56 protein-coding genes and 1 pseudogene (2 of these 57 cut by a window edge) are annotated in these 55,917 nt (G+C 67.5%); 21 read left to right on the top strand and 36 right to left on the bottom strand.

All coding sequences use genetic code 11. From position 1 onward, the window contains the following. Positions 1-795, bottom strand: partial view of a glycine-rich protein gene (locus tag QM693_RS14825; RefSeq protein WP_283352724.1) — the 5' portion only. Its footprint begins 81 nt before the window's first position; only the first 795 of its 876 coding nucleotides appear in the window; it begins with the start codon at positions 793-795; the stop codon falls past the left edge of the window. Between the two features lie 231 nt (positions 796-1,026). Between QM693_RS14825 and QM693_RS14820 the strand changes: the two genes are divergently transcribed. Continuing rightward, positions 1,027-2,025, top strand: coding sequence for an MBL fold metallo-hydrolase (locus QM693_RS14820; protein WP_283352723.1), 999 nt, complete (start codon positions 1,027-1,029; stop codon positions 2,023-2,025). A 39-nt stretch (positions 2,026-2,064) separates the two neighbouring features. Here QM693_RS14820 and QM693_RS14815 read toward each other — a convergent pair whose 3' ends face one another. From QM693_RS14815 to QM693_RS14805, 3 genes are all read right to left on the bottom strand, one after another. Then, positions 2,065-3,108: a DNA polymerase IV gene (locus QM693_RS14815; RefSeq protein ID WP_283352722.1), complete on the bottom strand. Its 1,044-nt coding sequence runs from the start codon at positions 3,106-3,108 to the stop codon at positions 2,065-2,067. Positions 3,109-3,173: 65 nt separating this feature from the next. Next, positions 3,174-3,626 carry a hypothetical protein gene (locus QM693_RS14810; RefSeq protein WP_061044442.1) on the bottom strand — a complete coding sequence of 151 codons (453 nt, stop codon included), beginning with the start codon at positions 3,624-3,626 and terminating at the stop codon, positions 3,174-3,176. Between the two features lie 224 nt (positions 3,627-3,850). Beyond that, complete coding sequence (locus QM693_RS14805) at positions 3,851-5,248, bottom strand: plasmid pRiA4b ORF-3 family protein (protein WP_283352721.1); 1,398 nt, start codon at positions 5,246-5,248, stop codon at positions 3,851-3,853. 61 nt (positions 5,249-5,309) lie between these two features. Between QM693_RS14805 and QM693_RS14800 the strand changes: the two genes are divergently transcribed. Next, positions 5,310-6,497 carry a serine/threonine-protein kinase gene (locus QM693_RS14800; protein ID WP_283352720.1) on the top strand — a complete coding sequence of 396 codons (1,188 nt, stop codon included), beginning with the start codon at positions 5,310-5,312 and terminating at the stop codon, positions 6,495-6,497. Between the two features lies 1 nt (position 6,498). Here the strand turns inward: QM693_RS14800 and QM693_RS14795 are convergent, their stop codons facing one another. Together QM693_RS14795 and QM693_RS14790 are read right to left on the bottom strand one after the other, a co-directional pair. After that, complete coding sequence (locus QM693_RS14795) at positions 6,499-6,852, bottom strand: hypothetical protein (protein WP_283352719.1); 354 nt, start codon at positions 6,850-6,852, stop codon at positions 6,499-6,501. Continuing rightward, positions 6,849-7,757: an LLM class flavin-dependent oxidoreductase gene (locus QM693_RS14790; RefSeq protein ID WP_283352718.1), complete on the bottom strand. Its 909-nt coding sequence runs from the start codon at positions 7,755-7,757 to the stop codon at positions 6,849-6,851. The genes QM693_RS14795 and QM693_RS14790 overlap by 4 nt, the downstream gene beginning before the upstream one ends. Positions 7,758-7,867: 110 nt before the next feature. Here QM693_RS14790 and QM693_RS14785 point away from each other — a divergent pair, with 110 nt between their 5' ends. Continuing rightward, the gene (locus tag QM693_RS14785; protein WP_283331243.1) at positions 7,868-8,215 is read left to right on the top strand and encodes a GNAT family N-acetyltransferase; all 348 of its coding nucleotides are present in this window, start codon (positions 7,868-7,870) and stop codon (positions 8,213-8,215) included. Here QM693_RS14785 and nhaA read toward each other — a convergent pair whose 3' ends face one another. After that, on the bottom strand, positions 8,216-10,084 hold the full coding sequence (gene nhaA / locus QM693_RS14780) for a Na+/H+ antiporter NhaA (RefSeq protein WP_283352717.1): 1,869 nt from the start codon (positions 10,082-10,084) through the stop codon (positions 8,216-8,218). Between the two features lie 129 nt (positions 10,085-10,213). Between nhaA and QM693_RS14775 the strand changes: the two genes are divergently transcribed. Then, positions 10,214-11,974 carry a plasmid pRiA4b ORF-3 family protein gene (locus tag QM693_RS14775; protein WP_283352716.1) on the top strand — a complete coding sequence of 587 codons (1,761 nt, stop codon included), beginning with the start codon at positions 10,214-10,216 and terminating at the stop codon, positions 11,972-11,974. Between the two features lie 41 nt (positions 11,975-12,015). On the opposite strand, the gene QM693_RS14770 is transcribed toward QM693_RS14775, so the two are convergent. The 3 genes from QM693_RS14770 to QM693_RS14760 form a co-directional block, all read right to left on the bottom strand. Beyond that, complete coding sequence (locus QM693_RS14770) at positions 12,016-12,456, bottom strand: SRPBCC family protein (RefSeq protein ID WP_005252560.1); 441 nt, start codon at positions 12,454-12,456, stop codon at positions 12,016-12,018. Between the two features lie 33 nt (positions 12,457-12,489). Continuing rightward, on the bottom strand, positions 12,490-13,191 hold the full coding sequence (locus QM693_RS14765) for an alpha/beta fold hydrolase (RefSeq protein WP_283352715.1): 702 nt from the start codon (positions 13,189-13,191) through the stop codon (positions 12,490-12,492). A 534-nt stretch (positions 13,192-13,725) separates the two neighbouring features. Beyond that, complete coding sequence (locus tag QM693_RS14760; protein ID WP_283352749.1) at positions 13,726-14,694, bottom strand: glycoside hydrolase family protein; 969 nt, start codon at positions 14,692-14,694, stop codon at positions 13,726-13,728. A gap of 222 nt (positions 14,695-14,916) precedes the next feature. Between QM693_RS14760 and QM693_RS14755 the strand changes: the two genes are divergently transcribed. After that, a complete protein-coding gene (locus tag QM693_RS14755) occupies positions 14,917-15,279 on the top strand; it encodes a VOC family protein (RefSeq protein WP_283352714.1) in 363 nt (120 codons plus the stop codon). 55 nt (positions 15,280-15,334) lie between these two features. Here the strand turns inward: QM693_RS14755 and QM693_RS14750 are convergent, their stop codons facing one another. The 6 genes from QM693_RS14750 to QM693_RS14725 form a co-directional block, all read right to left on the bottom strand. Further along, the gene (locus QM693_RS14750; RefSeq protein ID WP_105413529.1) at positions 15,335-15,667 is read right to left on the bottom strand and encodes a hypothetical protein; all 333 of its coding nucleotides are present in this window, start codon (positions 15,665-15,667) and stop codon (positions 15,335-15,337) included. 167 nt (positions 15,668-15,834) lie between these two features. Beyond that, positions 15,835-16,158, bottom strand: coding sequence for a hypothetical protein (locus QM693_RS14745; protein ID WP_283352713.1), 324 nt, complete (start codon positions 16,156-16,158; stop codon positions 15,835-15,837). A gap of 95 nt (positions 16,159-16,253) precedes the next feature. After that, positions 16,254-16,733 (bottom strand): MaoC/PaaZ C-terminal domain-containing protein, encoded by a 480-nt coding sequence (locus tag QM693_RS14740; protein ID WP_283352712.1) that lies wholly within the window; start codon positions 16,731-16,733, stop codon positions 16,254-16,256. Between the two features lie 98 nt (positions 16,734-16,831). Beyond that, on the bottom strand, positions 16,832-17,650 hold the full coding sequence (locus QM693_RS14735; protein ID WP_283352711.1) for a hypothetical protein: 819 nt from the start codon (positions 17,648-17,650) through the stop codon (positions 16,832-16,834). A gap of 748 nt (positions 17,651-18,398) precedes the next feature. After that, positions 18,399-20,750: a WXG100 family type VII secretion target gene (locus QM693_RS14730; protein ID WP_349307499.1), complete on the bottom strand. Its 2,352-nt coding sequence runs from the start codon at positions 20,748-20,750 to the stop codon at positions 18,399-18,401. Then, a complete protein-coding gene (locus QM693_RS14725) occupies positions 20,747-21,172 on the bottom strand; it encodes a hypothetical protein (protein ID WP_349307387.1) in 426 nt (141 codons plus the stop codon). The genes QM693_RS14730 and QM693_RS14725 overlap by 4 nt, the downstream gene beginning before the upstream one ends. A 173-nt stretch (positions 21,173-21,345) precedes the next feature. Here QM693_RS14725 and QM693_RS14720 point away from each other — a divergent pair, with 173 nt between their 5' ends. Next, positions 21,346-22,566 (top strand): fatty acid desaturase family protein, encoded by a 1,221-nt coding sequence (locus tag QM693_RS14720; protein ID WP_065491920.1) that lies wholly within the window; start codon positions 21,346-21,348, stop codon positions 22,564-22,566. Here the strand turns inward: QM693_RS14720 and QM693_RS14715 are convergent, their stop codons facing one another. The 3 genes from QM693_RS14715 to QM693_RS14705 all read right to left on the bottom strand — a co-directional run bounded on the left by QM693_RS14715 (position 22,567) and on the right by QM693_RS14705 (position 27,108). Beyond that, on the bottom strand, positions 22,567-23,868 hold the full coding sequence (locus QM693_RS14715; protein ID WP_283352709.1) for a type I glutamate--ammonia ligase: 1,302 nt from the start codon (positions 23,866-23,868) through the stop codon (positions 22,567-22,569). It lies immediately after the preceding gene. Beyond that, the gene (locus QM693_RS14710; protein WP_283352708.1) at positions 23,868-25,811 is read right to left on the bottom strand and encodes an acyl-CoA thioesterase/bile acid-CoA:amino acid N-acyltransferase family protein; all 1,944 of its coding nucleotides are present in this window, start codon (positions 25,809-25,811) and stop codon (positions 23,868-23,870) included. The genes QM693_RS14715 and QM693_RS14710 overlap by 1 nt, the downstream gene beginning before the upstream one ends. A 115-nt stretch (positions 25,812-25,926) precedes the next feature. Beyond that, positions 25,927-27,108, bottom strand: a complete 1,182-nt coding sequence (locus tag QM693_RS14705; RefSeq protein ID WP_283331232.1) for a PucR family transcriptional regulator — start codon at positions 27,106-27,108, stop codon at positions 25,927-25,929. 198 nt (positions 27,109-27,306) lie between these two features. Here QM693_RS14705 and QM693_RS14700 point away from each other — a divergent pair, with 198 nt between their 5' ends. Next, entirely contained in the window at positions 27,307-29,052 is a 1,746-nt protein-coding gene (locus QM693_RS14700; protein ID WP_283352707.1) for an aldehyde dehydrogenase family protein, read from the top strand. Positions 29,053-29,100: 48 nt separating this feature from the next. After that, positions 29,101-30,690: a GMC family oxidoreductase gene (locus QM693_RS14695; RefSeq protein ID WP_283352706.1), complete on the top strand. Its 1,590-nt coding sequence runs from the start codon at positions 29,101-29,103 to the stop codon at positions 30,688-30,690. Positions 30,691-30,760: 70 nt separating this feature from the next. Here QM693_RS14695 and QM693_RS14690 read toward each other — a convergent pair whose 3' ends face one another. Continuing rightward, positions 30,761-31,351, bottom strand: a complete 591-nt coding sequence (locus tag QM693_RS14690; protein ID WP_283331229.1) for a C40 family peptidase — start codon at positions 31,349-31,351, stop codon at positions 30,761-30,763. 245 nt (positions 31,352-31,596) lie between these two features. On the opposite strand from QM693_RS14690, the gene QM693_RS14685 reads away from it, so the two are divergent. Further along, positions 31,597-32,424, top strand: a complete 828-nt coding sequence (locus QM693_RS14685; RefSeq protein ID WP_349307386.1) for an alpha/beta fold hydrolase — start codon at positions 31,597-31,599, stop codon at positions 32,422-32,424. Between the two features lie 51 nt (positions 32,425-32,475). Here the strand turns inward: QM693_RS14685 and QM693_RS14680 are convergent, their stop codons facing one another. The 5 genes from QM693_RS14680 to QM693_RS14660 all read right to left on the bottom strand — a co-directional run bounded on the left by QM693_RS14680 (position 32,476) and on the right by QM693_RS14660 (position 37,771). Further along, positions 32,476-33,432 (bottom strand): TauD/TfdA dioxygenase family protein, encoded by a 957-nt coding sequence (locus QM693_RS14680; RefSeq protein ID WP_283352705.1) that lies wholly within the window; start codon positions 33,430-33,432, stop codon positions 32,476-32,478. 113 nt (positions 33,433-33,545) lie between these two features. Then, positions 33,546-34,274, bottom strand: a complete 729-nt coding sequence (locus QM693_RS14675) for an IclR family transcriptional regulator (RefSeq protein ID WP_280782031.1) — start codon at positions 34,272-34,274, stop codon at positions 33,546-33,548. A 27-nt stretch (positions 34,275-34,301) separates the two neighbouring features. Beyond that, positions 34,302-35,597 (bottom strand): LLM class flavin-dependent oxidoreductase, encoded by a 1,296-nt coding sequence (locus QM693_RS14670; protein ID WP_283352704.1) that lies wholly within the window; start codon positions 35,595-35,597, stop codon positions 34,302-34,304. Positions 35,598-35,613: 16 nt separating this feature from the next. Then, positions 35,614-36,843, bottom strand: a complete 1,230-nt coding sequence (locus tag QM693_RS14665) for an acyl-CoA dehydrogenase family protein (RefSeq protein ID WP_283352703.1) — start codon at positions 36,841-36,843, stop codon at positions 35,614-35,616. 28 nt (positions 36,844-36,871) lie between these two features. Beyond that, a complete protein-coding gene (locus QM693_RS14660) occupies positions 36,872-37,771 on the bottom strand; it encodes an LLM class flavin-dependent oxidoreductase (protein ID WP_283352702.1) in 900 nt (299 codons plus the stop codon). A 289-nt stretch (positions 37,772-38,060) separates the two neighbouring features. Here QM693_RS14660 and QM693_RS14655 point away from each other — a divergent pair, with 289 nt between their 5' ends. From QM693_RS14655 to QM693_RS14630, 6 genes are all read left to right on the top strand, one after another. Further along, on the top strand, positions 38,061-38,453 hold the full coding sequence (locus QM693_RS14655) for a DUF3592 domain-containing protein (protein WP_283352701.1): 393 nt from the start codon (positions 38,061-38,063) through the stop codon (positions 38,451-38,453). Between the two features lie 43 nt (positions 38,454-38,496). After that, positions 38,497-39,423 (top strand): LLM class flavin-dependent oxidoreductase, encoded by a 927-nt coding sequence (locus QM693_RS14650; protein WP_283352700.1) that lies wholly within the window; start codon positions 38,497-38,499, stop codon positions 39,421-39,423. A gap of 148 nt (positions 39,424-39,571) precedes the next feature. Beyond that, positions 39,572-40,588, top strand: coding sequence for a methionine ABC transporter ATP-binding protein (locus tag QM693_RS14645; RefSeq protein ID WP_283352699.1), 1,017 nt, complete (start codon positions 39,572-39,574; stop codon positions 40,586-40,588). Next, complete coding sequence (locus QM693_RS14640) at positions 40,585-41,277, top strand: methionine ABC transporter permease (RefSeq protein WP_283352698.1); 693 nt, start codon at positions 40,585-40,587, stop codon at positions 41,275-41,277. The genes QM693_RS14645 and QM693_RS14640 overlap by 4 nt, the downstream gene beginning before the upstream one ends. Positions 41,278-41,316: 39 nt before the next feature. Next, positions 41,317-42,243 carry a MetQ/NlpA family ABC transporter substrate-binding protein gene (locus QM693_RS14635; RefSeq protein ID WP_283352697.1) on the top strand — a complete coding sequence of 309 codons (927 nt, stop codon included), beginning with the start codon at positions 41,317-41,319 and terminating at the stop codon, positions 42,241-42,243. Further along, entirely contained in the window at positions 42,243-43,517 is a 1,275-nt protein-coding gene (locus QM693_RS14630; protein ID WP_283352696.1) for an LLM class flavin-dependent oxidoreductase, read from the top strand. The genes QM693_RS14635 and QM693_RS14630 overlap by 1 nt, the downstream gene beginning before the upstream one ends. A gap of 10 nt (positions 43,518-43,527) precedes the next feature. On the opposite strand, the gene QM693_RS14625 is transcribed toward QM693_RS14630, so the two are convergent. Beyond that, the gene (locus QM693_RS14625; RefSeq protein WP_283352695.1) at positions 43,528-43,968 is read right to left on the bottom strand and encodes a winged helix-turn-helix transcriptional regulator; all 441 of its coding nucleotides are present in this window, start codon (positions 43,966-43,968) and stop codon (positions 43,528-43,530) included. A gap of 113 nt (positions 43,969-44,081) precedes the next feature. Between QM693_RS14625 and QM693_RS14620 the strand changes: the two genes are divergently transcribed. Together QM693_RS14620 and QM693_RS14615 are read left to right on the top strand one after the other, a co-directional pair. Then, entirely contained in the window at positions 44,082-44,990 is a 909-nt protein-coding gene (locus tag QM693_RS14620; RefSeq protein WP_283352694.1) for an NADP-dependent oxidoreductase, read from the top strand. Positions 44,991-45,039: 49 nt separating this feature from the next. Beyond that, positions 45,040-45,666 (top strand): class I SAM-dependent methyltransferase, encoded by a 627-nt coding sequence (locus QM693_RS14615; protein WP_283352693.1) that lies wholly within the window; start codon positions 45,040-45,042, stop codon positions 45,664-45,666. Positions 45,667-45,691: 25 nt separating this feature from the next. Here QM693_RS14615 and QM693_RS14610 read toward each other — a convergent pair whose 3' ends face one another. Further along, on the bottom strand, positions 45,692-45,958 hold the full coding sequence (locus QM693_RS14610; protein ID WP_009474442.1) for a helix-turn-helix domain-containing protein: 267 nt from the start codon (positions 45,956-45,958) through the stop codon (positions 45,692-45,694). Between the two features lie 96 nt (positions 45,959-46,054). Here QM693_RS14610 and map point away from each other — a divergent pair, with 96 nt between their 5' ends. Next, the gene (gene map, locus QM693_RS14605; RefSeq protein WP_283352692.1) at positions 46,055-46,843 is read left to right on the top strand and encodes a type I methionyl aminopeptidase; all 789 of its coding nucleotides are present in this window, start codon (positions 46,055-46,057) and stop codon (positions 46,841-46,843) included. A 9-nt stretch (positions 46,844-46,852) separates the two neighbouring features. On the opposite strand, the gene QM693_RS14600 is transcribed toward map, so the two are convergent. From QM693_RS14600 to QM693_RS14575, 6 genes are all read right to left on the bottom strand, one after another. Further along, the gene (locus tag QM693_RS14600; protein WP_283352691.1) at positions 46,853-47,590 is read right to left on the bottom strand and encodes a DUF899 family protein; all 738 of its coding nucleotides are present in this window, start codon (positions 47,588-47,590) and stop codon (positions 46,853-46,855) included. A gap of 91 nt (positions 47,591-47,681) precedes the next feature. After that, on the bottom strand, positions 47,682-48,896 hold the full coding sequence (locus QM693_RS14595; RefSeq protein WP_283352690.1) for an RNA polymerase sigma factor: 1,215 nt from the start codon (positions 48,894-48,896) through the stop codon (positions 47,682-47,684). Further along, positions 48,893-49,228 carry a YciI family protein gene (locus QM693_RS14590; RefSeq protein ID WP_283331210.1) on the bottom strand — a complete coding sequence of 112 codons (336 nt, stop codon included), beginning with the start codon at positions 49,226-49,228 and terminating at the stop codon, positions 48,893-48,895. Before QM693_RS14590 ends, QM693_RS14595 begins: the two co-directional genes overlap by 4 nt. 46 nt (positions 49,229-49,274) lie before the next feature. Continuing rightward, positions 49,275-49,985 (bottom strand): GNAT family N-acetyltransferase, encoded by a 711-nt coding sequence (locus QM693_RS14585; protein WP_283352689.1) that lies wholly within the window; start codon positions 49,983-49,985, stop codon positions 49,275-49,277. A gap of 11 nt (positions 49,986-49,996) precedes the next feature. Next, entirely contained in the window at positions 49,997-50,497 is a 501-nt protein-coding gene (locus tag QM693_RS14580) for a flavin reductase family protein (protein ID WP_007300445.1), read from the bottom strand. Then, entirely contained in the window at positions 50,494-51,003 is a 510-nt protein-coding gene (locus QM693_RS14575; protein ID WP_283352688.1) for an NADPH-dependent FMN reductase, read from the bottom strand. Before QM693_RS14575 ends, QM693_RS14580 begins: the two co-directional genes overlap by 4 nt. Before the next feature lie 199 nt (positions 51,004-51,202). On the opposite strand from QM693_RS14575, the gene QM693_RS14570 reads away from it, so the two are divergent. From QM693_RS14570 to QM693_RS14560, 3 genes and pseudogenes are all read left to right on the top strand, one after another. Continuing rightward, complete coding sequence (locus QM693_RS14570) at positions 51,203-52,075, top strand: MetQ/NlpA family ABC transporter substrate-binding protein (protein ID WP_283352687.1); 873 nt, start codon at positions 51,203-51,205, stop codon at positions 52,073-52,075. Then, a pseudogene (locus QM693_RS14565) lies at positions 52,076-53,098 on the top strand (methionine ABC transporter ATP-binding protein). It begins immediately after the preceding gene. Continuing rightward, positions 53,095-53,757, top strand: coding sequence for a methionine ABC transporter permease (locus QM693_RS14560; protein WP_283331207.1), 663 nt, complete (start codon positions 53,095-53,097; stop codon positions 53,755-53,757). The pseudogene QM693_RS14565 and the gene QM693_RS14560 overlap by 4 nt, the downstream one beginning before the upstream one ends. Positions 53,758-53,796: 39 nt before the next feature. On the opposite strand, the gene QM693_RS14555 is transcribed toward QM693_RS14560, so the two are convergent. The 3 genes in view from QM693_RS14555 to QM693_RS14545 are tightly spaced (each overlapping or abutting the next) and all read right to left on the bottom strand, a layout consistent with a single transcriptional unit that may run on beyond the window. Beyond that, on the bottom strand, positions 53,797-54,624 hold the full coding sequence (locus QM693_RS14555; RefSeq protein WP_283331206.1) for an ABC transporter ATP-binding protein: 828 nt from the start codon (positions 54,622-54,624) through the stop codon (positions 53,797-53,799). Next, entirely contained in the window at positions 54,617-55,483 is an 867-nt protein-coding gene (locus tag QM693_RS14550) for an ABC transporter ATP-binding protein (protein WP_283352686.1), read from the bottom strand. Before QM693_RS14550 ends, QM693_RS14555 begins: the two co-directional genes overlap by 8 nt. Next, positions 55,473-55,917: the 3' portion of an ABC transporter permease gene (locus QM693_RS14545; RefSeq protein ID WP_105413498.1), read on the bottom strand. The gene runs 413 nt beyond the window's last position; the window shows 445 of its 858 coding nt (coding positions 414-858); the start codon falls outside the window, past its right edge; it ends in the stop codon at positions 55,473-55,475. Before QM693_RS14545 ends, QM693_RS14550 begins: the two co-directional genes overlap by 11 nt.

Here is a 55,917-nt window from a genome sequence, read left to right as displayed (position 1 = left end):
CACCCCAGCGACGCTGAAGGTTCCGCCGGGCGCGTAGGACGATCCGCCACCGCCTCCGCCGCCGCCGTAGTTCTCGGCGCCACCTCCGCCGCCGAACCAGCCGCCACCACCGCCACCGCTCTTGCCTGCAGCGGCACCACCGACACCGGCCTCCCCTGGCGAACCGTGCGGGTCAGTGCCACCGTTGCCTCCGACACCACCAGCGACGTCCGTGCCGCCGCCACCACCGCCGCCCCCGCCGCCGGGTCCGCCAGCAGGTCCCATCAGGTTGCCTGCGCCACCGATATAGGTGTCACCCGCGCCGCCTCCGCCCGCGGAGACGATCTGACGATCCGCCAGCTCACCCGTCCCGGTGCGAACGTCGGAGGCGCCGCCTCCGCCACTCGCGCCGGTGCCGCCCGCTCCGCCGCCGTTGTATCCGGCTTCGCCGTCGCCGTCGCCACCGTTTCCGCCGACCTGGATGTATAACGCGTCACCGGCGGCGACCGTCAGCTGTCCGGTTGCGACGGCCGCGGCGCCGCCGAGGATGGTTTGACTGTTTCCGCCACGACCACCCGTTGCCGTCACCGCCAGGCTGGTAATGCCCTCGGGAACCGTGAACGACTGCGCACTGCCAGTGAATGTGAACGTGCAGGTAACCTGGCTGCCTGCGCCCTGCACACAGCCGGCAGGCAACGCCGCCGGCGCGGCAACCGCGACGCTGGGGGCGAGCAGCCCCGAGGCACCCACTACGGCGAGGCCACACATTCCGGTCGTGTACCACCGGCGGCGTGATCGAACGAGGGTTGTGGTCAAAGCAGTCTCCTGTCGCAATGCGAGCACGTGAAAGCTGGTCCGAGTGGAGCATTCCATAGCGTCCGGCATCCAGTGGGCCTTCCGGTCTCCCGGTCGGCTTTTGCGCGAAAGCACCAGGTCACGGGCTATGCCGTTCCGCTAATCGGGACCCGCGGTATCGCAATCCGCGCCGAAAGGTCAGTATGAAGGTGAGTAGAACTAATTTGTTCATCTAGGCAACGAGGTATGCATATGAACGACGCAGCACCCATCGGCGACGGGATCTTCCAGATTCCGGTCCCGATCACCGACAATCCCCTCGGTCACACCCTGGTGTACGCGATGGAATCCCCCGGCGGTCTGATCCTCGTCGACGCCGGCTGGGACGACGACAACGCCTGGAACGGCCTCACCTCCGGTCTCGAGGCCATCGGGCACTCGGTCAAGGATGTGGAAGGCGTCGTACTCACGCACTTCCACCCCGACCACACCGGTCTGTGCGGGCGAGTCCGGGAGGCGTCCGGTGCGTGGATCGCGATGCACGAATCCGATCACGGGATGTTCGAGCACATGTCGACCGGTCACGGACCCGAGTGGTTGGATTTCCAGAAGGAGAACATGACGCGGGCCGGCGCCGCCCCGGCAGACCTCGAGGCATTCGAGAAGGCAACGAGCGGGAAGCCGCCGGCGGGTCCCGAGTCGGCGCCCGATCGTGTTCTCGTCGACGACGAACTCATTGCCCTCGCCGGCCGTAACCTGCGCGCCGTCTACACCCCCGGCCACACTCCCGGCCACGTCTGCTTCTACCTGGAAGACGCCGACGCGATGTTCACCGGCGACCACGTCCTGCAGAAGACGACGCCACACGTCGGCAATTTCGTGTACCCGCTCGAGGAGCGCGACGGCCTGGCAGAGTTCATGGACTCGCTGCGCCGCGTGCAGACCATGGACATCACCCGGGGACTCGGCGCCCACGGCATCCCGATCGACGACGTCGCGGGCCGCGCCGGCGAGCTGATCGAGCACCACGAGGAGCGACTCGACCACCTGTACAAGGCTTTCGGCGACGACCAGATCACCGTGTGGCAGGTGGCCGAGCGCATGAAGTGGTATAAGCCGTGGGCCGACATCTCCCCCATGGGCAAGGGCATGGCGCTGTCCGAGGCGGCGGCTCACCTTCGACACCTCGTCGCCCGCGACCTCGTCGCCCAGGTCCCCGACAGCGAACCCGCAGTCTTCGCCCGCCGCTGACACGTGAGTGGCAAAGCGTGCCCGAGCACACTTTGCCACTCACGTGGGCGGGGTCATTTCCAGCCGCACGCCGAGGAGTCGCACTTCCCGGTCGTGGTCGAGCCTGTCGACCAATGCTGCTGCCGCATCGGCGATCACGTCCGGATCGAATGTCGGCTCCGGCAGTGGTTTGCTCGTCGTGTGGGTGTCGAACGGGGCGTAGCGCACCTTCAACGCCACTCGCACCGCCTGGCGGTTCTCCGCGAGGATGTCCTCCCGGACCCGGGCGGCGAGACGACGGATCTCTTCGGTGACGGCCTCCCTGCCTGAGAGGTTCTGCTGGAACGTCGTCTCCCGGCTGTGCGACCGGGCCACCCAGGGTTCCGCCGAGACCGGGGAGAGATCGATGCCGCGACCGATCCTGGCGTACCACGGACCCATGTTCGGACCGAGGGTCGCGGCCAATTCCTGATCCGAGGCGTCGGCGAGTTCCTGCACGGTGCTGATGCCCAGCGCGGCAAGCTTCTTCGCTGTCTTCTTGCCGATCCCCCACAGCGCGTCGGTGGGGCGCGCCCCCATGACGGCGAACCAATTCTCCTCCGTCAGCCGGTAGATGCCCTGCGGTTTGCCGAAGTCCGTCGCGATCTTGGCTCGTAACTTGTTGTCGCCGATACCGACTGAGCAGTGCAGCCCGGTCGCGTCGAGGACGGCGTCGTGCACGGTTCGCGCGAAGGCCTCCGGGTCGTCGGTCTCGACACCCAGAAATGCCTCGTCCCAGCCCATCACCTCGACGACGACGTCCAGTTTGCGCAGAGTGTCCATCACGATGCCCGACACCTCGGTGTAGGCCTCGGCGTCGACGGGCAGGAACACCGCGTCGGGGATCTTCCGTGCCGCGATCCGCATCGGCATTCCGGAACCGACACCGAACTCACGCGCCTCATACGACGCCGTCGATACCACCGCGCGCTCGGTGGGATCCCCGCGGCCGCCCACGACGACCGGACGTCCCCGCAGCTCAGGATGCCGTAGCACCTCGACCGCGGCGATGAACTGGTCGAGATCGACATGCAACACCCACCGACGACGCGGCGGACTGCTCATGGAACCAGTGTGCCGGAATCGTCGTACCGGGACCCTCGAATCCTCGAGTTCGGCCGCGCTGAAGGTCAGAACACGTCGTCGGCGTCGACAGACGGTATCAACTCGTCGGGGAATCGATACGAGCATCCGAGTTCGCTGGTGGACCGCGTTCCCCAATTGTCCCGGAACCAGGCCACGCAGGTGTTCGCGATCAGGTTCACGTCACGGCTGAAGAGATAGCCGTCCGTGCAGTCTTCGAAGTGGCCGTCGAAATGCCACCTGTCGAGGGTCAAGTGCTTGGCGGAATAGTCGGCGAGCAGCAGGTGCCCGAGTTCGACGCGTGATCGTCGGAGCATCAACACACCGTCGGCCAGTACCTGAATCTGCGCGCAGACGACTTCCTCGTCGTCGTCCTCACTGACGTAGCTGTTCGGGCCGATCTCGACGATGAGCGCGACCGGTTGATCGACCAGCGAACCCGTCAACCACTCGACCATTCCCGCCCACGAAACCTCGGGCACCTCGGTGGAATCGACCATCGTCGTCAACCTCCCTCGCTCGCGACCGACTATTGCATGGACGTATCAAAGCAGAAGATTCCGACACATGTGGCCCGAAATCGTTCTGCGTCGAAGAGTGTCGTTTGCGTGATCGTCCGGCGACTGCCTGGAGCCATCGCCACCGCGTGAGTGCCATGTGGGCCGAAAGCAACTGCGCCCAAGAAGGTTCGGGCGTAGTCCGGTGCTGTCACGACGTTGCCGACCTACATCGACAGCACCATCTGAGCGAGGAGCCGACCCCATTCGGGATCCATGGGCTGGTCGCGTTGGACGTAGCCCTCGACCATTGCGCCGATGAGTTCGAGGAACGAGATCGTGGGACGTCCCATCCAGAAGACTTCTTCCCGGCCGACGATCGTGCCGTCGCTGGTCTGCCAGCCGAGGGCGGCGAGTCCCTCGGCGATCGCGTCCCTGCGTTCATCCGACGACGTGCCTGCGGCGAGTGTGAGAAGCACGAGGTATCCGGCCTCCCGCTCGATCTGTTCGGTGCCCAGCGGCAGGCGTTCGAGCAGGTGACGCCACATCTGTGTCGCGTTGTCCGCCATCGCCGTTCCGAGATTGGTTCGAACGAGTTTTCCCTTGTACTTGCGCACCAGTCCGAGTGTCTTGGCGTACTCGCGGAGCAGGTGGACCGGCCGTTGGTCCGTCTCGCGGTTGCTGGTGGCGGGCCAGTCGTCGAAGCCCGGTAACGCCTGCCGCATCTCCGCCACCACGGCCGGGGGCAGGTAGCCCGCCTGAGTCAGCGTGATGCCGTCGGATCCGATGCGCTGCAGCAACCACCGCAGATGCAGCGTCGCCGCTTCCTGGGCCGCAGGAAAATCACCCTTCCGCGTGGTGAGCTGGGCATGCTCGAGAAGCGAAAAGACATGCGGGGCAGCCTGATGGGGTATTCGTCGCAGCAGGTCGGCGAACTTCGAATCCGTCACCGGCCAGTGGTCACGGATCACGACTTCGATCCGCAGGTTACGGTTCACGGCGTCGACGCCGAACGATTCGGGCGCGAAGCCGGGCCCGACCCACGCCCCGGCGTCGTGGTGGCCGGGGTGCGACGGCGTGGCCAGGACCGTCAGCAGGTCGGCGTATCCGCCCGGTCCGCCGCAATCCTCTGGTGGGCAGGCGCGGGCGCCGGCGAGGCAGGTCACCGTCGGCGCGGGCCCGTCGGCCTCGATCCGTTCGAGGACGATCGTATGGTCCCAGCCGTCGCCGAAGTCGTATTGATAGGACAGGAGCTCGCCGGGTTCGGCCAGAACCTGATCGAGCCGGACCGCGTCCTCGCACAGCTCGTCGTCCTCGTCGGCGAAGCCCTCGTCGATGCTCTCGCGCATCTCGTACCGCTCGGAGGCGGGCGGCTCACCGCCGACCCACGAATGCAGGTGGCTGTCCTGCCAGCCCATGACTGTCTGCACGATCGGATGCAGCTCGTTCAGGCGCAGGTTCGAGGGCACGACGAACTGCCGCCAGATGGTCGGCGACACGTCGTCGAGTTCGATCCGCAGGTGGAAACTCGCGACGTCTCGGCGACCCGGCCGCTCGGACGGCCGGACGATCACCGGCGCGTCGGGAACGACGGACAGGTGTCGGCGTTTACCTGAAGCGGTCATGGCGTCATGGTAGGTGGGAGGCAGCGGTGTCCGGCACAAGAGCTGACGATAGCGTGAGCGCATGTCGGTGTCCGCAGTTCTCGCAGGTCGGTACGAGTTGCGGGGAGTGCTGGGGCGCGGCGGAATGGCCGATGTCCACGACGGATGGGACCTGCGCCTGCAGCGACCCGTCGCGATCAAAGTGCTGCGCCCGGAGCTCACCTCCGTCCCCGACACACGCCGCCGGTTCGAGGCCGAGGCCCGGCTGGCCGCCACGTTGAATCACCCGAACGTGGTCGCGGTACACGACTGCGGCGAGGACGCCGGGGTGGCGTACATCGTGATGGAGCGCCTGCCCGGGCGGACCCTCGCCGACGAGATCGCCGCCGGTCCCGTACCGGACGCGCGGGTGCAGTCGATCCTCGCCGACGTGCTCGCCGCCCTCGGCGCCGCCCACGAAGCCGGGATCCTGCACCGCGACATCAAACCGGGAAACGTGCTGTTCACCGCCGCGGGCACGGTGAAGGTCGCCGACTTCGGCATCGCGAAGAGCGCCGCATCCGACCACACAGCGACGGGACAGGTGCTGGGCACCGTGGCCTACCTCAGCCCGGACCGCATCCTGGGCACACCCGCCACGACCGCCGACGACCTCTACGCCGTCGGCGTCGTCGGCTACGAAGCCCTCGCCGGGCACCGGCCGTTCGCCGGCGACAACATCCTGTCGCTTGCCCGCGCGATCACCGACGGTGCGGCCCGACCGCTGCGCGAAGCCCGCCCGGACGCCGATCCGAACCTCGTCGACACGATCGAACGGGCAATGACCCGCGACCCGCAGCAGCGGTACGCCGACGCCCAGGCGATGCGGGACGCCGTCCTCGGAGCGCCCGGCCCACATCCGCCGCCGACGAGAGCATTCACACCCACCACCTCCGTCCCTCAGCTACCGCCCGAGCCCCGGCGACCACGGCGGACCGGCCTGATCATCGCCGCGATCGCCGCCGTGCTGGTGGCCGTGGTCGTGGCGGCGCTGGCCATCGCGTCTCAGAATCGGGACGGCACGGTCGGTCCCGGGCCGAGCACCACCGCCGTCGTCCCCGCCCCGGCACCCGTCTCCGTCCCGAGCAGCGCGGTCGAGGTCAACCCGGTTGCGCCGCCCCCACCGACCGGCGCCCCGGCACCGAAGACTGGACCGGGAAACAACAACGGCAACAACGGCAACGGGAACGACAAGCCCAAGGACAAGGACAAGGACAAGGACGGCAACTGACCTAGTCGGACTGCGCGTCTTCGTCGCCAGCCGCTGCGTGAACCTTGAACAGCACGATCTGTTCGTTGGCGAACGGGATGACCGACGCCGGGCTCGCTCCGGCCGTGCGGGGCAGCAGGTGCACGGGGACGTCCGGTTTGACGCCGAGAACGAAGTCCCGCATGGCATCCCGGGCGGGATCGTCGAGGCCGCCGCCGATCACGACGAGGTCGACGTTTCCGTCCAGGAGTGCCTGCCGGATCAATTCGCGGTCGTTGGATGCCACGACGTCCCGCCCGAACCGGGTCAGTTCTTCCTTCAACACGTCCAGCGTGGACTGGCGCCTGCCGATGAGGAGGAGCCGCGGTTCGCTCATGCTTGCGCACCCGTGCCACGGTGCTCATCCACGGCGGCCCGAACTGCGGGCGCTACGTCGGTCGCGAATCTACGGACCTGGGCGAGATCGTCGCCGTCGGTGCCGAAGATGAACGTGTCCATGCCAGCCTCCACCGCGATTTCCGTCAGCTGGCTCACCCACTGCTCGGCGGTTCCGTGGAACAACGTGTCCGACGGTGTATCGCTCACCCGGCCGAACACGTTGTAGGCGCGGACGATCGAGCTCGGGTCCCGGCCCGCATCCGCCGCACCCGCGTCGATCCGCGCGTGCATGCCGGGCAGGACGTCGGGCGGGAAGTACGAGCTCGACGGGACCCACCCGTCCGCCGAGCGTCCCAGCGCCCGCAGCAGCCTGGGGCCGCCGACGCCCAGCCAGATCCCGATCCTGTGCGCCGGGACCGGTCCGGGATGCACGCCCGCGAGGCGATAGTGCTCACCCTGGGAATACACGGCACGCTCACCGGACCACATCAGGCGGATCACCTCGACCGCCTCCTCCAACGCCGTCGCGGCCTGACCGGGCGTGCGCACGTCACCGCCCATCGCCCCGATCGCCTCCCAGAACGCGCCGGCACCCAACGCCAGTTCGAATCGGCCTCCCGACATCAGGTCGAGGCTGGCCGCGGCTTTCGCCATCGTCGCCGGCGGGCGAAGCGGCAGGCATGCGACGTCGGGAAACACGCGCACCCGCTCGGTCCGGGCCAGCAGCGCGCCCATCAGCGACCAGCAGTCGAGGAATTTCGCCTGGTACGGGTGATCTTGCACGCCGATCAGGTCGAGCCCGGTCTCGTCGGCGAGGGCGGCGAGTTCGAACGTGTTGGCCAGCAACTCCACCGACGGGGTCACGAACGCCCCGAACTGCACGGCCCTGCCGTAGTCGGTCATGACGGTTGCGTCCCCTCTCGGATTGCTGAACTCCTTCGATCCTCCACCTCCACGACGTCCGGGAACACCCGGCGCGCAGTCGGAACCCCGCCGCGCGGCATAGTGGGTCCATGACAGACGACACGAAAGACGGCCCCGCACCCGACGTCCGGAACGCCCCCGAACACCACCGATTCGAGGTCCGCGTGGATGGTGAACTGGCCGGGTTCACCGAGTACCTCGACGACGAGAATCAACGGATCTTCTTCCACACCGAGATCGGTGAGCAGTTCGGCGGGCGTGGCCTCGCCACCACCCTGATCCGCAGCGCGCTCACCGAGACCGTCGGGGACGGCAAGCGGATCGTGCCGATCTGCCCGTTCGTCGCCGGTTACCTGAAGAAGCACGACGACTTCGCCGACGACGTCGACCCCGTCACGCCGGCCGCGATCCAGGCGGTGCAGCGTTCGAAAGGTTGATCAGGGTGCGCCGTCGGCGTCGCGCGCCTCTTCGAGCTGCCGGATGAGGGTGGCGGCGTCGTAGGGGCCGCTGTGCCGGGCGAGGTCGGTGCCCGTCGCGCCGAGGTAGAACGTGGGGGTCACCCGGAAATCGCTCGACTCGGCGTCGAGTTCGTCGTCGTCGATGCGGTGAACGTAGGTGCCCCTACGGATGTCTTCCTCGAACCGGTCCATGTCGAGCCCCAGCTCGGCGGCGTAACCGAAGATCTCGTCCTCGGCGAGGGCGTCGCTGTTGGCGAACAGGTGATCGTGCATCTCCCAGAACCGTCCCTGCGCGGCCGCCGCTTCGCTCGCCTGGGCGGCGAAACGCGCGTGCGGATGCACGGCGTCGAGGGGGAGATGCCGGAAGACGTAGCGGAGCTCGTCCCCGAAATGCGCCCGTACGTCCCGGATGCTGCCGGTGGCCTTGCTGCAGAACGGGCACTCGAAGTCGCCGTACTCGACGAGGGTGAGCGGCGCATCCACCGGCCCGCGCAGGTGATCGCGGCCGGGGTCGACGGGCCGGAGCAGGGTGAGCCCGACGGCCTCCGTCGGCGGGTGCACCCAGTCCGACAGCCGGAACAGAGCCCAACCGAGGACGGTGGCGATGACCGCCGCCGTCAGGACACCCACCCGAGCGTCGTTGGCGAGCTCGGGTGAATCGATGGCCAGGTCCACGATGAACAACGAGATCGTGAAGCCGATACCGGCCAGCGCGCTGCCACCGGCGATCTGGGACAGCGTCAGCCCGGGCGGCAGGCTGCCGGGCCGCAGCTTCGAGAACAGAGCCGTGGCAGCCGTGATGCCGACGAGCTTGCCGACCACCAGGCCGAGCACGATGCCCCACGCCAGCGGAGACCGGGCCGCGTCCGCGAGGGTCTGCCCGGTGATGACCACGCCGGCATTGGCGAGCGCGAAGATCGGGACGACGAGGAACGCCGTGTAGGGCTGGTAGAAGCGCAGAAGCCGCTCGTTGACGGACACCGCGCGCAGCACACCGAGTTGGGCGGCGCGGGCGTAGTCGGAGTTGGGTGACTGCCGGAACGCGCGCGTGAGTTCACCCGCCCGCTCCACCTCGCTGCGCCGCGGCGGATACACGGGCAGGATCAGCGCGATCAGCACGCCGACGAGGGTGGGGTGGACGCCGGACTCGTAGAACGCGACCCACGTGCCCGCCGCGACGATGAAGTAGGCGACGCCACGCCACACCTCGAGCTTGCGCAACTGGATGATCAGCAGCAACCCGACGCACCCGAGGAGCAGCGGTCCGAGCCGGAGGTTGTCGGTGTAGAAGAAGGCGATGATGGCCAGGGCACCGATGTCGTCGGCGACGGCCAGGGTCAGGAGGAACACGCGCAACCGGGCGGGGCATCGGGGTCCGACGAGTGCCAGTGCGCCCAGCACGAACGCCGTGTCGGTGGAGACGACGACGCCCCACGCACCGGCCTCGTCCCCGCTGGGGTTGAGGATCAGGAACAGGACGGCGGGCAGCGCCAGACCCGCGATCGCGGCGAGAAGTGGGACGGCGGCACGGGCGCGATCGGTGAGTTCGCCGATCGTCAGCTCACGTTTCACCTCGAGCCCCACGACGAAGAAGAACAGCGTCATCAACCCGTCGTTGACCCAGTGCTTCAGGTCGAGGCTGATGCCGTAGTCGCTGATCTGGATGGTCACCGGCGTGTGCCAGAACGACTCGTACGAATCACCGATGTTGGCCCACACCAACGCCAGGATCGTGGCGACGAGGAGGAAACCGGCCGACAGCTTGTCGTCGTCGGTGTCGTCGCGGATCAGGGCCAACCGCGCCGACAGTCGCCGAAGTGTGGTGGGGCTGCTCTGCTCGACCGTCATCTGTCCCCTCGCTCACAGTTTCTGCCGCAGGTCAGCCTAATGCCCCTGCACATGAGCCGCCCCGCTGTCCGATCAACTCCGATCCGGCGGCGCCCAGGCACCTGATCTCGGTCGCGTTATCATCTCGCCATGGGATCGAAGCGGAGTAGAAATCCGGGCCAGAAGCGTGCGGCAAAACAGCAGGCACGCCAACGAAGGAACCGCTCAACAGTCGCACCGCTGTTTCCCACCTCCGCCGTCGACCCCGCGCTTATCGACAGCTTCGTTCAGTGGCTGCGCAGGGGCGATCTGACCGAGGACGCGGAACTCTTCGCACACCTTGTGGAGTCGACACTCACGAACCTCGCGCACGCCCACCCCGGTTTCCGTGCCACCGGCTGGATCCCCGCGGACGCGCATACCCTCCTCGATGCCGCTGACGAACTATCCGCAGATTATTCCGAGGAGATGGATGACATCGCATTGACGATTGTCGCCTCGGCACTGACGTTCCTCAACTTTCTCGACGAAAATCGGCTGTGGACCGGCACCGAAGAGAACCTCATACATTGCATCGAGGACCTCATCCATTTCGTCGAGCCGCAACCACCCGTCGTCCTTCCCGAAGACATCGCACTACCCGCCGTGGACGAGAAGGACGAACTACGCGCACTCACCTCCCTTCCGCTGATCGCCTCCCTCATCGCACTCGTGGACTGGGTCGGGAAGGGTGCGGCCGTCACCTCGACCAAAGTGCCCAAACCCGCCTCTGTCCCCGGGCTCGCTCACGCGTTGGGTGTCGATCTCGACCTCGACTCGGAGGGGTTTCCGCGTGCGCGGCGAATCCGCTCGATGCGCGACGTGCCCGAAATGATGACGTACTGGGAAACCGCGGAAGAGATCGGCCTCATCACGGTCAACTCCACACGCGCGGTCCGCGGACCGAACGCGGAGCTGATCGCCGACCGGACGACCCGGGCGCTGCCGTTGATTCGTGCAGCTGTCACCGAATTCGTCCGCAGCCAACTCGTATCGACGCAAGATCACCCATTCGACCTCACGCAATTGACCGATGTGGTCGTGACGCAGGTGATCTTGGCGGGGATGACATCGGAGCCGCCTGTCGCCGACTCGGAAGCCGCGCCATCCGGCGACGAGCAATCGCTCCTGGATGCCTTCGTCTATGACCGACTGGACAGGCTGGTGGAACAGAAGTGGCTGACCAAGGATGACGTATACCGGGTTCCGGCCGCGCTGCAGCCTGCCGTTCTTCGTGCCGTCCAACTCGCTGGCGCAGAGACCGAGTACGCACTATCCGACATGGTGGATTCGCACATTACATTGCGGATTTCATTGGAAGGCAACCACATTCCTGTTTGGCGCCGCGTTCGACTCGACGCCTCACTACCACTCTCCGCTCTCCACGACATCATCCAGTCCGCGTTTGACTGGGAAGATTGCCATCTACACGAGTTCTCTGCCGGGCCCGCGTACTCAGGCGGCAGAGTATTCATTCCGAATGAAGACTTCGCGCACCGCGACCTCGTAAGCCCCGCCGTCGCGGAGGAAGAGGTCCCCGTCGGTTCGCTGCTCAGCTCGGTCGGCGACCGTCTCACCTACCTGTACGACTTCGGTGACGACTGGATCCATCACATCGTCGTAGAATCGGTCGACAACCCCGCTCCCGACTCCCCTGCCGCGCTATGCCTCGACGGGCGCAATATGGCGCCGTACGAAGACTCCGGCGGCCCGTGGGGCTGGGCGAACATGATCGAAGCCAGCGCGGATCCACACCACCAGGAACACTCGGAGATTCGGGACTGGCTGGGTCTGCGCCCCGATCAGCAACTCGACCCGACATCGTTCGATCGAGACGGCATCAATGAGGCCTTCGCGACATTGTTCGGGTAGAGCGTCTGGCGGGTGTCCGCGCAGCACGCGCGGACCCCGACTCAGACGTAGTTCTCGAGAACGAACTTGGTGAATCCCTTACGGATCAGTCGCACGGCCTGCTTCTGCCCCTGACGCAGCACGGACTTCGGCACCCACACCTTCGGCTCGACCGACATCGTGAGGTGCACCGACGTCCCGCGCGGGGTGGGCGTCAGCCGATACTCCCCCTCCTGGCACTTCTGCTTCTCGCTCTCGAGGAGCGTCCACGACATCTGCTCGTCCCCGAGCCACTTGTGCTCGGCCAGCTGCGTGTCCGCGACACCGAGGACGGCGAGCGTCATCCGCACGGTGCGGGGGCGTCCGTCGTCGAATCGGGACTCGACGACCACCTTCTTGTGCACCACCGACCACTCGGGGATGCGTTCGACGTCCGCCAGCGCAGCCATCACCTGCTCCTGGGGCGCCTCGATCTCGAACTCGCCCGATACCGACAACGCCATCGATTGCTCTCCTTCTCGTCGGATGTACATGCCCTACAGTTCGGACGCGTAGCGCTCCAGCATGGCAGCAAGTTCGCCGGGGCGCGCGAGTGCCGCCAGATGGCCGGTGTCGATGACCTCCGGTGCGATGCCCAGTCGCTCCCGGACGATCCGCTGCATGAAGTCGAGCGGGAAGAGCCGATCGCGTCTCCCGGCGACGACCCGCGTCTTCACGTGCGGCCACGCGTCCGCCTGCCACACCGTCTCGAACGGGGTGTTCGACATGACGGGCTCCTCCTGGCTGAACGCCTCCTCGGTGACGTCGTCGGGCACGTCATGGAAGAACAGCACCCGCAGGTCGTCGGGCGCATCCGGATCGCGACCCTCCAGCACGTCGAACGCCCGTTTGGCCTCGGCCTGTCCGGTGGTCTCCCACCACTGCCCGGGTGCCTCCCCCGGCGCGGGCAGCATCGGTGCCAGGAGAACCAGCAGGTCCACGTCGACCTCGCCGCGCTGACAGACGATCGCCGCGGTGAACGCGGACATGGACTGCGCGACCAGCACGATCGAACCCTCGACGTCCTCGACCGCATCCACGACGACGTCGGCGAACTCGTACTGGCCCGCGTCGTCGTCGCCGTACGGAAGGTCGACGGCGATCACCGAGTGCCCTCTCCCCTCCAGGATCGGTGCGACGCGGTGCCAGTACCACGAGTCCGAGCCGGCGCCGGGCAGCAGAACGAAGGTTGCGGGCATCTCGACTCATCTCCTGTTTCCGGGACACGAACGGTCGAGTCGAGCCTAAGCGTTACGTGCGCGGTAATGCGCGCCCGAACACACTTTGCCACTCACCTGCGGGGACCTGAAACGGAAGCGTCGCCGAGGGCGATACACCCAGTAGGTCGGACGAGAAGCTCCGACCGTGCCGGGATCCACCACACGTTACGAGAACTGAGCTGACATGTTCACCAACCATCTCTTCGGCGGAATGACCGAACAGGAAATCGACATCGAAATCGCCGACGAGCTGGCGGCCTGACGCACGGTCCCCGCACGTGAGTGGCGATGTGCACCCCGGCACGCTGCGCCACTCACCTACGAGTTACGTTCACGCTCAACACCGGTTAGCCGGTTCACCCTTCCGACATCCGGAGGCTTCGAATCGATGCACCGAACGAACTGTGCAGCAACGGCATCCAATCCGGCACCACACAGCCGAGATCCACTCCGATCGCAGCCACCTCCGCGACGGCGACCGTCATCGACGACGGCGGCGTCGTGGAGTCGTCGTTATGCCGGCTCTCTCATCACGCCGAAGTGGCGCACCGTCCCGGAAAGGCCTGGAAGCTCTTGCACGGGCGACCAGGTGCGCAGCTCATCCGTGCTGTCGGAATAGAAATACTTTCCTTCGGTGTAGGCGTCGAGATATATCCTCCAGGCGCCGCTCGGCAACTGAACCAGGGCTGGGCCCTCCACCAGCGATCCCCAATTTCCAGGCGGGACGAATGAATAGGGTCCCGTCACGGACGACGCGACCGCATGCTCGACGACCTTCTTCGTCTCGTTCTTGGTAAACGCATGATAGGTCGATCCCACCTTGACCACGGTGGTGTCGATGTGGTCCGCGCCGATCCCGGCGAGCGGAACAGGGGGGCTCCACAACCTGAGCGATGGTTCCAGCGCCGTCATCAGATACGGCACGAATCCTCCACCGGTCGACAGCGACAGGATGACGTTGACCCGGTCGCCGTCCACGAACCATTCGGGTGCCCAGGCCTTGGTGGTGAACGGCGACAGCGACGGTCCGTCGCTGAACCCGGCCGACCCCGAGGAACCCGGCGGGCTCGCTGAGCCCGTTCCGTCTCCCGTGCCCGGCAGGAAGGCGCAGCAGAACGGGACCGGCCAGGCCCCAAGGAACTTCCAGTCCATGCGGTCACTGCTGCGTGCGAAGCCGATGTTCGCCCCGTCGACCGTCGTGTAGGTGAGGTAGTAGAACCCGTCCGTGTGCCGGAAGATGCTCGGGTCACGCACCACCCCTGACGGAGGCCGATACGCAGACAGTCGGAGGGGCTGGAACCCCGTGCCGTCCTCCGACTCGTATACATCCAGGTCGCGGTCGCTGACGTTGCTGAACGCCACCATCGTGGTTCGCCAGGCGAGCGGTGCGGCGCCGCTGCTCCCCGGGGCGGCGACCAGCAAGCCTGCGACAGCGAGCATCACCATCGATATGGCGGAAAAACAGGTTCGTTTGGGCAGCATCACCGGTGCAGTATCTATCACGGCAGGCGCACCATGCGTAACTTTGGCCGCAGGCAGCGGATCGTTACCGACGGCCGTGCAGTGACGCCGTATAAGAACCCGAGGCGCCACCCGCAGCACGGCGATCAATACTCCTGCGGCGCGGTCGGTCTACGCGCGAGCCTTATGCGTGACGGCATCTCGGCGTAGCCTCACGGGGACACTGTCGACGGAGGAGTGCTCATGTCGGGCGAACTGTCATTCTTCGAATTGGGTGTGGCCAACACCGAGCAGGGCCGAAAGTTCTACTCGGCGTTGTTCAGCTGGGAATTCGAATCCGGGCCCGGCGGGTCGGGATACTCGATCAACACACCGAACGTCCCAGGCGGGATTCACGGCGGCGACGAGGGCGCCGGCCCGTACGTCTTCTTCCGGGTGCCCGACCTCGATTCCGCGGTCGAGCAGGTGCTGGCGCTGGGCGGCACCGTCGATGCCGTGGACCTGGGCGAAGACCCCGAGTCGGTGGCGAAATTCGGGCGGTTCAAGCTGTGCCACGACGATCAGGGTTCCGCGTTCGGACTGCACGAACCGCCCTCCGGCAACTGAATCAGCGCGCCCCGGAACGGAGACTCCCGGGGCGCGCTGATTCGGATCGGTCGGTTTACGGCTCGTTCGGCGAGTCGCCTCCGCCCTCGTCACCGCTGTAGGTGGCCGGTTGCGGCAGACCGTCCTCGGGTCCGTCGCACCAATTGTCGTACTGGTTGTACGGATCGGTGCCCCACTGCGGCACATTGTTCTCGTAGGGTTCCGCCCAGTCGTCACAGCCGGCCGGGCCGGTCGGCGGAACACCAGGAGGCAGTGGTGCAACCGTGTCCGGTGCGCGCACCGGTACGACCGCCGAGTCGAGCGCGTCACCCCAGGCGACACCGGATGTTCCCAAACCGATCGAGGCCGCGAACACAGCGACCGCAGCCAATCTCGAGCCGACCTTCATCGTTGCCTCCCATAGGTGAATTACGCTGCCTAAGGGCTGTACCCAAAGACAACGTAAACAATCCTCGGAGGGCGAATTTCGTGGATGAAATTTGACGGACGGTCGGTTTCAGTTCACGACCGAGCTACACGACGGCACAATGCCTCGTGCGAACATTCACCGTCGAATCAGGGATTGACCGTCCGGCCCTGCTCGTCATTGACCGGCGGCTGCTGCGCGGAAAGGCCGTCCTCGGGACCGTCGCACCAGTTGTCGAACTGGTTGTACGGATCGGTGCCCCACTGCGGCACATTGTTCTCGTAGGGTTCCGCCCAGTCGTCGCATCCGATCGGACCGTTCTGCGGGAAGCCGGGTGGCATCGGTTGAATGACGTCCGGCCGACGCACCGGCACCGCCGAGTCGAGACTGCCGCCCCAGGCGACACCGGATGCTCCCAATCCGATCGAAGCCGCGAACACTGCCACCGCGGCCACTCTCCTGCCCATTCTCATGACTGCCTCCGTTGGTTACCTGGCCTTTCGGGGCGGTACCCAGAAACCCGGAAAACAATCCTCGAAGGTAGCGTTTCGTCCAAGAATTTCGACGATCAGTCGGTTTCCGGTCGGCAGCGCATGTACATCTCGGTCACCGAGGTCAAGACCTGCTTGCCGGATCCGTTGAGAATCTCCGCCGCGACGGTCACCAAGGCCCGTCCGCGATCGTCGGGCACCACATCCTCCACGACCAGCTTTCCGGTGAGCACATCACCCGGCTTCACCGGACGGAGAAAGTTGACGTCGCGCATCCGCACCCCCGCAATAACGCTCCAGCCTGCATAAACAGTGGTCGCGGACAGTCGCTGGCACACCGCGATCGTGTGCACACCACTCGCGATGAGCCCACCGAAATACCCACCATCTGCAGACTCACGGTCGATGTGGAACGACTGCGGATCCCACTGCCCCGCGAACTCGACCAGTTCCTCCTCCGTCACCGTGTACGAGCCCAGCTCGAACCTCTCGCCCACCCGGAGGTCGTCTGCGTACACGACGTCACATTTGCTGTCCACTACCAACCGTCCGATCATTCGCCCACGCCTCCACCGAACACGGAGGCTGACGTCGAGGATATGACCGGACGACGGCGGCGGTGACAGTGCCCTTCCATCGACGGCGGACGTGGCCGTCAGTTCTCGTCGTAACGCGGCCAGCCCGGATACGGAGCAAGCGTCGGGTACGGGGTGTCGTGTGGGAGGTTCGCCTTCTGCGGTCGCACATCCCTGGCATCGGGCATGCGCGAGTCACACTCCGCGTATGCGTTCTGATCGCGCGCGCCTTTTACGTGCTCAGCCAGCGTCCAACCATCGAAGACATTGATGGTGGGCGCACGTTCCGGTCCGGAGGAATTTGCCGACGTCGCGGACACCTCATTCGGTGCGATCACCTCCACGGTCTCCGCATTCACATACTTCGACCCGACGTTGTAGAACTTCCCGTCCTCACCCAGTTCCATCACCGAGTAGTCGCCCGTGCAGATTGTGGCAAACCAACCGCGCTCGGTCTTCGTCATCCACATCAAGTGTTGGAACTGGGTGCCGACGTATCGCCGGTCGGTCGGGTCGACGGGGTGGTCGAAGTCGGCTCGCTTGTGCTGGGGAACCGCCTCGGCGAATCCCGGATACGCGGCCGAGAGAGCGCTGGCGTCGATCGCTAGGTAGTAGGACTCCACATACGCACGAATGACCGTCGCCTGCCGGCTGTACAGATCGATGCCAGGGTCAGCGGACCACCGATAGTTGAAACCCATGTTGCCGGGAACCGAGTAGGCCGAGGACGACTCGAACGCTGAGGGCTTGGTCCCACTCGATCCGCAACCTGCAACAGTCAAGACGATGGCCGCAAGGATCGGAAGCCGACTCCTCTCAAAGTTCAAGCGAACACCTTTTGCCCCCATGCCGTTCGAGCCGTACCCGGGAGCCACCACCCCCACCGACACCGATGTCATTCCTGGTCGCTCCTCGGCCAGCCTGGAATCGGCGCAAGCGACGGGTACGGGACGTCATGGGGCTGATTCACTTGCTGCGGCCGGGCCTCACGGGCGTCAGGCATGCGAGTGTCACACTGACGATCAGCTTCGATGTTGGCCGTAGCAGGTTGATGGTGTCGGATCGTCCATCCAGCGAACATGTCCCGCGAAGGTGCCCGCTCAGGTCCGGACGAATCTAGAGCACCACTCACCGCGAGGGGTGTGGGCGGTGCAACGATCTCGATCTCCTCGGTACCGACAGCCGTGGATCCGACGTTGTAATACTTCCCGTCCTCGCCATGTCTCATCACCGCATAGTCACCAGTACACACAGTCGCAAACCATCCACTCGCGGTTGGCGACAGCCACAAGAGGTGTTCGAACTGGGTTCCCGTGTACTGATTGAGTGGCTGATTGCTCCTGCCGCCATAGTTCCAGCGTCCCAACTGCATAGCGGTCGCATCGGTGAAACCCGGGTAGCCCTTCTCCGAACTGTGGGCACCAAGCGCTATGTAGTACGACTCCAAATATGCCCTTACGACCGTCGATTCACGGCTGGCGAGATCGATACCCGACTCCGCTGTCCATCGAAAATTGAAGCCGACGTTATCCGGCACCGCGTACCCGGCCGATAGCGCTGGTTCTACTGGCCGATCGTCGGTATCACCACCGGGCCCGCAGCCAGTCAAGGCCATTACGACCATCGTCATCGCTACAAAGCGCGCCCTCATCGACCTGGCTCCGGCGCCAGAACTTCATCACGTCCGCCATACACGGCGAGGGTGAACGAGTCGATGTCCGCCAAGCCGGCATTCACTATGTATCCGTTGAGTACGGCTTGTAGAACCGGCAGCGAACGTTCCGGCTCAACCGACGCGATCTCGTCGAAACTCTTCAGCGGACCGCCCGGGCTTTCAGTGAAGGAATCGAGTCGCGGGAACGGATCGAGAACGCCCCCGTTCTGCTGCTGAAGACCGAGTGCGATTTGGTAGTAGTGCTGAGCAAGACTCGTTTCGTATGTGACCTCGCCGTTTGCCTTGACAACAGCTTCGGGGACCGCGCCCATCACAGCACTCTTGAAGGTTGGATCGGCCAGATCCATACCGGTGGAGATCAAGGGGCCGGCCCCCGGGATGAACTCGACACCCTTTCCAATCGCAGTGCGGATGGTGTCGTACGCGACGCCTTTGTTCTCGAATCCTGCCGAGTTTTCGGAAGTGGCATCGCCCAGTCTGTCGTTGAACTCGAGATCGAGGCCCTTGTCGACGACCCCCTGAATGCGTCCGGCCCACGTGCCGTATTCCTGGGCCCAGTTCTCCGGATCATGCCCCCCGACCGCCCACGCCTGCTCGAGTTGTGCGGACATCCCGAAGGCCTGCGCATTGAGGTACGCCGCGGCATCAGCATTCGAATCGATCACCGAGAACAAGCGAGAGGCATTGTCGATGCCGAATCCTTCGTTGCCGGGCGGCCCCGCGAACCCATTGTTTCCGGTGAAGGCCTGTGGAGCACCCACCATTTCAGCCACGTAGGGAGCAACTGCCCTCCCCAACGCCTGCGTGACTTCGGGGTTCACCTCACCGATTGCCTGCCCCTTCATCCCCGGGATGTCGAGCAGTTCGGCGTCTTTCGCGGCGAGGATCTGCGCGAGCCCGAATGCCGATTCGCCGGCTTGTGTCGACCGGAACATTTCTCCGGGATCGGACGGATCGGCGGGCCGGGCGTCGTCGGCGATCCAGTCGAACATCCCGGCGACCTTCTGTTCGCCGCCGTCGGCCCAATCACGTTGGAGCAGGGGCATGATGACGTCGTCGCGGGTGTAGTCGGCCGGCATGCCTTCACCGGACAGGATGTTGTGGACGGCGACATGGTCGCGGCCACCGACGCCGACCATGTCCTGCAGGAGGGTGTCGACGCTGTCGCGGCCCAGAGCGTTGTGGTCGAACGAGTCCCCGATCAGGAGACTCTTGTCGTTGGTGGCCGAGGCGATCTCGCCGGCACGGGAGAAGAGGCTCTCGCTCAGCTCACTGCCCTGCTGCACGGCCGGGTCCGCGAGGCCGAAGGCTTTGGTGAAGCGTGCCAGGTCGTCGCCGTTGTTGACGACCACCGACGGTTGCGGCGCGTCGTGCGCGCCCTTCATCAGGTTGCCGGTCGACGTCACCGGGCCCTCGAACAGCCCACGAAGGCTTTCCGGAATGTGGCTCTGACCGCCGACGTCGCCGCTGGCACTGCCGACGTTGTAGTTCGACACCACGGCCAGGCCGTTGGACAGAGCGCTCGCGGCCTCGGTGCGTCCGTTCTCGCTGTACTGCTCGGACAGGGCGAGGAACCCGTCCTTGCCGGCCGCCGTATAGAACTGTTGCAGGAAGTCGATCGTTCCCTGTGGAAGATCGGTGACCTTGCCGCCGTCGGCCAGCGTCTGCACTTGTTCGGGAGTGAGCCCTGCGGCCGCGATCTCCCGGGCAACACGGTCACGGACATCCTGTGGAATGTCGGACCCACCCCGCGCGACCTGCTCGCCCAGCGTGGTGCCCTCGTGCCCCGACAGGCCTGCGGACGCCGGGGCGCTCGCCGCCACGGCCCCGAGCGCGTCCCGGATCGCCGTCGCCATGTGCCGGTCGGCATTGTCGAGTTCCGTGAGCGCTCCACCGAGTTGGCTGCGCCAGTACTCGAACAGCTCGGCATGCTCGGCGGCTTCGGCCTCGCTCATCGTCGTCGGCGGGCTGACGATCTGCCAGTCGTCGGAGACGGTGAATCCGTCGGTTGCCGCCTTGTCGATCACGGTGGCGACGTAGTCCCGCGCATGGCCGAGGCGATCAGCCCCGCCCACAAGCGCGTTCGACAGATCCTCCAGATCATCTGCAAGCCTGCGGATTTCCGTGCGCTCACTGTTCGCCCGCTGCTCGGCGGCCCCCTGCGTCGGACCGCGCCAGTCGTCGTGCCGGCCCAGATCCGCGACAACACGCTGGACGTCGTCCGCCCGGCCCCGCGTGTCCTCGGCGGTCCGCCCGATCTCCTCGCCCGCCAGTGTCAGGTCTCGCGGGTTCCACACATGCAGTTGCGACCTACGCGGAATCACAGCTCCCCCATCGCCGACAGCTGCGACGCGAACGACGCGTCGATGACCTCGTAGTTCTCGGCCCCGTCACCCGCGATGAACGCCATCTCGTCGATGCGACCGGCCGCGACTCCGAGCGCGGACGCGAGGATGTCGCCGGCGTCCTGGCATGCCGCCGCGGTGTCGGATCCCTCGACGGCCCGGACCGCGTGCTCGAAGCTCCGCCGGCCGCCCAGCGCCTCGATCTCACGCGCGATGACGGCCAGCGCGGTCGACATCGCACGCAGCATGTCGGGGTCGACCTTGACGACCTCGACATCCGGTCCACCGAGCACCGGCGCCAGCCCGGGGACGGCGGCCAGCGGAGGCTGCGTCGCCCCGGTCCCGTCCAGCGACGCAATGACACTTTCCGGCCACGTCATATCGCCCTCTGACATCGACATCTCCCCCTGATATCCGTATCGAGATCCACCCCCGGATCCGGGTCACCGACACGCTCGGCGACCGTGGAGAGAATAGCGGACGCCGTCACACGGACGTGCGACCACAACACGGTTGTGCAACGGTTGGGCGGATTCGCAGATTGAGAATCGGCTGAACCGGGTATCGAGACCAGATGGCCATCACCGATATCAAGGAGTACAGCCACCTCACCGATGCGGATGTGGAGGCGCTGGGCGCGGAACTCGATGCGATCCGGGCAGACATCGAGGAGTCCCGCGGCGCCCGCGACGCGCGGTACATCGACCGGACGATCAAACTGCAGCGGTCGCTGGCGATCGCGGGCAGGATCGTCCTGTTCGGCAGCCGGAAGAGACCGGCGTGGATCCTGGGTACCGCCTTGATGGGTGCGGCGAAGATCATCGAGAACATGGAACTCGGCCACAATGTCATTCACGGCCAGTGGGATTGGATGAACGATCCCGAGATCCACTCGTCGAACTGGGAGTGGGACAACACCTGCCCGTCGTCGGGGTGGAAGCACTCTCACAACTACGTCCATCACAAGTTCACCAACATCGTGGGTCTCGACAGCGACGTCGGTTACGGGATCCTGCGCATGACCCGCGACCAGAAGTGGTCGCCGGTGTACCTGGCGCAGCCGTTCTACAACGTGCTGCTGGCGTTGCTGTTCGAGTGGGGTGTCGCGTTGCACCACCTGGACGTGGAGAGCATCCGGCGCGGCGACTACGACCGCGCGGAAACCCTCCGCAACGCGAAGGAGGTGGGACGCAAGATTGCGCGGCAGGTCGGCAAGGACTATGTGGTGTTCCCGGCGCTCACCGGCCCGGCATGGAAGAGCACGCTGACGGCGAACATCACGGCCAACGTGATCCGCAACCTGTGGGCCTACGGCGTGATCTTCTGTGGTCATTTCCCGGACGGCGCGGAGAAGTTCACCAAGGAGGAGTTCGAGAAGGAGACCAAGGCCGAGTGGTACCTGCGGCAGATGCTGGGCTCCGCCAACTTCAACGCCGGCCCGGTCCTGGCGTTCATGAGCGGCAACCTCTGCTACCAGATCGAGCACCACGCGTTCCCAGACCTGCCCAGTAACCGCTACGCCGAGATCGGCGTGAAGATGCGGGAACTGTGCGACAAGTACGACCTCCCCTACACGACGGGTTCGCTCCCCCACCAGTACGGACTCACCCTCCGCACCATCTTCAAGCTCGCCCTGCCCAACCGCTTCCTGTCGGCGTCCGCGGACGACGCACCGGAGACGGCGTCGGAACTCCGATTCCGCATCCGGGGCGGGATGAAGGAAGTGTTCGGGGTCGATCCTGCGACCGGGAAGCGGCGCGGACTGCGTACCGCGCTGGCGATGATCCGCAACTGACTACGACGTCCACGCGTACCGGAAGCGTTGCGCGACCTCGTCGACCGGTTTGTCCCGGTATTCGGCGAGCTCGTACCCCTTGACCGCCGCGAGCGCTTCCATGATCAGCGGCCCGAGCAGATCCCGCGCGAGCGCCGACGACTCGAGCGTTCCGAGCACGTCGGACGGCAGGGTCGGGAGGAGATCGACGGCATGGGCGCCGGTCAGTTCCGCCGGGTCGACCGCCACCTCGTCCGGGAGGGGAAGCTCACCGGCGATGCCGTCGTGGGCGGCGCCGAGAATGGCGGCGCTGCTCAGATACGGGTTCGCGGACGGGTCGACGGGTTTGATCTCGAGGTTCGCGCCGTGCGGGTTCCCGGCGGTGTCCGCGCAGAGCCGGACGGCGGCCTCGCGGTTCTCCAGGCCCCAGCAGCGGAATACCCCCGACCACATGCCCGGGCGCAACCGCAGATGCGACAGCGCCGACCCGGCGAGAACGGCCGTGAACTCGGGTAGCGCCCGCAGAATCCCGGCGATGGCCGCGCCACCGGCGGGAGTCAGCCCGTGCCGGCCGGGGCCTCCCGACAGGATCGGCAGGTCATCCTCGAAGATCGACACGTGCTGGTGGGCGCCGTTTCCCGCCCCTCCCGCGACGGGCATGGGTGAGAACGACGCCCGCAGCCCCTGGGCGCGCGCGACCCGGCTGATCAGGGTGCGGGCCAGCACCGCGTTGTCGGCCGCCTCGACGGGATCCGCGGGGGCGAGCGACACCTCGAACTGGTCGAGCCCCGCCTCGGCGTGGACCTGCTCGATCGGCAGCGCGGCCGTCGACGCCGCCGCGAGCAGGTGCTTGAAGAATTCTTCTTGCGCGAGAACGGCATTGAGGCCGTAGGCGGACCATTCTTCGGCGGTCGCCGCGTCGAAGAGGGTGAACTCGATCTCGTGACCGGTCCGCGCGGTCAGGCCGGATTCCGCCAACCGCGCCGTCACCCGCCGCAGCGCACCCCGGGTGCAGGCGGGCGACGGCGTCCCGTCCTGCTCGGTCAGGCACGCCGGCGCCCAGTACGTACCGTTGCCCAGATCCCGCATGTCATCGCCGTCGATACGCAGACGGAGGTCGCCCACGACGGAGAAGGACGGGGTGAATGCGAGGTGGTCGTCGACGCAGAACACAGTCCAACTCGGCGACGCGCCTGCTCCGGAGTCGACGAAGGAATCCAGTCTCGAGATCGGAAAAACTTTCGCCCGGGACACCCCGGCCATGTCGACGATCGAGCCGACGATGCGGTCCGTGTGGCCGAAGCCGCCCTCTGCTCCGCGCATCACGCCCTCGCCACCGCGGTGGTCCGCGCGAGGAAGCCGAGCACGCTGTGCACCGCTTCGCGCTGCGCCCGGCCCTGACCTGCGCCCTCGCCACCGAACGCGATGCCGCCGGTCCACTGCGCGTCGGCGGGGAACATTCCGAGGCGGAGGAGGTGGCCGGCGCCGTCGAACGTCCGGTGTTCGTCGCGGGCGTCGGATCGACGCCCGAGAAGTGCCGTGGCCATCTCGTCCGACGGCCACAGCTGGTCGTCGGCACCGGTCAGGCACAGCACCGACGCGGTCGCCTGTTCGGACCGCAGCGTCGCCTCCGCCGGTGCGACCGCGAGTCCGGCCCGGTAGGCGGCCCCCAGGCGCAGCAGGCTCGGCCGGTGCGCGGTGAGGTCGTGGTGAGCCCGCCATGCGTTGCGGATCAGCTGGGGCATCAGCACCCCGCCCGGCAGCGGCGCCCACGGCACGGGCCGGCCGTTCCACGTCCACGACGGGGTGCCGGCGATCTCGCCGTCGGGGCCGATCGCCTGCCACGACACCGAACTCGGGCTGATCAGGATCAGCCCGGCGACGGGGAGTTCGCCGACGCAGGCGGAGGCCAACAGGCCCTCCGCGCCGCGCGAAATGGCCATCGCGGTCAGGCGGCTTGCGTCCACTGACGGCTGCGCTCCCAGCGCGTCGACCGCGGTCGCGAACCGCTCGAGCGGAATGTTCACCAGCGTCGCGTCGGTGTTCGATTCACCCACCCACGAATAGGCCAGTGCGGCATACCCGTTGGCGGCCAGCATCCCGATGGTGGAACGTTGGGAGTCGACGCCGCCCTCCGAGCCGCCGAAGCAGGCGACGCCCGGCCACCCGCCGCTCGGAGCATCGCCGGCGGGCAGTGCGAGCAGGGCGGGCCGGCCGCCGACATCGAGGGAACGGACGGACACTCCGGGGGCGCTCACATGACGCGTCACCGCCCGCCGCGACGTTCCGTCCGGAGTGCTCGCCTCGACGGTGATCAGCCAGGTGTCGGGCGGCGGCACGAAGAGGTCGGGAACCCGGTCTTCGGACACGAAACGCATGGCCCACAGCGGTGCGTCGGCGTCCGCCACGTCCCAATCACCGTGGTCCGGAACCTGTCCGGCTACGTCGACTGTTCCGTCTGCCGGGACGGTGAACGTGGCCTCGGACCGCCACCGCCCACCGAATACGTCGGTCCCGGTGGTGCGGACGGTCACCGACGATCCGGGCCGGGCGCCGCGGACGATCAGCGAGAACGCCTCGTCATGACGCGACCACGCCGGAATGTCGAGTTCGAGTAACCCTGCCGACACGTCCGCGGCCGGCGCGGGCTGCTCGGCGACCGCCGGCTCCGCCGAAGATTGCGTCTCCAGCAGCTGCGACCGCTTCTCGAACCATCCGGGAAATACCGCGGACACCAGCCCCGCAACGCCCATGAGGGTGAACGGCAGCACCCAGTAGCAGACGACGGACAGGGTGTCGCCGGCGTCGCGCATGGTGGCGTCGCCGTCGACGATCGGCGGAATCAGCGAGAACACGGTCATCAGTCCGAACGCGGCCACCCACATCCACGTCATGGCCGTGGTGATGTACCGAAAGCCGCCGCTCGCCGCCGTCCGGGCGTCCACGGTTGCCACCGCGTACTCGCGCACGAACGGCCGCCCGATCAGAGCGCCCACCGCCGCGATCGCGAACAACCCGAAGTTGCTGACCGGCTGAAGCCAGCGTTCGAGGACGGCGTCGTCCACAGTGAGCGCCGCGATCAGCAGCAACCCGAAAACGGCGACGGTGCCGACCTCGAGGGTCCGCCACGGCTGGCCCCGCAACCGTTGCACCACCTGGCCAATCGCCGCGATACCGAACGCGATCGCGACGGCAGCGACGAATCCCGTGTTGCCCACCAGGATCCAGTAGACGATCCACGGTGCGAATCCGATGATGAATCCCATTGCACTGCCCCACTGCTCGGCACACCCGAGCGGACGACGGCCGACCCACACACATTGTCGGCCCTCGGGCGGGCGCGGGGGCAGGATTCACCGAGCCGAGCGGGTGCCGCTCAGGTCACGCACCGAGCAGCTGGTGCGCCCGCAGACCGACGTACAGTTCGGCGGCGTCGATGGGGTCGGAGAAGTCGCGTCCCGTGAGGGTGTGGATTCTGCGCAGCCGGTACAGGACGGTGTTGCGGTGGTAGTGCAGCTGGGTGGCCGCCGCGGTGGTGGATCCGCGACAGGAGAACCAGGCGTCGAGGGTGGCGAGCAGGCTCTCCTGTTCCTCGGTGGGCAGGGCCAGCACCGGTCCGAGGATCTGGTTCGACGCCAGCTTGCCGGCGTCGGGAACGCTGACCAGCAGCAGCGACACCGGCACCGACTCGTAACGGGTGAGGGTGCATCCGCCGTGTCCGGCGCAGCGACGCGCGATCCGCGCCTGCTCCACGGCCCGGCTCGTCCCGCCGGGACGTCCGAACACCGAGCTGACCCCGATCCGTCCGTGACCACTGCGGCCGAGGAGGTCCAACGCGGAATCGAGTACGTCGGCGGTGGCGGCCCACAGCAGTCCGATCCGGCCGTCGACCTCCGTGTCCCACACCGAGTCGACACCCACACCGCGAAGGTCCGACTGCACGACGTCCGCGGCGGACGGGGACGCCGCCGCTTCCACGGACACGACGAGGAACGTGCTGTTCTCCGGGATCCGGAACGTGCGGAGCGCGTCGGCGGCACCGGCCGGGTTGGCGGCGTGGTCACCGAACAGGGTTCTGATCAGCCGGCCCCGCGACTCGGCGTCCTCGCGGGCGCGCAGGTCGGCGGTCTCCCGATATGCCTCCGCGGCGCTGTCCGAATAGACGTCGACGAGCGCCCACACCTGGGCGGCCATGTCGAGCAGCGCGTTGGTGGCGCGGCCCTCCGAGCGGTCCATCAGTTCGTCCCAGATCAGGCGGCCGCCGAGCCGGAACGCGTGGAGTAGCGCCGCGAGGGGCACACCCTGTTCGGCCTTCAACTGTCCCGCCGCGCGCGCCGCCTCGAGCCGGATCGGCGCACTGCCCGCGAGGTTGCCCAGCATCGCCGTCAGATTGTCGACGCACGCCGCGTACAATTGCTCGGGAGTGAGGAGGGTCGCCTCCACGTAACCGTGCTCGGCCGACAGGATGCGCGAGACGAGTTGCTCGGACAGCTGGTCCACGGACTCCAGCATCGATCCGAGAAGATCGGTGGGCGACGGCGCGACATCCGAGCTGACAGTCATCCGGCAAGACTATCCACCGGACGTGGTCCACGCCATACCCTTTTTGTGCGACGGCATAGCCCGCATGGTCACATTGACAGCCGCTGCCTATGGCGCGACGCCCGGAACTGGGACGAGAATCAGTGTTCTACGCCACAGTAGTTTTTCGTTTCTGCGGCGCGTTCCTTCATGTACTCGACTCGAGCGGAGCTGTCCACAGTGAGCACTTCAGAACCCGAGGCCACCTCCACCACCCCTGGCGCGGCCTCCCCACATCCGGAGGTCGACGCGGCCCTCGCCGACCTCGCCGAGGGCGAGAAGACCTGGGCCGACCTCTCCCTCGCCGACCGCAGGAAACTTCTCGACAAGGTGCACGACCTCACCGTGCAGCACGCCGCCGACTGGGTGGACGCCGCGGTCGCGATCAAGGGGCTGGACCCGAAGTCGCCGCTGGTCGGCGAGGAATGGATGTCCGGCCCGTACCCGCTGGCCACCGGCACCGCGGCACTGTCCGCGAGCCTGGCGAAACTCGAGGCCGGATCGAGCCCGCTGGACGGCGCCACATTCGGCACCGCCCCCGGCGGCCGCACCACCGTCAAGGCGCTGCCCCTGAACATCTTCGACAAGCTGCTGCTCAGCGGATTCAGCGCGGACGTGTGGCTGCAACCGGGAATCGATCGTGCGACGGCACAGCGCGACGCGGGCCTCGCCCAGCGTGACCCGTCGCGGACGCAGGGCATCGGCGTGGTCCTGGGCGCCGGCAACATCACCTCGATCGCCCCGCTCGACACCCTGTACGAACTGATCGCCCACAACCGTGTCGTCGCGCTCAAGCTCAACCCCATCACCGACCGCCTGCTGCCCGTACTCACGCGGGTCCTGGAACCGCTCATCTCGATCGGCGCGGTCCGGTTGCTGACCGGCGGCGCGGAGGTCGGGACGTATCTGGTGCACCACGACCTCGTCGACCACGTGCACATGACGGGCAGCGCACTCACCCACGACGCGATCGTGTTCGGCACCGGCGAGGAGGGTGCGCGGCGCAAGGCTGCGAACGACCCCATCCTCGGCAAGGCCATCTCCAGCGAACTCGGCGGTGTGTCCCCCACCATCGTGCTGCCCGGTGAGTGGAGCCGCGCCGACATCAAGTTCCAGGCCGAACACATTGCGACGCAACGGCTCCACAACGGCGGCTACAACTGCGTCGCGGCGCAGGCCGTGGTCGTGTCGTCCGAGTGGAAGCAGCGCGACGAGTTCGTGGCCGCCCTGAAAGAGGCCCTCGACACGGCACCGGACCGCGCCGCGTACTACCCCGGCAGCGACTCCCGGGTCGCCGGCGCCACCGCGTCGTTCCCCACCGCCGCACGCCTGGGTGAGAACGGCGGACGCGTCCTGGTCACCGATCTCGAGCCCGGCGCCTACGCACCGCTCTTGCAGACCGAGTACTTCGCTCCGGTGCTCGGCGTGATCGACCTACCCCACGGGGGCGCCGAGTTCGCGGCACACGCCGCCGACCTCGTGAACGAGGATTTCATCGGCACACTGGGCGTCAACATCGTCGCTGCCCCGCAGACCATCCGCGAGCTGGGCGCGGAGTTCGACTCACTGCTCGAGAGCCTCCGCTACGGGACCATCGCCGTGAACGCGTGGACCGGCGTCGGCTACCTCACCGCCACCGCGACCTGGGGAGCCTTCCCCGGCCACACCCTCGACGACGTCCAGAGCGGCATCGGCGTGGTGCACAACGCACTCCTCATCGACCGGCCGGAGCGCACCGTCGTCCGGGGCCCGTTCCGTCCGTCGCCGCGGTCGATCCTGAACCGTGAGATGTCCATCTCGCCCAAGCCCCCGTGGTTCGTCACCAACCGAACCGCCGCCACGACGGGCCGATTGCTGACAGGATTTGCCGGTGCACCCTCATGGACCCGGCTGCCGGCGATCTTCGCGTCCGCGCTGCGTGGATGAGGGCTGCGTGTCCTCGATCCCTCACCCCCGTCGAAGTGGAGATGAACGATGAATCAGGAACTGTCTGTGGCCGACTACGTGATCGTGGGGTCGGGTTCGGCAGGTGCCGTGCTGGCCGACCGGCTCAGCGCCGACTCCGGCAGCGAGGTCGTGGTCCTCGAGGCCGGCGGTGAGGACAAGGACAAGTTCGCGCACATCCCCGCCGCATTCTCGAAACTGTTTCGCAGTGAGTTGGATTGGGACTACCTGACCGAGCCGCAACCCGGGCTCGGCGGGCGGACGATCTACTGGCCGCGCGGCAAGATGCTCGGCGGCTCGTCGTCGATGAACGCGATGATGTGGGTGCGCGGGTTCGCCGCCGACTACGACGAGTGGGCCGAACTCAGCGACGACTCCTGGTCGTTCAAGGAAGTGGTCAAGTACTTCCGCCGCATCGAGAACGTGCAGGACGCGTCGGACGCCGACAGCGGAACCGGCGGACCGATCGTCGTCTCGCACCAGCGGAGCCCCCGCGCCCTCACCGGGTCGTTCCTCGCGGCCGCCGAGGAGACCGGCTATCCCGTCGAACGGGCGAACACCACTCGGCCCGAGGGCTTCTCACAGACCATGGTCACGCAGAAGCGGGGCGCGCGGTGGAGCACAGCCGACGCCTACCTCCGGCCGGCGCTGAAACGGAAGAATCTGACCGTCCTCACCGGCGCCCAAGCCACCCGGGTTCTGTTCGAGGGCTCCGCGGCCGTCGGCGTCGAGTACGAGAAGGACGGGGTGCGACGCACCATCCGCGCCGCGAAGGAAGTGATCCTCGCCGGCGGGGCGATCAACTCCCCGCAGCTCCTCATGCTGTCGGGCATCGGCGACGAGGCACAGCTGCGCGAGCACGGAATCGCGGTGCAGCAGCACCTGCCGGAGGTCGGGAAGAATCTGCTCGACCATCTGGTGTCGTTCCTCGGCTACAGCGTCGACTCGGACTCGCTGTTCACCGCCGAGAAGATCCCCGAGCTTCTCAACTACCTGACCCGTCGCCGCGGCATGCTCACGTCGAATGTGGGCGAGGCGTACGGATTCACGCGCAGTCGGGACGATCTGGCACTGCCCGACCTCGAGATGATCTTCGGGCCGGCGCCGTTCTTCGACGAGGGCCTCATCCCGGCGACCGGTCACGCCGCGGTGATCGGCGCCATCCTCGTCAAACCCGAGAGTCGAGGCGAGATCTCGCTTCGGTCGGCCGATCCCCTCGCCAAGCCGATCATCGATCCCCGCTACCTCAGCGACAGCGACGGAGTCGACCGGCGGGCGATGCTCGAAGGACTACGCCTGTGCGACGCCCTCGCATCGGCTCCGGCGCTGAAGTCGCGGCTCGGCAACATGATTCGCCCGGCGGTCACGCCGAGCACGCCACTCGACGAGATTCTCGCCCGGGCACTGCAGGAGAACGCCCACACGCTCTACCACCCGGTCGGGACGTGCCGCATGGGCAACGACGACGCCAGCGTCGTCACGCCCGACCTGCGGGTGCGAGGGGTCGACAAACTGCGCGTCGCCGACGCGTCGATCATGCCGGCCATCATCCGCGGGCACACCCACGCACCCTCCGTCCTCATCGGTGAGCGGGCGTCGGATCTGATCCGCAACTCGTAGGGCGCTTCGCGCCCCGTGCGCCTTTTTGGTAGCGCTGGCAACCAGAAAGGCGCACGGGCGGCGGAGCCGCCTAGTACCGGCGCGCCGCGTAGAACGGCATCGAATCGAGGGGCGCCTGCTTCACCGGCTGCCCGGACGTGGGCGCGTGGACGACCGTGCCGTTCCCGGCGTAGAGCCCGACGTGGTTCGCCCCGTTGAACAGGACGAGATCACCCGGTTGCAGGCTGCCCTTGTCGACGGGCGAGCCACCGTTCACCTGGTCGTAGGTGGTGCGGGGTACCGAGATGCCTGCCTGCTTGTACGCCCACTGCACCAGACCCGAGCAATCGAAGGCGTTCGGCCCGGTGGCGCCCCAGACGTACGGCGATCCGATCTTCGATTCGGCGGCCGCGAGAGCCTGCGCGCCGTGGGTGGACGGCAACGCCGGCGGGGCCGGCAGGGGTCCCGGGAGGGGCCCTGGGTTCGGAGCCGGAGCCGGAGCCGGAGGCACTGGCGGCACGCCTGGTACCTCGAACGTCCCAATCCCTGGGATCGTGATCGGCTCCGCTGCAGCGGGAGCAACGGGAAGCAGAAACGCTCCCACTCCCACACCGGCGGCGATCAGAAGACTGCCGGTCGAAAACTGCAGACGATTGCCCCGACGCAATCTATGCTTGGCCATTGAGCTGAGTCCTTCAATTCATGAGGTTCCGGCGACATCAGTGCCGCTCGGACGAGACGTTAGATAACATCCCGGTCACGGACTCAGCGAACAACGGCCGAATGGCCCATACACATACCTGTTTTCGCAATCCAGGTATATAACGATCAGATCTCGAACCGACCGGTCCGTCATGAAACCCCAGAAACAGGTATGCCTTCAGGCAATTCGGCCCGTTACCGAAGGCATGCGCGTCGTCCACGCTGTTGGGCGTGTCACTGATCCAGAACTCAGAACCCGAGATCTTCGGGGAACCCGCAGTTGCGGACGCCGCGACCCTCACCGTCGTGGGGCGCGGCTCGCCCGTCGTCTTCCTGCACGGATGGGGGCTCACCCCGCGGGTGTACGGCCGCAGCCTGTCGATGCTCGCCCAGCACGGGCACCGCGTCCTCACTCCGACGCTCCCCGGCTTCGGCGGAACTCCCGACCATCCGCCCGAGGCGCGGACCTTCGCCGGTTACGCGGCCTGGCTGGGACGGTTCCTGGACGAGGCGGGAATCAGCGAACCGATCACACTGGTCGGCCACTCCTTCGGCGGGGGCGTCGCCATTCAGGCTGCCCACGACCTTCCGGAGCGGGTCGAACGCCTGGTGCTCGTCAACTCCGTCGGCGGTGGCGCCTGGTCGTCCGACGGCTGGGGAATACGGCCCATCGGCGACAGGCCGCTGTGGGACTGGGGCGCGTCGGCCCTGGGTGAGGCGCTGTCGATCCGGACCATCACCCACACGGCCGCGTCACTCGTCAACGGCTTCCTGCCCAACACGCTGCGAGATCCCGGTGCGGTCTGGCGCACGGCACACCTGGCCAGACGGGCGGACCTGCGCCACGAACTCGGTGTCCTCGCCGACCGGGGCCTACCGGTGTCCCTCGTCTGGGGTCGCGGGGACCGGACGATTCCGCTCGCCAGCTTCGAGTCGATGCGGAAGGCACTCCGCAATCCGCCCGTCCTCACCGTGACGGGCGGCCACGGCTGGCTGATTCACGACCCCACCACGTTCGCCGATACCCTCCGCCGGGCACTCCGCAGCCCGTGAGTGGTTGACGAGTGCAGAGACTCGTTAACCACGCACGGGCGGCGGAGCCGCCTACTTCTCGCCGCGGAACGCCGCACCGGCGAGGGACGTGGACTCCTTGCCGTCGGGGCCGACGGGAACGTCGCCCTCGAGGGTGGTGCGGTACAGGACGCGGGTGACGTCGAGGTGGTCGAGGTCGGTGGGCGCGAGGTGGGCGGTGGCACGGTTGTCCCAGAACGCGAGGCTGCCCGGCGCCCAGCGGAACCGCACCGTGTAGGCGGGATTCGTCACCTCGGCGAACAGCAGGTCCAGCAGGCGGTCGCTTTGCGACGGCGAGACCCCGACGATCCGGCTGGTGAAACCGGGGGTGACGAACAGTGCCCGCTCCCCCGTCACCGGGTGCACTCGGACCACCGGGTGTTCGGTGACGAGCGGGTTCTCCCGCGTCTTCTGGGCGTAGCTGCTGTCCTCGGCCCACTGCGGGTGCCGTCCGCCGAACCGGTGCTCGGCGCGTAGACCGTCGACGAGGCCCTTCAGCGAGTCCGGCAGACCCTCGTATGCGGCGACGAGGTTCGTCCACTGGGTGTCGCCGCCCTGCTCCGGGACGATGTGGGCGCGCAGGATCGTGCCGGCAGGCGGGTTGATCAAAGCGGTGACATCCGTGTGCCACTTGTTGTCGTAGCTGTACTTCTTGCGCCCGAAGCGCTTCTCGTACTTGCGGCTGTCGACAGCGAGGATCTGCGGGAAACCCTCGGGGGCTTCGTCGTCGTACGGGTGCGACGGCGTCACGTCACCGAACTTCCGCGAGAACGCGATCTGTTCGGCATGCCCGATCTCCTGGTCGCGGAAGAACAGGACCTTGTAGCGGTGCAGGGCGTCGCGGACCTGCGCTACCTCGTTGTCGGCCAGTTCTTTCCGGAGGTCGATTCCGGAGATCTCGGCGCCGATGTGCCCGGCGACGGGACGGACCTCGGGTGCGGCGTCGGCGGTCCGATCCGAGTCGGCGGGCGCGGCGGTGGTGAGTGTCATGAGTACTCCTGGTTTCGGGCTGAATCGATACGTCGCGATCATCATCGAATCCCGAACCACGGTGCTACAACGGTATTTTCACAATGCGAAAAAGGTTCACCCTGAGTTTTTCCCTACCGGAACGCGGGAAATGCAGTTCCGGCCCCCGCGCCGATCCGCGCCGCGACGCCGCGCATCGGCGGCACGATCTCCCGCACCAGTTCGTCGGTGAGTCGCCGGCGCAGTGCCTGGACCCCCAACGCGCCGCGGGGCCGTCCCTCGGGGTCGAGAACGGGAACCGCGACGGCGAGCACGTCCCGGTTCTCGGAGGAGAAAGCCGCGGCGTACCCCAGCCTCCGGACCCGTTCGAGGTCGGAGGACGCCGTCACCGAACTGCTTCGCCGTGCGGACGCCGTGCCGAACGCCAGGATCGCCATCCCCATCGCGCTGCTCTGCAGCGGTTGGCGTGCCCCGGGCAGCTGATGCGTGCAGAACCGTTCGGGTGGGCGTGCCGAGAAGACGGTGACCGCGACGTCATCCCTCGCGACCCCGAGGCTGGTCGTCAGCTTCACATGCGCGGCGAGCGAATACAGGTGCGGGGCGAACGATTCGGCGTCGAGACGCCCCAGCGATGGGACGGCGAGGGAGATCAGGCTCGGCCCCACCCGATAGCAGTCGGTCCGCTCGTCACGCTCGAGTAGTCCGCCGCGGACGAGGGCCTGCACGATGCGATACGCGGTGCTGACGGCCAACCCGGTGCGGGCGGCGAGCGCGCTGACGGTCAGGTCGGTGGCGCCCTCGAAGCAGGCGAGTACCGCGATTGCCCGTTCCACCGCCTGCGAGCCCGACCGCGGTGACGTCACGAGGCCCTCCTTACCGTCTGAACGAACTCAGGCCGACCGTGCGGCGCCGTACTCGGGAAGCGGCACAGCGAAACGCTCACGCAGGGTCTTCTCCGCGTATTCGTGGCGGAAGAGCCCCCGCTTGCGGAGCAGGGGCACCACTTCGTCGACGAAGGTGTCGAGTCCGGACGGCAACGCGTCGGGCATCAGGTTGAATCCGTCGGCCGCCTCGGCGCGGAACCACGCCTCGATGGTGTCGGCCACCTGTCCCGGTGTGCCGATCACGGCGCGGTGCCCGCCACCGCCGTCCAACTCGCGAAGGAGCTGGGCCACGGTCAGATTCCGCTCACGCGCCAGCCCGACCACTGATTCGCGGAACCCGAGGGAACCCGCGAACGTCGCCGGGTCGGGCGGCCCGTCCAGCAGCGATGCCGGGATCGGCTGGTCGAGGTCGAGTTCCGCGAGCGGGACTCCGAGGGTCAAACTCAGCCGGTCCCAGCCGAACTTCGCGGGGACGTGGGCGCGGAGTTGTTCGTGTCGAGCGACGGCCTCCGCTTCGGTCGAGCCGATGACCGTGATCAGCCCGGGCAGGATCTTCACGTCGTCGGGATTGCGGCCGCCCGCCCGCGCCACGTCCTTGACGTGCTTGTAGTGCCTGCGCCCGGCGTCGAGCGTCAGCTCCGCGGAGAAGACGCCGTGCGCGGTGCGTCCGGCGAGGGCACGGCCGGCGGGTGACCCGCCCGCCTGGATGAGGGGCGGCTGCCCCTGCTCCGACGACGGCACCCGCAGCACGCCGTCGACGTCGAAGAATTCGCTGTGATGCGACACCGGGACACCGCTCCGGGCGCTCTCCCACAGCGCGGTCACCACGCCGACGAACGCCTCGGCGCGGCGATAGCGGTAGTCGCGGTCCGGAATCCGGTCGAATCCGAAATTGGCCGCGGCCGTCGGCGAATACGTGGTGACCACGTTCCACGCCACCCGGCCGCCGCTCAGGTAGTCGAGGGAGAGGAAGCGTTCGGCGAGATCGCGCGGGTCGTTGAACGTGGTGGAGGCGGTCCCGATCAGGCCCAGGTTCTCGGTGGCCGTCGCCACGGCCGCCAGGATCACCGACGGTTCCAGCGCCCGGGTCGGCTTCACCCGGGGGTTCTCCCAGAAGCCGGGACCGTCGGCGAGGAAGAACGCGTCGAGGGTGCCACGCTCGGCGATCCGCGCGATCCTGGTGAAGTGATCGAGGTCGACGAACGAGTGCGCGTGCACGTCGTCGAGCGTCCACGCTCCGGGGGCGATTCCCACGTCGAGCACGTTCACGTTGAGCACCAGTTGGCGTCGGGATCTACTCACGGCAGTGCCTTCCGAATCAGAAGAATCCGGTGTCCGGAAGCGGGGTCTCGTTGACCACGAGGTCGCCGATCACCCGCGCCTTGTACACCGTCGGGTTGTGGGAGAACAGGGTTCGCAGGTTGCGCCAGTGCCTGTCCAGGTGCGCCGACTCCCGGGTGGCCGAGGCGCCGCCGACCTCGAACAGTCGGGTGGCCGCTCGGAGCGCGATGTCCTCGATGGCGACCTTCACCTTGGCGGCCAGTACCGCGGCCTCCTGCTCGAGTCGGGCGTCGACGCCGGAGGTGCGCGCGACGTCCGCGGCCACATCCTGTGCTGCGGCGGCCGCCCGGACCACGGACTCCGCCGCGAAGGCGGCCGCAGAGAGGGTTCCGACGATCTCGAGCAACTGCGGGTCATGCCGTGGTTCCTCGGCGACAGCGAACACGAAGCTGCGCTTGCGGCCGCGGATCAGCTCGGCGGACTCGGCCGTGACGGTGCGGAGGATGCCCGCCGCGATCGCGTGCAGGTACAACTGGGGAAGCGCCTGCCGCGGCCGGGTCTCCTCGTCGCCACCGCGGAACGGCAGCGTCTCGGACTCCTCGATGGCGACGTTCTCGAACACCGTCGTCCCGCTGCCGGTGTGGCGCTGGCCGATTCCGTCCCAGTCGTCCTTGTGGACGATGCCCGCCCGGTCGGCGGGAACGATGGCGCTGAGCGCCTTGCCGTCCGGGAGGTTGGCGGAGACCCGGATGAAATCGGAGTACAGCGAACCGGTGCTGTAGAACTTGACCCCGTTCAGGCGGTATCCGCCGGGATCCGGTGTCAGAGTGGTTTCGAAGCTGTAGGAGCCGACGGCGCGGGTGCTCAGCTCCGACGACGCGCCACCGAACAGTGTGCCCGACAGGATCTCCGGCAACCATGCGTCCTTGCGCTCCGTGCGCGGGGCCCGCAGCACTTCCTCGACGAACGCGTAGTGGACCCGGACGATGTGTGGCACATCGGGATCGGCCTCGGCGAGGTCGATCACCAGATCGAAGAGATCCTGCAAGGTGTAGCCACCGCCGCCGTGTTCCCGCGGCACACGCACGGCCCCGAGCCGGTGTTCGCGGATCAACTCGACGGCCCGTTGCGGGCCCTCGGTCCCGCCACGGGTGCGCCGCCGCGCGGCGTCCTCGGCGATCTCGGCGATCACAGCCGCAAGTTCGGCGGAGCCGCGGGCCGGCGGACGCACCGCCTCCGGCGCGGGGGCCTCGGATACCGCTGTCATGGTGAATCTCCTGTCTTCGGTGGAATGCTCAGCTGACCGGGAACGCGCTGCGGCCGCCGGACAGTACGGTCTCCGCCGCCTGCAAGCCCAGGCGGTCACGCAGGGTGCGCCGCGGGTCCTGGAGGATCGGTTCCCGCCGTACCGCGCCGAGCAGGGCGGGCAGGGTTGCCGTGGTGGCCCCTCGGAAGACGACACCGTCGGCCTCCGTCGCCAGAGGGGAAACGCCGCCGGGCGCCCAGTGCCGGTCGATCAGCAACACCTGGTCACGGGCGGCATCGGGGTCGAAGTGCGCCCGATAGCGGCGCACCGCATCCTCGTCCGCGAGGATCACGGCGTCGGCCGTGCGCCGCGCCGCCACCAGTTCGGCCTCGTTCGCGGGGCGCCAGAAGACGGGCGGCTTGCGTTGCGGTGGCTCGGGGACGTTGAGGGGGCCCGACACGGAGAACGTGCCCGCATGATCGATGTAGACGATCCGCTCGGATTCCGCGAAGATGCCGCGCTCGGCGTCGTCGACGATGCTGTCGGCCGGCCAGCTCTCCCACAACTTCCGGACCACCGACACGGCATCGACCGCCGCGTCCACCGGGGCTGACCCGATCAGCCAGCCGACCCTGCCGTGGGATCCGTGGTCGAGCGAGCCGAGCCGGCGCGCGAGATTGAACGGGTGATCGCGGACGGGAGTACCGGCCACCACCAGTCCGACCGACGTCGTGTGGCGAGCGAGGACGGTGGCGGCCACGGTCGCATCGATCGTCGCGTGACTCGGCTGCCCCGCGTCCAGGCGGTCACCGCCGAGAACGACGAAGTCGATTCCGGACTCGTCGATGCCGCGCCCGAACTCTTCTCGCCGCGCCGGCTGCCTCGGGTCGAGCAGTTCGGTGACGACTGCGGCGTCGACGTGCAGTCCGACGACGGAATGTCGGCTCATGACGGTTCCCCTTTCCGCGATAGTCGTTACCTTCCCAGAGCATCGCTCACGGGACGAGCGTTGCGCTCAGTCTGATTCTGGACGTGTGGCAACATGAAATGTTTTGTCCCCCATCATCAGTCACTTGCGTTCCGTCCACGTGTCGTAGAACCAGGGCACGGAGTTGGCCGCGTTGCCGAAATCGTGGATGCGTGGAGCGGGAATCGAACGAGACGCGCAGGTTCCGTGTTCCGCTCACGCTGCGGAGAAGGCTGTACGACACACCCACGCGGGCCGTACCGTCGCCCGTGTGATCACCGTCTGGATCATCGCGGGTGCGTTCCTCCTGTTCCGTGGGGTTCCGGGCGTCCTCGCGCTGTGGAGATCCCGGTCGTGGACCGGGTCCGAGTGCTCGGTCGTCGATGTACGACCGTCGATCACCTACTCGTATCGGGTCGGAAGCGACGAGTTCGTCGGTCAGCGGCGGACATTCGATCCCGGATCGACGCTCGGCGCCTCGTTGTCCGACGCAGGTAGGGGCGAATTCGTTGCCGGACAGTCTCTCTGGCTGTGGTACGACCCGCGGGATCCGCGGTCCAGCGTCCTCCGGCGCAGTGCGTCCGTATCGATGTTGCTGGTGATCCTGGGACTGACGTCCCTCACCCTCGCGACATCCACCCTCTTCTCAGGAGATGCCCCTTGACATCACGACAGCAGACCCTCGAACCGACAACGGGAGACCTCCGATGAGTGTGATCCAGCGCAGCAGGACCTTCCACGGACTCGCACTCGGTGAGCGCCTGCTCGTCGACACCATTCGCCGCGACCGGATCGACGAACTCGCCGCATTCATCACCCGCACGGGCGCGGACTTCGTCCTGCTCGGCGTCGAGCGGGTGTCGCGGACCGCTCCCCGGCCCACCGCGGCCCTGTCGCCCAGCGTGTCCGCCGCAGCACTGATCGCCGCCACCGACGACATCGGTGTGTTCGTCACCGCGGTTCCCCACCTCGACCACCCGTACAACCTGGCTCGCCGGCTCGCATCGCTCGATCACACCAGCCGCGGCCGGGTCGGCTGGCTCACCGGTGTGGAAGATCGATCGGCGCCGGGAAACCTGGCTTCGGCGGGGGTGTGGATCGATGCCGGGCCGAGTCCCGCAGCCACGACCGATGCGATCCACGCCTCCCGCACGCTGTGGGAGAGCTGGCCGGCCGACACGATCCGTGGACGCCCGCACGACGTGCGTTTCGCGGATTCCGACCGGATCGTCTACGCCGACCACCACGGGGTCTTCGACATCGCCGGCCCCCTCAACGTGCCCACCCCGCCGCAGCAGAAGATTCCCGTCGCGTGGTGGGCGCAGGACGGCGACGACATCGTCTCCGCCGCCGAGGTTTCCGACATCGTCGTGCTGGACGGCAGCCAGGTCGACCGTCACGGGCAGGCTGTGCGCGAGCGCGCCTTGCTGTTCGTCGTCGACGATCCCGGCGCCACCGAGGTGGACGGTCACATCGCGACCGTCACCGACCTCGACGCCGGGTTCGCCGCGTGGCCGAGGCCGACTCGGCCCCGCGGGTACCGGCAGCGGTCGCTCCGGGCGACGCTGCGGCTGCCCGATCCGGCGCCGGCGCCTGCCCACCGCCGTCCGGTCTACCCGGGCGCGCAGAACTAGCCGTCCTTCTGATCAAGTCGATTCTTAGGCATGACTTTCCGTTTACTCACGCCTATCGTTTCGGGAATCCACCGGCCCGTCCGCGGGCCGGGATTTTCCGTCCCGACGGCCGACCCGAGGTGCCGTCATCCGACACAGGTGGTTCAGCATGATCGAAGTCCGTTCCGTCACGAAACGATTCGGGAAGGGATCCCGTTCCGTCGAAGTGCTCCACGACATCGACTTCTCCGTCGGCACCGGCCAGATCGCGGCGGTGATCGGCCAGAGCGGCGCGGGCAAGACCACGCTGTCGCGCATCATCAGCCTGCTGGAGCGCCCGTCCGAGGGCCGCATTCTGCTCGACGGCACCGACGTCTCGGGACTGTCCGAACGCCGGCTCCGGGATCAGCGTCGCGCGATCGGCACGATCTTCCAGGCGTCGAGCCTCCTCGCCCGCCGCACGGCGGCCGAGAATGTGGCCCTGCCCCTCGAATTCGCCGGTGTGGGCCGCTCCGAGCGGCGGGCACGGGTGGCGGAGCTGCTCGAGCGGGTCGGTCTGTCCGACAAGGCCGACCTCTACCCACGGCAGCTGTCCGGCGGGCAGCGGCAGCGCGTGGGGATTGCCCGCTCGCTGGCACTCGCTCCCAAGGTCCTGGTGTCGGACGAGGCAACGTCGGGGCTCGATCCCAATACCACGCGATCCATCCTCGCGTTGCTGCGCGAACTGCGCGACGACCTCGGGCTGACGATCGTGCTGATCACCCACGAAATGGATGTCGTCCGGCAGGTCGCGGACGTCGTCACCGTCCTCGACGCGGGGCGGGTGGTGGAATCGGGCCCGGTGATCGAACTCCTCCGCGATCCGCACTCCGAACTCGGCGTCGGCCTCCTCCCCGACCGTTCCCACATCACCGCGGAGGACCGGGACGTGCTCTGGCACGTCACCTACGGCTCCGACACCGTTCCCACCAACTGGATCGAGCTTCTCGGCAAGGCCACCGGCCGGTCGATCGGCGTGCTGTCCGGGACCGTGGAATCGGTCGGCGGACGCCCGGCCGGGCGGGTCACCATCTCGGTGGCCGGTGAGCATCCGTCCGTCGGCGACCTGCTGTCGTCCTGGGGCCTGCACGGAACCCCGGTCGACGACGACGCATCCGCGCGTACCACCGAGGAGGCAGCGGCATGAGCGCCCCGGGCACCGTCGTTCTCGCCATTTCGACTCCGGTCGAGGAACTTCCCGAGCTGTTCCTCCCCGCCCTGCAGCAGACCGTGCAGATGGTCGGGATCACGGTGATCCTGGCGATCCTGCTGGGCACTCCGCTGGCGGTCATCCTGCACAACACCGCGCCCCGCGGACTGTTCCCCAACCCGGCGGTCAACGCGGTCGCGGGCTGGGTGGTCAACCTCGGTCGATCGCTGCCCTTCCTGGTGCTGATGGCCGCCATCATTCCGTTCACCCGATTCGTCGTCGGCACCTCGCTCGGGGTGCAGGCGGCGGCGGTTCCGATGACGCTGGCCGCGACACCGTACGTCGCACGTCTGATCGAGAATTCGCTGCGGGACGTTCCCCCCGAAGTGGTGGAAGTGGGCCGGGCCTCGGCCGGGTCGAACTTTCAGATCATCCGCAAAGTGCAACTCCACGAAGCTGTTCCGACCATCATCGGCGCCCTGACCATCGCGCTGATCGGCATCCTCGACATGTCGGCGATCGCGGGAGCGGTGGGCGCAGGCGGCATCGGCAACCTCGCCATTGCCTACGGCTACAACCGATTCGACAACACCGTGATGATCACGACGGTCATCGCTCTCGTGGTACTGGTCCAGGTCATCCAGCTCGTCGGCGACCTGGCCGCCCGCCTCACCAACCGGCGCTGAGCCTTCCTTCACATTCACCCAGATCAGAGGACAACACCCATGACGACTCGACCCCGCTCGGTGACGCGCGCCCGTGCTGTGGCGGCAGGCGGACTGACGGCCACACTGCTTCTCCTCCTCACCGCGTGCGGCGCGGCCGGGGGCAACGACCGAACCGAAGGTGACGGCCCGCAGACGACGTTCAAGATCGGATACACCGCCGGATCGATCCTGGACGAGAAGCTCGCCAAGGAAGTCGCGAAACTCGCCCCCGACCACGGCATCACCGTCGAACCCGTGCAGATCGAGGATTCGAAGCTCAAGAATCTCGCGGTCTCCCAGGGCGACATCGATGCCAACCACAGCCAGCATCAGGAGTGGATGCGCGTGCAGAACGAGGACGGCAACCTCGGACTGCATGCGGCCGGAGACTGGTACGTCCTCAAGTTCTCGGGATATTCCGAGAAGTACGGCAAGCTCGAGGATCTCCCGACGGGCGCGAAGGTCGCCATCCCCGACGACCCGTCGAATCAGGCGCAGGCACTGCAGACCCTGCAGGACCTCGGCCAGCTGACCCTGAAGGACGGTGTCGACCCGTCGCGCGTGACCATCCGCGACGTGAAAGACAACCCGAAGTCGTTCGAGTTCACCGAGGCCGCGCTGGCGCAGTTGCCGCGCACGCTGCCCGACGTCGACCTGGCACTGGGCTGGCGGTCCAACTTCGACCTCGCCGACGTCCCCGACGACAAGATCGTCTTCAACGCCCCCGCCTACGAGTTGTACTGGATCGAGGTCGTCATCAACGAGAAGAACAAGGACAACCCCGACTTCGCGCCGCTGCTCGACACCTACCACGACCCGCGGATCGGCCAGCTCATCGACAGCGACCCGTTCTTCTCCCGGGTGGCGCAGAGCATCGAATCGGCGCGAGCCACCGACCGCAGCCAGACCAACATCGACGGCGCGGCCGCGAAGCCGGCCGGCTGATGCCCGCGCAACGAGAGGTCATCCTCAACGTCAACGTGCTGGACGTGGGTTTCCACCCGTCCGCGTGGCGGGCTCCCGACCTGCACCCGACGTCGTTCATCGACCCGGACTACTACACCGAGGTCGCGACGATCGCCGAGCGCGGCACCCTCGACGCGCTGTTCCTCGCGGACGGTCCTGCGCTCCGCGAGGATCCCGCCGTCAAGCCGACGCGGGCCCTCGAACCCACCACCGTGCTCGGGGTGGTGGCGAGCGCGACGGAACACCTCGGGCTGATCGGCACGGCGTCGACGACGTTCAACGATCCGTTCGATCTGGCGGACCGATTCCTCTCCCTCGACGTCGTGTCCGGTGGACGGGTGGCGTGGAATGTGGTGACCACGTTCCACGCCGGGACCGCCCACAACTTCGGTCTCTCCCGGATTCCCGACCGCGAGTCGCGGTATCGCCGGGCCACGGAGTTCGTGGACGTCGTCACCGCGCTGTGGGAATCGGCGACCACCCGGGTCCCGGTGCACCACGACGGGGAGTACTTCCACGTTCACGGCGCACTGCCCGTGCCGCCGTCGCCGCAGGGCCACCCCCTGCTCGTGCAGGCCGGCGGCTCCCCGCAGGGCCGCGCGCTGGCAGGTCGCAGCGCCGACGCGGTGTTCTCGGCGGAGCTCACGCTCGAGGCTGGGCGTCAGCACTACCGGGACGTAAAGGATGTCGCCCGCGCAGCCGGTCGGGATCCCCAGGCGGTGAAGATCCTTCCCGGGCTCGTCACGGTGGTGGGGAGCACCGAGGCCGAGGCGATCGCCCGGTACGAGGACTGGGAATCCAAGGCCGCCGACGGTTTCTCCGCCGAACGGCTCGGCGGCATGCTCGGCGTCGACCTGAGCTCCCTCGACCCGGACCGGCCGATCCCGGAGGAGTTGCTTCTCGCCCCGGTCGATCCGTCGTTCTCCGGCTCGCTCGGGTTCCGGGAGGCCGTCGTGCGGCTGGCGCTCGAGAGCCGGTATTCGGTGTCCGAACTGCTTCGCAAGGCGGGCGGCTTCGGTCACCGGCTGGTCGTCGGCTCACCCGAGCAGATCGCCGACACCATCGAGGAATGGTTCCTGGCGGGCGCGGCGGACGGATTCAACCTGATGCCGGACGGATTCCCTTCCGGTCTCACCGATTTCGTCGATCACGTCGTGCCGATCCTCCGCGCGAAGGGGATCTTCCGGTACGAGTACGCCGAATCCACCCTCCGCGAACGCTTCGAGGGTGCTCCGCTCCCCGTGAGTGGTTAGGTTCAGCGCGCTAGCCGACGCGGGTGTCGTACGTATTTCTGTTGGCAAGCACCTCGTCCATGTGCGCCTCCGCCCACGCCTTGATCCCCCGGGTGACGGAGTGGAGCGAGAGTCCGAGGTCGGTCAGCTCGTAGGTGACCGTGACAGGCACGGTCGGCGTCACCGTGCGGGTGAGCAGGCCGTCGCGTTCGAGGGAGCGCAGGGTTTGGGTGAGCATCTTCTGGCTGACTCCGGCCAGCCGGCGAGACAGCTCCGAGTAGCGCATCCGCCGTGGCTCGCCGACGCAGTCTTCGTCCGGGTGTGGGCCGTCGCTGCCCAGCGCGGCCAGGACCAGCGTCACCCACTTGTCGGAGATCCGGTCGAGGAGCTGGCGGCTGGGACAGGTCGCCAGGAACGCCTCGTACTCCACCTTCGCCTGTGCCCGCTCCTGGGCCACCGTCGTTGTCGGCATCGACCGCTCCTTCCCGTGCGGTGACCTACGCACTCTGAAGTGCGTACTTCCCATTGGAGAGTAACCCCTCCATCGTGGAGTTAAAGCACAAATCCCGGTCCACAGGAGGCAACATGTCCACCACCTTCCGCACCGCCGTCGTCCGCACCCCGGGCGGTCCCGACTCCATCGAGATCATCGACGTACCCGTCGTCGAGCCCGGGCCGGGCCAGGTCCGGGTCGAGATCGCCGGGGCCACCGTCAACCCCGTCGACCTGGCGCTCGCCGCCGGGGTGTTCCACCGGCTCGGGCTGATCGACCAGCCCGACCACACCGGCCTCGGCTGGGACTTCGCCGGCACCGTCACCGCGGTCGGTCCGGACGTCGACCTCCCGGTCGGCAGCCGCGTCGCGGGGCTGGTCGCCGGGTTCGACCGCGACTTCGGCACCTACGCCGAGCAGCTGATCGTCCCGGCGAGCGACACCGCTCCGGTGCCGGACGGCCTCGACCTGGCCACCGCCGCAACGGTTCCGCTCGGCGGCCTCGCTGCAGACCAGCTGGTCGATCTGCTCGGTGACGGTGGAGGCCGGAGCCTGCTGGTGACCGGGGCCGCTGGGGCGGTCGGGGCGAACGTCGTGACACTCGCCCAGGACCGCGACTGGCGGGTCACCGGACTCGCCCGCGCCGAAGACGAAAAATTCGTGCGCGGCCTCGGCGCCGACTTCACCACGCAGACAGCGCGCGCCTGGGACGCGGTAGCCGACGGTGCCGCACTCCAGGAACAGGGCCTCACACTGGTTCGCGACGGCGGCGTCTTCGTCGGCGTGCAGCCGGGCGCGGCACCGGCAGGGGAACGCGGCGTCACCGTCCGGGTGCTGGTGGCGCAGCCCGACGGTGCCCGGCTCGCCCAGCTCCTCGACTCCACCGCGAGCGGCCACCTGCCGGCGCGGGTGCACGCCGTCGTACCGCTCGATCGGGTCGCCGACGCCCACCGCGCGATCGCGCGGGGCGGCGTACGCGGGAAGTACGTCCTTCAGCCCTGATCTCCGCCACCCCGGCCGCAACGCTCGACTTTCCGTAATGATTGACGGCATGGAGAACACGAGCGCCGCACCATGCGACACGGTCCGAGAGTCCTACTCGGCCAGATCCCAGGAGTACACGGACCTCTTCGGCTCCGTGAGTTCGACACACCCCTCCGATCGGGCCCTGGTGCGCAGCTGGGCCGCCACCCTGACAGGTCCGGTAGTCGACGCCGGGTGTGGTCCGGGGCAGTGGACGGATTTCTTGGCCGAGCGCGGACTGGCGGCGAGCGGGATCGATCTGGTTCCCGAGTTCGTCGAACGAGCTCGCCTGCAGTATCCCCACCTCTCCTTCGACATCGGCGGCTTCGAGACAGTGGACGCCGCGGACGAATCACTCGGCGGTGTGCTGTCGTGGTACTCGCTCATTCACCACAGTCCGCAGGACATCCGGACTCCGCTCGCCGAGTTCGCGCGCGTGATTCGGCCGGGCGGCGGGTTGTTGGTGGGCTTCTTCGAAGGAGCAACCGTGGAGACCTTCGACCATGCCGTGACCACTGCCTATCGGTGGCCGGTGGCGGAACTCGGCCAGGAGTTGGTCACGGCCGGCTTCGAGGTGATCGAGACCCATACACGAACGGGGAGCGGCCACAGGCCGCACGGCGCCATCACCGCACTCCGGCAGCACACCCGGTGAGACCCCTTCTCGGACTGGAGAATTGCTACCCGGTTTGCCGGAGGCCGGTACGGGCGAGGCAGATGTCGGCTAGCTCGTCGAGCGACAGGGGAAGCACCCGGGCCAGGGCCGCGACAGTCGTGAATGCGGGTGTCGCCATCCGCCCGGTCTCGATCTTGCGCAGAGTCTCCGGGGAGATCCCCGCCTCCTGCGCAACCTCGGCGAGGGTGCGATCCCCGCGCGCCTGCCGTAGCTGAAGACCGAGGCGCTTACCTGCGGCCAGCTGTTCCGGAGTCAGAGGAAGACGCACCATGCGAGCAGTCTAACTCCCGCAGCGGTATGAAAATACCTCTACATCGTCTAGGGTGGTATTTTAATACCGATTTTGGCCTATCAGGAGGAGTAGTTGGTGCTGGAACTGAAAACACCACGGGAGATCGCTGCGATGGACGTCACCGGCACGTTCATCGCCGAGTTGCTCGACGATCTCGAACACCGCGCGGGCCCGGGTGTGAACCTGCTCGAGCTCGAAGAACGCGCCCGCCAGCTGATCGCCCAGCGCGGCGCCACGTCGTGCTACTGGGACTACGCGCCGTCATTCGGGCGCGGGCCGTTCCGCAACGTCATCTGCCTGTCGGTCAACGACGCCGTACTCCACGGCCTGCCGCACGACTACGTGCTGCAGAACGGAGACCTGCTGAGCATGGACATCGCAGTGTCCATCGACGGGTGGGTCGCCGACTGTGCCCGCAGCATCATCGTCGGTGATCCACGACCCGAGGACGAGCGCCTCATCGCAGCCACCGAGAAGGCCCTGACAGCCGGCATCGCCGCCGCCGTACCCGGCAACCGGCTGGGCGATATCTCTGCCGCGATCGGCGCGGTCGCCGCCGAGTACGGGTACCCGGTCAACACCGAGTTCGGTGGTCACGGGCTCGGACGAACCATGCACGAAGATCCGCACGTATCGAATACGGGACGTGCGGGCCGGGGACTCACACTGCGCCCGGGACTGACCCTCGCCCTCGAACCGTGGTTCGCCGCCGGCACGGACAAGATCGTCTACGACCCCGACGGGTGGACCATCCGCTCGGCCGATGGATCGCGCACCTCGCACAGCGAACACACCATCGCGATCACCGACGGCGCGGCACTCGTGCTCACGCGCCGGGAACACGTCGCCGCATCCGCACTGTGATCAGTGGCGTCAGCGCCCGGTGGCGCCGAGGGCGTCGGAGCGTCCGGATGCCAGGCGGGACCATTGCGCGGTGGGCCGTCCGTCGGTGCGCATGATGTCCCTCGTGCCGGGCTCCCAATGCTGGGGCCAACCGCTCGGCGAATCCTCCCACGTTTCCTGACGGCCGTACGCGGTCATGTCGAGCAACCCGTACGTCGGAGCCATCGGTTCCAGACCGCGGCCGCTGGTCCAGAACGTCTCGAACACCCTGTCATCCTGTCGCAGATAACAGACCAGAGGCGCCGGGGACCGTGGGCGATCGCCGAGCAGGGCATCCGCCGCATCCTGCGCGGAATACCAGGGCACGTCCCAACCCATGAAGTCGCGGTAGCGGACGCTCACGTCGTACGGTCCCTGGCACAACGTGGCGTACGTGACGTCGCGCGAGTGCAGATACGACAGCTCGCGCACCTGGCCGTTGAAGAATGTGCAGCCCTCACATTGTGCGGCCGCGGGGTGGCCGGCGTGCCACATGTGGAAGTACGCGATCAACTGGCTGCGGCCCTCGAACACGTCCAGCAGCGGGACCGGCCCGTGCGGGCCGACCAGACCGATGGCGGGGTCCACCTCGACCATCGGCAGTCGCCGGCGGGCCGCAGCAATCGCGTCGCCTTCGTGGGTGTGCGTCTTCTCCCGGACCCGCAGCGCATCCAGTTCGGCCTGGTAGGTCGCGCGGTCGACGACGGACGGGGTTGTTTCGGTGTTCACGACACTTTCCTTCCTCTTGGTTGCTTTCACCTCACCGACGAAGGATTCCGTCCAAGATCGACAACAACCGCACAATGATCTCGAGATTTCTTCAGAGCTCGCGCAGGCGGCCGGTCAGGTAGCGGCGCTCGGCCTCGGTCGGCGCCAGCTGCAGGGCTTGCTCGTACGCTGCCTCGGCCTCTGCGGTACGGCCGTCCCGGCGGAGCAGATCGGCTCGGGTCGCGGGCAGCAGGTGGTAGCGGTCGAGCCGGCCGGATGCCGTGATCTCGTCGACCAGGGCGAGGCCGGCCGGAATGCCGTCGGCCATCGCGACCGCCACGGCGTGGTTGAGATCCACCACCGGGGACGGCGCCAGTCGCGCCAACTCGGTGTACAGGGCCGCGATCTGCGGCCAGTCCGTGCTCGCCGCGTCAGGCGCGGTGACGTGGCAGGCGGCGATCGCGGCCTGCACCTGGTAACCACCGATGCGCCCCAATGCCAGCGCCTGGTCCAGCGTTGCCACACCTTCGGCAATCAGCGCATGGTCCCACCGAGACCGGTCCTGGTTCTCGAGGGTGACCAACGCTCCGTCGTCGGTGCGCGTCGCGCGCCGGGACTCGTGCAGCAGCATCAGCGCGAGAAGGCCACGCGGCTCCGGTTCCTGGGGCATCAGCCGGATCAAGAGCCGGGCCAGGCGGATGGCCTCGGCCGTGAGGGCCCGCCCGTCCTCCTCGTCGTAGCCCTGGTTGAAGATCAGGTAAAGCACCGCCAGAACCGCGGCCAGTCGCGGTGAGAGCACCTCGACGGGCGGGACCCGGTAGGGAATCCCGGCCTCGTGGATCTTGCGCTTGGCGCGGACCAGGCGCTGCGCCATCGTGGACTCGGCGGTCAGGAAGGCCCGGGCGATCTCGGCGGTACTCAGACCGGCCAACGTCCGCAGGGTGAGCGCGACCCGCGCCGGAAATGGCAGCGCCGGATGGCAACAGGTGAAGATCAGCCGCAGCCGCTCGTCGGGGATCTCGTCATGCGGCTCGTCCGGGTCGCGGGTCAGCACGGCGAGCTGGCGTACCTTGCCCGCACCTGCCGCGTCGCGGCGCAGCCGGTCGATCGCGCGGTTGCGCGCCGTCGTGGTGAGCCAGGCGCCGGGGCGGCGCGGAACGCCGTCGCGCCGCCAGTTCGTCAACGCGGAGGCGAATGCGTCCTGAGCACAGTCCTCGGCCAGATCCCAATCCCCCGTCAACCCGATGAGAGTCGCAACGACCTGCCCCCACTCGTCCCGGAATGCCGCATCGACCGCCGCACGCACTCGGTCATCGGGCGCAGTCATTCCCAGACGGGGCGGATTTCGACGCCGCCCCAGCGCGCGTAAGGATGGCCGGCAGCGATCTCGATCGCCTCGTCCAGGTTCGCGCACTCGACGATCACGAATCCGCCGACGAAGTCCTTGGTCTCGGCAAACGGCCCGTCCGAGACCAAAGTCTCACCGTCGCGGACCCGGACCGTCGTGGCATCCACCACCGGTCGCAGCCGCTGGCCGACGAGCATCCCGCCGCGTCGTTGCAGATCCTCCCACCAAGTCTGATGCACCGGATCCGCCGCGAGCTCCTCGTTCGTCGGCGATACCGACTCATCGTCGCAGATCAGTAGCACGTACTTCATACCTGCGATTTTGCCTGACCGGTGTCACGACGGGCGCCGGATCGGCCTACGCCGGCGTCCGGACGACGGTGAGCGCGGACTGCTGGCGGAGGGTGAAGCCGAGACTTTCGTACAGGCGGATCGCCGTCGTGTTCGACTGCGCGGCGTGCAGGAACGGTCTTTCCCCGCGGGCGCGGATCCCTGCTCCCACGGCGCGCACCAGCCGGGCACCGAATCCGCGGCCCCGGAAACGCTCATCGGTGCAGACCGCGCTGATCTCCGTCCACCCGGGCGGATGCAACCGCTCGCCCGCCATGGCCACCAGTTCACCGTCGACACGAAAACCGAGATACGTCCCCATCTCGATGGTCCGCGGAAGATACGGTCCGGGCCGGGTGCGGCCGATCAGGTCCAGGATCTCGGGGACGTCCGCCGCGCCGAGCACCTCGGCGTCGGGGTCCGGTGCGACGTCCAGCGCGGTGCCGTCCATCTGCACCAGGCCGAACGAGTCCACGACCTCCCAGCCCTGAGGCGGGGTGTGCCCGAATCCGCGCAGAGCGGCCGTCGACGACGACCCGAGCAGTGCCGCGAGATCCGCCCACTCCTCGTCGCCCAGCGTCGCCGGGTGGCCCACGTGCGGCGCGACGTCCGGGTGGTACCGCGCCACCCGGCCCGACCATGTGGCGAAATGCGCGTGCGCCCCGCGAAGGGATTCACGGATGGCGTCGTCCAGGGGATGAACGTCTGTATCGGCCGGCGCCGTCAGTTCCGTGGTCATCTCACCCCGTGTCAGGACGCGACGGTGCGCAACCAGCGGAACCGGCTGCGGTGGAACACGATCGGCTCGATCTCCGACTGCACCCTGAGCTCGTTGATCCGCAGGACCACGATCGCGTGATCCCCCGCGGGCACCTGCTGGGTGACGGTGGTGTCCAGCCACACCGATGCTCCGTCGATGAACAGCGCACCGCCGTCGGTGGTTTCGGTGTCGAGGCCCGCGAACCGGTCGCCGGTCTTCGCGGCGAGCACACGGGCGGCGGCGTCGTGCGCCTCACCGAGCACGCTGATCCCGACGTGGGCGAGGTCCGCGAGTTTCGGCCATGTGGTGGACGTGTTCTGCACGCAGAACGCGACCAGTGGCGGCTCCAGCGACACGGGCACGAACGTGCTCGCCGCCATCCCGACGCGCTCACCGTCGACTTCGGCGCAGACGGCGACGACGCCGCTCGGGAAATGTCCGAACGCCTCCCGGAGCGAAGTCTTGTCCAGTGTGCCGTCTGCCTGCGTCATGAGAGTTCCGTCCGGGTCCGGGCCGCCGCGGTCAGGATCGAACCCCATCGCTCGGCGTAGTAGGTGATACGTGTGTCGGTCGTGTAGGTGGTGTCGATGAGGTACAGGCCGGGAGCTGGGGCCGTCGCGCCGAGTTCGACGAGCACCGGCTTGAGCAGCAGGTCCGGCGCCATGGCGTGCGCGGGCCCGGCCCCGAGCATCAGCGGCACCACCACGACGTCCTTCAGGCCGTCTCCGGTCGCGAACTGGTCGAGGAACAGCTTCAGCACGCCCGTGTACGACGCCTTGAACGTCGGGCTGGCGAACACGACGAGGTCCGACGACGCCACCGTCTCCACGGCCGCCGCGACCTTGTCGTCACCCCACCCGAGCAGACCTGCCCCGAGTTCGATCACGTCGACCGTGGAATCCGCGGCGGCGCCCGTGACCGCGGTCGCGACCAGACCGGCTGCATCCAACGTCCGCGAACCGGGCTTGGGATTGCCCGCCACTACCGTTACCTTCATCGCTACATCACCTCTCGCGTGTCTACCCTGCCACCCTAGAGCACGCAGCCAGTCCGGTCGAATACCGCAGGGCAGGAACGGAAGTCGGGACACTTCCCTTCGAATCACGGCGATCCGAACCATTCCGCGCGGCGCCCGGAGGCGCTACCTTGCCCGTGGCCACACTCCGTGGTCATCCGATCGATCGTGGGGATTTTCCGTGAAGTTCAGCCGTTCTCTCGCCCTTGCCGCCGTGCCACTCCTGGCGGCACTGACTGCGTGCTCCGGTGGATCCGGCAGCGCCGACGGCGACACGGTCCGGATCGGAACCACCGAGGCCGGCGACCGCTCATGGGAGATCTTCGAGGACAAGGCGAAGGACGCGGGTATCACGCTCGACGTCGTGAACTTCTCCGACTACTCGCAGCCGAACATCGCCCTGTCGCAAGGGCAGATCGACGCCAATCTCTTCCAGCACCTGCAGTTCCTCGGCGAGTACAACACCGGCGCGGACGACGACCTCACCCCGATCGGCGCCACCCAGATCGTGCCGCTCGGCCTGTACTCGCAGAAGCACCGGAGCCTCGCCGACATTCCGCAGGGCGGCGAGATCGCGATCCCCAACGACCCCAGCAACCAGGCTCGTGCCCTGTTCGTGCTGAAGGGCGCCGGCCTGCTCACGCTGACCGGCGACAACCCATCCCCCACGCCCGCCGACATCGACACGGCTGCGTCCAAGGTGAAGGTAACCCCGGTCGACGCCGCCCAGACGGCGCTGTCGCTCGCATCCGTCGACGGCGCGATCGTCAACAACACGTTCCTCGAGCGTTCGGGCATCGAGCCCCAATCGGCTCTCTACAAGGACGACCCGTCCAGCCCCGCCGCCGAGCCGTACATCAACACGTTCGTCACCCGCGCCGAGGACAAGGACAACGCGACGTACCTCGAACTCGTGAAGATCTGGCACGACCCCGAGATCCAGGCCGCCGTGCGCGGGGAGTCGAAGGGAACGTCGGTCGAGGTCGAACGCGACGGTGCCCAACTGCAGCAAATCCTGTCGCGGGTCGAAGAGGGAATCCGTTCGGCCAAGTAGATGACACCGATCGTCCGATTCGAATCCGTCACGAAAACCTTCCAGTCGGGAAAGAAGACCCTCACCGCTGTCGACGCCGTGGATCTCACCATCGAGAGGGGTGAGATCTTCGGGGTCATCGGCTAGTCGGGCGCCGGGAAGAGCACGCTGGTTCGGCTGATCAACGGCCTGGAACGCCCGACCAATGGGCGTGTCGTCGTCGACGACGTCGACATCACCGCGCTGTCGGAATCGAAACTCCGGCACGTGCGCGCGAAGATCGGGATGATCTTCCAGCAGTTCAACCTGTTCCGCTCGCGGACCGTCGCCGGGAACGTGGCCTACCCCCTCGTCGTGGCCGGCTGGCCGCGACAGAAGCGCCGCGAACGCGTCGCCGAACTCCTCGAGTTCGTGGGCCTCTCCGACAAGGCACGGGCCTACCCCGACCAGCTGTCCGGCGGGCAGAAGCAGCGCGTCGGGATCGCCCGCGCGCTCGCGACGTCGCCGGACCTGCTGCTCGCCGACGAGTCCACCAGCGCCCTGGACCCGGAAACCACACAGGACGTACTCCGCCTGCTCCGCAAGGTGAACCGGGAACTCGGGGTCACGATCGTGGTGATCACGCACGAGATGGACGTCGTCCGGGCCGTCGCGGATCGTGTCGCCGTGCTGGCGGAGGGTCGCGTCGTGGAACTCGGCACGGTGTTCGACGTCTTCTCCGAACCCCAGGCGCCGGCGTCGAAGAGCTTCGTGAGCACGATCCTGCGTAACCGCCCGGAGCCCGCCGACCTGGAACGGCTGCGGTCGCGTTTCGGTGGCCGGATCGTCACCGCCGACGTGCGGGACGGCAGCCGGATCGGCGACGTCCTCTCCGACGCGGGAGGGCACGGCGTCCGGTTCGAGATCGTCTACGGCGGCATCACCACCCTGCAGGACCGCTCGTTCGGCAGTCTCACACTCGAACTCGTCGGTCCGGACGACGGCGTCGACGACGTGATCCGCCGGTTGCGGACCGTCACCGACGTCGAGGAAGTACAGGCATGACCACGAACTGGGACAAGCTGCGCCCCGTACTGTTCGAATCCATCGGCACGACCGTCTACATGGTGGTGATCACCCTGGTGGTCGGTGGACTGATCGGGCTCGTGGTGGGCACGCTGCTGTATGCCACGCGGAAGGGCGGGATTCTCCAGAACACGGCCGCCTACACGGTGCTGAACATCCTGGTGAACATCGTTCGGCCGATTCCGTTCATCATCCTGCTCGCCGCACTCGGGCCCGTGACCCTCGCCGTGGTGGGCCGGACCATCGGAACCGAGGCCGCGATCTTCGTGATGATCATCGCGTCGTCGTTCGCCATCGCCCGTATCGTGGAACAGAATCTGGTGACCGTCGACCCCGGCGTGATCGAGGCTGCCCGCGCGATGGGCGCGGGACCCCTGCGGATCATCGTCACCCTGCTGATCCCGGAAGCCCTGGGCCCGTTGATCCTCGGCTACACGTTCGTCCTCATCGGCATCGTCGACATGTCCGCGATGGCGGGGACGATCGGCGGCGGCGGACTCGGCGACTTCGCCATCGTCTACGGCTATCAGCGCTTCAACTGGCAGGTGACCCTCGTGGCCACCCTCGTCATCATCCTGCTCGTCCAGGCCTCCCAGTTCTTCGGCAACTGGCTGGCGCGAAAGGCGCTGCGCCGCTGACCCGTGAGTACTTGTCAACCGCCCGCGGTTAACAAGTACTCACGGGAGGCGGAGCCTCAGTTCGCGGCGACGTTCCCGCGTCACCGCGCCGCCGCTCAACGTAGGAGCCGAACCGACGAGGAGCGCCGTGTACGGGTGCTGGGGATCGGAGATCACCTGATGGGTGGGCCCGTCCTCGACGATGTTTCCGCGGTACAGCACGACGATCCGGTCGACGAGGGCCGCGACCGCCCCGAGGTCGTGCGAGATGAACAGCTGAGCGAGTTGCCGCGAGTGCCCGAGTTCGGTGAGCAGTTTCAGGATCTGGATGCGGTTGACCGAGTCGAGGGCGCTCACCGGTTCGTCGAGCAGCAGCAGCGCCGGATCGAGGACGAGGGCCCTCGCGATCGCGATCCGCTGGCGCTGCCCACCCGACAGGTCGGCGGGAATCCGCGCCGCGATGTCGGCGTCGAGTCCGACACTGCTCAGTACCGCTGCCACCCGCGACCGCACGAAACCCCGGTCGAGTCCGCCCCGCACGAGCAGTCCCTCGGCGATCGACTCGCCCACCGGAATGTCCGGATCGAGGCTCAGTAGCGGATCCTGGAACACGTATTGCACGGTCCCCGTGCGGCGGTGCGCCCTGCGGTGCGCCGTGGACAGGTCGTCGACGCGCTGCCCGCGGATCTCGATCGTTCCGGACGTGGGAGTGATCAGACCGAGAATCGTGCGGGCCAGTGTCGTTTTCCCGGAGCCGCTTTCACCGATGAGTCCCACCTTCTCACCGGCATCGATGGTCAGGCCGACGCCGTGCAGGATCTGCTTGCGGGCCCCGCGGGCCCCGCGCTCCACCCGGACGCCGGTCATGCGCAGCAACGACTCAGACACGAGCCGCCTCCTTTCCGGTGACCGACTCGAGCCCGTACTCCCGATGGTTCTCGACGAGTTGGCGGGTGTACTCGTGCCGGGGCGCGGTGAGCAGGTCCTCCGCACGCCCGGACTCGACGACGGCGCCGTCCCGCATCACGATCACGCTGTCGCAGACCTGAGCCACCACGGCGAGGTCGTGGGAGACGAGGACGAGGGCGAGGCCCAGTTCGTCACGCAGGTCCTCGAGGAGGTCGAGCACCTCGGCCTGAACGGTGACGTCCAGGGCGGTGGTCGCCTCGTCCGCGATGAGGAGTTCCGGTTCCGCGGACACCGCGATCGCGATGAGCACCCGCTGGAGCATTCCTCCGGACAGTTCGTGCGGGTATTGGCGGTACACGGTGTCCGCGTCGTTCAGCCCCATTTTCCGGAAAAGTTCGACGCCGCGCCGCCGGGCGTCCGCGCGGGACAGCCCGAGGGTCGACCGGAGTGCCTCGGCCAGTTGTTCCCCGACCCGGATGGACGGGTTCAGATAGGACGCCGGGTCCTGGAAGACCGCCGAGATGCGGGTACCCCGCAGCGGCCGCCAGTGTTTTCGACCGAGGTCGGTGAGTTCGATGCCGTCGAAATCGATCGAGCCTGCGGTGACGCCGATTCCGCCGGGCAGGATTCCGAGGATGGCCCGGCAGGTCAGCGACTTGCCGCTGCCCGATTCGCCGACGATCCCGAGGGCTTCGCCGCGCGCGAGGGAGAAGTCGACGCCGTGGACCAGTTCCGTTCCGTCGTCGAGTGCGATGCGCAGATCGCTCACGGTGAGCACCGGTGTGTCGGGACGCATGGGTGCGGGTGCCGACGTGGCATCCAATGTGTCAGTGGACATCCGAGGTGACCTCCTGTTTCCTGCGGGCGCGTCGTTGGGGTCGGCCGGTCGCATCCCGCAGCGCGTCGGCGATGGCGTTGAGTGCCCAGACGGTGGCCACGATCAACAGCGCGGGCACGACGGGGCCGAACGGAACCTGGTAGAGGTACTGCAATCCGCTGGCGAGGAGTCCGCCCCAGGTCGGGTCCGGCGGAACGACCCCGATCCCGAGGAACGTCAGCGAAGACACGATGACGAGGCTGGCTCCGGTCATCGCCGCGAACGTCACCCCCACCGCCGGCAGCACCTTGCGCACCGCGTGGCGACGGATGATCCAGGACGTGTCGGCCCCCATCAGTTCGGCGGCCTCGACGTACTGGGAGTTGGCCACCGTCAGCGCCGCGGCACGGGTGACCCGGTAGAACGCGGGTGCGATGAGGATGCCGACCGCGAAC

The organism is Rhodococcus sp. IEGM 1305 (assembly GCF_030058635.1).
GTDB lineage: Bacteria > Actinomycetota > Actinomycetes > Mycobacteriales > Mycobacteriaceae > Rhodococcus_F > Rhodococcus_F opacus_D.
The sequence above is the reverse complement of the archived record's forward strand: the minus strand, read 5'-3'. Positions and strand labels throughout refer to the sequence as shown.

Coding starts and splice junctions, on each gene's coding strand:
- QM693_RS14680 (WP_283352705.1), bottom strand. CDS start 33,432: ATGACACTCACCACCGCCGCGCCCGCCGACTCGGATCGGACCGCCGAC.
- QM693_RS14740 (WP_283352712.1), bottom strand. CDS start 16,733: ATGATCGGACGGTTGGTAGTGGACAGCAAATGTGACGTCGTGTACGCA.
- QM693_RS14660 (WP_283352702.1), bottom strand. CDS start 37,771: ATGAGCCGACATTCCGTCGTCGGACTGCACGTCGACGCCGCAGTCGTC.
- QM693_RS14815 (WP_283352722.1), bottom strand. CDS start 3,108: ATGAGCAGTCCGCCGCGTCGTCGGTGGGTGTTGCATGTCGATCTCGAC.
- QM693_RS14560 (WP_283331207.1), top strand. CDS start 53,095: ATGACCACGAACTGGGACAAGCTGCGCCCCGTACTGTTCGAATCCATC.
- QM693_RS14620 (WP_283352694.1), top strand. CDS start 44,082: ATGTCCACCACCTTCCGCACCGCCGTCGTCCGCACCCCGGGCGGTCCC.
- QM693_RS14820 (WP_283352723.1), top strand. CDS start 1,027: ATGAACGACGCAGCACCCATCGGCGACGGGATCTTCCAGATTCCGGTC.
- QM693_RS14755 (WP_283352714.1), top strand. CDS start 14,917: ATGTCGGGCGAACTGTCATTCTTCGAATTGGGTGTGGCCAACACCGAG.
- QM693_RS14720 (WP_065491920.1), top strand. CDS start 21,346: ATGGCCATCACCGATATCAAGGAGTACAGCCACCTCACCGATGCGGAT.
- nhaA (WP_283352717.1), bottom strand. CDS start 10,084: ATGACGGTCGAGCAGAGCAGCCCCACCACACTTCGGCGACTGTCGGCG.
- QM693_RS14765 (WP_283352715.1), bottom strand. CDS start 13,191: ATGCCCGCAACCTTCGTTCTGCTGCCCGGCGCCGGCTCGGACTCGTGG.
- QM693_RS14580 (WP_007300445.1), bottom strand. CDS start 50,497: ATGACGCAGGCAGACGGCACACTGGACAAGACTTCGCTCCGGGAGGCG.
- QM693_RS14585 (WP_283352689.1), bottom strand. CDS start 49,985: ATGACCACGGAACTGACGGCGCCGGCCGATACAGACGTTCATCCCCTG.
- QM693_RS14615 (WP_283352693.1), top strand. CDS start 45,040: ATGGAGAACACGAGCGCCGCACCATGCGACACGGTCCGAGAGTCCTAC.
- QM693_RS14695 (WP_283352706.1), top strand. CDS start 29,101: ATGAATCAGGAACTGTCTGTGGCCGACTACGTGATCGTGGGGTCGGGT.
- QM693_RS14745 (WP_283352713.1), bottom strand. CDS start 16,158: ATGAGAATGGGCAGGAGAGTGGCCGCGGTGGCAGTGTTCGCGGCTTCG.
- QM693_RS14725 (WP_349307387.1), bottom strand. CDS start 21,172: ATGTCGATGTCAGAGGGCGATATGACGTGGCCGGAAAGTGTCATTGCG.
- QM693_RS14550 (WP_283352686.1), bottom strand. CDS start 55,483: ATGTCCACTGACACATTGGATGCCACGTCGGCACCCGCACCCATGCGT.
- QM693_RS14665 (WP_283352703.1), bottom strand. CDS start 36,843: ATGACAGCGGTATCCGAGGCCCCCGCGCCGGAGGCGGTGCGTCCGCCG.
- QM693_RS14640 (WP_283352698.1), top strand. CDS start 40,585: ATGAGCGCCCCGGGCACCGTCGTTCTCGCCATTTCGACTCCGGTCGAG.
- QM693_RS14750 (WP_105413529.1), bottom strand. CDS start 15,667: ATGAAGGTCGGCTCGAGATTGGCTGCGGTCGCTGTGTTCGCGGCCTCG.
- QM693_RS14810 (WP_061044442.1), bottom strand. CDS start 3,626: ATGGTCGATTCCACCGAGGTGCCCGAGGTTTCGTGGGCGGGAATGGTC.
- QM693_RS14735 (WP_283352711.1), bottom strand. CDS start 17,650: ATGACATCGGTGTCGGTGGGGGTGGTGGCTCCCGGGTACGGCTCGAAC.
- QM693_RS14775 (WP_283352716.1), top strand. CDS start 10,214: ATGGGATCGAAGCGGAGTAGAAATCCGGGCCAGAAGCGTGCGGCAAAA.
- QM693_RS14630 (WP_283352696.1), top strand. CDS start 42,243: ATGCCCGCGCAACGAGAGGTCATCCTCAACGTCAACGTGCTGGACGTG.
- QM693_RS14800 (WP_283352720.1), top strand. CDS start 5,310: ATGTCGGTGTCCGCAGTTCTCGCAGGTCGGTACGAGTTGCGGGGAGTG.
- QM693_RS14790 (WP_283352718.1), bottom strand. CDS start 7,757: ATGACCGACTACGGCAGGGCCGTGCAGTTCGGGGCGTTCGTGACCCCG.
- QM693_RS14710 (WP_283352708.1), bottom strand. CDS start 25,811: ATGGGATTCATCATCGGATTCGCACCGTGGATCGTCTACTGGATCCTG.
- QM693_RS14795 (WP_283352719.1), bottom strand. CDS start 6,852: ATGAGCGAACCGCGGCTCCTCCTCATCGGCAGGCGCCAGTCCACGCTG.
- QM693_RS14590 (WP_283331210.1), bottom strand. CDS start 49,228: ATGAAGTACGTGCTACTGATCTGCGACGATGAGTCGGTATCGCCGACG.
- QM693_RS14770 (WP_005252560.1), bottom strand. CDS start 12,456: ATGGCGTTGTCGGTATCGGGCGAGTTCGAGATCGAGGCGCCCCAGGAG.
- QM693_RS14705 (WP_283331232.1), bottom strand. CDS start 27,108: ATGACTGTCAGCTCGGATGTCGCGCCGTCGCCCACCGATCTTCTCGGA.
- QM693_RS14805 (WP_283352721.1), bottom strand. CDS start 5,248: ATGACCGCTTCAGGTAAACGCCGACACCTGTCCGTCGTTCCCGACGCG.
- QM693_RS14785 (WP_283331243.1), top strand. CDS start 7,868: ATGACAGACGACACGAAAGACGGCCCCGCACCCGACGTCCGGAACGCC.
- QM693_RS14645 (WP_283352699.1), top strand. CDS start 39,572: ATGATCGAAGTCCGTTCCGTCACGAAACGATTCGGGAAGGGATCCCGT.
- QM693_RS14635 (WP_283352697.1), top strand. CDS start 41,317: ATGACGACTCGACCCCGCTCGGTGACGCGCGCCCGTGCTGTGGCGGCA.
- QM693_RS14690 (WP_283331229.1), bottom strand. CDS start 31,351: ATGGCCAAGCATAGATTGCGTCGGGGCAATCGTCTGCAGTTTTCGACC.
- QM693_RS14610 (WP_009474442.1), bottom strand. CDS start 45,958: ATGGTGCGTCTTCCTCTGACTCCGGAACAGCTGGCCGCAGGTAAGCGC.
- QM693_RS14625 (WP_283352695.1), bottom strand. CDS start 43,968: ATGCCGACAACGACGGTGGCCCAGGAGCGGGCACAGGCGAAGGTGGAG.
- QM693_RS14575 (WP_283352688.1), bottom strand. CDS start 51,003: ATGAAGGTAACGGTAGTGGCGGGCAATCCCAAGCCCGGTTCGCGGACG.
- QM693_RS14760 (WP_283352749.1), bottom strand. CDS start 14,694: ATGCTGCCCAAACGAACCTGTTTTTCCGCCATATCGATGGTGATGCTC.
- QM693_RS14715 (WP_283352709.1), bottom strand. CDS start 23,868: ATGCGCGGAGCAGAGGGCGGCTTCGGCCACACGGACCGCATCGTCGGC.
- QM693_RS14650 (WP_283352700.1), top strand. CDS start 38,497: ATGAGTGTGATCCAGCGCAGCAGGACCTTCCACGGACTCGCACTCGGT.
- QM693_RS14595 (WP_283352690.1), bottom strand. CDS start 48,896: ATGACTGCGCCCGATGACCGAGTGCGTGCGGCGGTCGATGCGGCATTC.